Origin of the sequence: Jannaschia sp. 2305UL9-9, assembly GCF_041403465.1 — a bacterium.
Classification (GTDB): domain Bacteria; phylum Pseudomonadota; class Alphaproteobacteria; order Rhodobacterales; family Rhodobacteraceae; genus Jannaschia.
The window spans coordinates 55,270-112,940 of the sequence record NZ_JBGEHM010000003.1; the positions used below are offsets into that span (position 1 = coordinate 55,270).

General features: G+C 64.5%; 52 protein-coding genes and 1 other RNA gene (2 of these 53 only partly in view). 33 read left to right on the forward strand and 20 right to left on the reverse strand.

From position 1 onward, the window contains the following. The 7 genes in view from V6N07_RS13645 to V6N07_RS13675 are tightly spaced (each overlapping or abutting the next) and all read left to right on the forward strand, a layout consistent with a single transcriptional unit that may run on beyond the window. Positions 1-1,121, forward strand: the 3' portion of a protein-coding gene (locus tag V6N07_RS13645) for a TonB-dependent receptor domain-containing protein (RefSeq protein ID WP_371156886.1). The gene continues 916 nt to the left of window position 1, outside the view; only the last 1,121 of its 2,037 coding nucleotides appear in the window; the start codon falls outside the window, past its left edge; its stop codon occupies positions 1,119-1,121. Beyond that, complete coding sequence (locus V6N07_RS13650) at positions 1,115-1,504, forward strand: glyoxalase superfamily protein (protein ID WP_371156887.1); 390 nt, start codon at positions 1,115-1,117, stop codon at positions 1,502-1,504. The genes V6N07_RS13645 and V6N07_RS13650 overlap by 7 nt, the downstream gene beginning before the upstream one ends. Continuing rightward, positions 1,501-1,908: a hypothetical protein gene (locus tag V6N07_RS13655; RefSeq protein ID WP_371156888.1), complete on the forward strand. Its 408-nt coding sequence runs from the start codon at positions 1,501-1,503 to the stop codon at positions 1,906-1,908. Before V6N07_RS13650 ends, V6N07_RS13655 begins: the two co-directional genes overlap by 4 nt. Next, positions 1,908-2,540 carry a MotA/TolQ/ExbB proton channel family protein gene (locus V6N07_RS13660; RefSeq protein WP_371156889.1) on the forward strand — a complete coding sequence of 211 codons (633 nt, stop codon included), beginning with the start codon at positions 1,908-1,910 and terminating at the stop codon, positions 2,538-2,540. Before V6N07_RS13655 ends, V6N07_RS13660 begins: the two co-directional genes overlap by 1 nt. Continuing rightward, positions 2,533-2,898 (forward strand): ExbD/TolR family protein, encoded by a 366-nt coding sequence (locus V6N07_RS13665; RefSeq protein ID WP_371156890.1) that lies wholly within the window; start codon positions 2,533-2,535, stop codon positions 2,896-2,898. Before V6N07_RS13660 ends, V6N07_RS13665 begins: the two co-directional genes overlap by 8 nt. Beyond that, positions 2,895-3,278: an ExbD/TolR family protein gene (locus V6N07_RS13670; RefSeq protein WP_371156891.1), complete on the forward strand. Its 384-nt coding sequence runs from the start codon at positions 2,895-2,897 to the stop codon at positions 3,276-3,278. The genes V6N07_RS13665 and V6N07_RS13670 overlap by 4 nt, the downstream gene beginning before the upstream one ends. Then, on the forward strand, positions 3,275-4,228 hold the full coding sequence (locus V6N07_RS13675; protein WP_371156892.1) for a TonB family protein: 954 nt from the start codon (positions 3,275-3,277) through the stop codon (positions 4,226-4,228). Before V6N07_RS13670 ends, V6N07_RS13675 begins: the two co-directional genes overlap by 4 nt. A gap of 33 nt (positions 4,229-4,261) precedes the next feature. On the opposite strand, the gene hemC is transcribed toward V6N07_RS13675, so the two are convergent. Continuing rightward, positions 4,262-5,209, reverse strand: coding sequence for a hydroxymethylbilane synthase (gene hemC / locus V6N07_RS13680; protein WP_371156893.1), 948 nt, complete (start codon positions 5,207-5,209; stop codon positions 4,262-4,264). A 116-nt stretch (positions 5,210-5,325) separates the two neighbouring features. Here hemC and hemE point away from each other — a divergent pair, with 116 nt between their 5' ends. Both hemE and V6N07_RS13690 read left to right on the forward strand, forming a co-directional pair. After that, positions 5,326-6,360 carry a uroporphyrinogen decarboxylase gene (hemE, locus tag V6N07_RS13685; RefSeq protein WP_371156894.1) on the forward strand — a complete coding sequence of 345 codons (1,035 nt, stop codon included), beginning with the start codon at positions 5,326-5,328 and terminating at the stop codon, positions 6,358-6,360. 80 nt (positions 6,361-6,440) lie between these two features. Continuing rightward, positions 6,441-7,610 carry an NAD(P)/FAD-dependent oxidoreductase gene (locus V6N07_RS13690; RefSeq protein ID WP_371156895.1) on the forward strand — a complete coding sequence of 390 codons (1,170 nt, stop codon included), beginning with the start codon at positions 6,441-6,443 and terminating at the stop codon, positions 7,608-7,610. A 19-nt stretch (positions 7,611-7,629) separates the two neighbouring features. Here the strand turns inward: V6N07_RS13690 and hemF are convergent, their stop codons facing one another. Next, on the reverse strand, positions 7,630-8,532 hold the full coding sequence (gene hemF, locus V6N07_RS13695; RefSeq protein ID WP_371156896.1) for an oxygen-dependent coproporphyrinogen oxidase: 903 nt from the start codon (positions 8,530-8,532) through the stop codon (positions 7,630-7,632). A gap of 256 nt (positions 8,533-8,788) precedes the next feature. On the opposite strand from hemF, the gene V6N07_RS13700 reads away from it, so the two are divergent. Continuing rightward, a complete protein-coding gene (locus tag V6N07_RS13700) occupies positions 8,789-10,087 on the forward strand; it encodes a D-alanyl-D-alanine carboxypeptidase family protein (RefSeq protein WP_371156897.1) in 1,299 nt (432 codons plus the stop codon). 25 nt (positions 10,088-10,112) lie between these two features. Here the strand turns inward: V6N07_RS13700 and V6N07_RS13705 are convergent, their stop codons facing one another. From V6N07_RS13705 to V6N07_RS13730, 6 genes are all read right to left on the reverse strand, one after another. Next, a complete protein-coding gene (locus V6N07_RS13705; protein ID WP_371156898.1) occupies positions 10,113-11,720 on the reverse strand; it encodes an ABC transporter ATP-binding protein in 1,608 nt (535 codons plus the stop codon). Then, complete coding sequence (locus V6N07_RS13710) at positions 11,717-12,004, reverse strand: hypothetical protein (protein ID WP_371156899.1); 288 nt, start codon at positions 12,002-12,004, stop codon at positions 11,717-11,719. The genes V6N07_RS13705 and V6N07_RS13710 overlap by 4 nt, the downstream gene beginning before the upstream one ends. A 13-nt stretch (positions 12,005-12,017) precedes the next feature. Further along, entirely contained in the window at positions 12,018-13,127 is a 1,110-nt protein-coding gene (locus V6N07_RS13715) for an ABC transporter permease (RefSeq protein WP_371157223.1), read from the reverse strand. After that, positions 13,127-14,206 carry a microcin C ABC transporter permease YejB gene (locus V6N07_RS13720; protein ID WP_371156900.1) on the reverse strand — a complete coding sequence of 360 codons (1,080 nt, stop codon included), beginning with the start codon at positions 14,204-14,206 and terminating at the stop codon, positions 13,127-13,129. Before V6N07_RS13720 ends, V6N07_RS13715 begins: the two co-directional genes overlap by 1 nt. Before the next feature lie 3 nt (positions 14,207-14,209). After that, a complete protein-coding gene (locus tag V6N07_RS13725) occupies positions 14,210-16,057 on the reverse strand; it encodes an extracellular solute-binding protein (protein ID WP_371156901.1) in 1,848 nt (615 codons plus the stop codon). Between the two features lie 199 nt (positions 16,058-16,256). Further along, positions 16,257-16,775, reverse strand: coding sequence for a cytochrome c family protein (locus tag V6N07_RS13730; RefSeq protein ID WP_371156902.1), 519 nt, complete (start codon positions 16,773-16,775; stop codon positions 16,257-16,259). A gap of 135 nt (positions 16,776-16,910) precedes the next feature. On the opposite strand from V6N07_RS13730, the gene V6N07_RS13735 reads away from it, so the two are divergent. Continuing rightward, positions 16,911-17,759, forward strand: a complete 849-nt coding sequence (locus tag V6N07_RS13735; RefSeq protein WP_371156903.1) for a prephenate dehydratase — start codon at positions 16,911-16,913, stop codon at positions 17,757-17,759. Positions 17,760-17,808: 49 nt separating this feature from the next. On the opposite strand, the gene V6N07_RS13740 is transcribed toward V6N07_RS13735, so the two are convergent. Both V6N07_RS13740 and nudC read right to left on the reverse strand, forming a co-directional pair. Further along, positions 17,809-18,270, reverse strand: coding sequence for an SRPBCC family protein (locus V6N07_RS13740; RefSeq protein ID WP_371156904.1), 462 nt, complete (start codon positions 18,268-18,270; stop codon positions 17,809-17,811). A gap of 76 nt (positions 18,271-18,346) precedes the next feature. Continuing rightward, a complete protein-coding gene (gene nudC / locus V6N07_RS13745; RefSeq protein ID WP_371156905.1) occupies positions 18,347-19,288 on the reverse strand; it encodes an NAD(+) diphosphatase in 942 nt (313 codons plus the stop codon). A 211-nt stretch (positions 19,289-19,499) separates the two neighbouring features. Between nudC and V6N07_RS13750 the strand changes: the two genes are divergently transcribed. The 11 genes from V6N07_RS13750 to V6N07_RS13800 all read left to right on the forward strand — a co-directional run bounded on the left by V6N07_RS13750 (position 19,500) and on the right by V6N07_RS13800 (position 32,400). After that, complete coding sequence (locus V6N07_RS13750; RefSeq protein ID WP_371156906.1) at positions 19,500-20,513, forward strand: ABC transporter substrate-binding protein; 1,014 nt, start codon at positions 19,500-19,502, stop codon at positions 20,511-20,513. 49 nt (positions 20,514-20,562) lie between these two features. Next, on the forward strand, positions 20,563-21,384 hold the full coding sequence (locus V6N07_RS13755) for an ABC transporter ATP-binding protein (protein ID WP_371156907.1): 822 nt from the start codon (positions 20,563-20,565) through the stop codon (positions 21,382-21,384). Then, positions 21,381-22,148, forward strand: a complete 768-nt coding sequence (locus tag V6N07_RS13760) for an ABC transporter permease (protein ID WP_371156908.1) — start codon at positions 21,381-21,383, stop codon at positions 22,146-22,148. The genes V6N07_RS13755 and V6N07_RS13760 overlap by 4 nt, the downstream gene beginning before the upstream one ends. Before the next feature lie 115 nt (positions 22,149-22,263). Next, an RNA gene (ffs, locus tag V6N07_RS13765) (signal recognition particle sRNA small type) lies at positions 22,264-22,362 on the forward strand. A 260-nt stretch (positions 22,363-22,622) separates the two neighbouring features. After that, positions 22,623-23,093 (forward strand): (2Fe-2S)-binding protein, encoded by a 471-nt coding sequence (locus tag V6N07_RS13770; protein ID WP_371156909.1) that lies wholly within the window; start codon positions 22,623-22,625, stop codon positions 23,091-23,093. Beyond that, on the forward strand, positions 23,086-25,398 hold the full coding sequence (locus V6N07_RS13775; protein ID WP_371156910.1) for a molybdopterin cofactor-binding domain-containing protein: 2,313 nt from the start codon (positions 23,086-23,088) through the stop codon (positions 25,396-25,398). The genes V6N07_RS13770 and V6N07_RS13775 overlap by 8 nt, the downstream gene beginning before the upstream one ends. A gap of 530 nt (positions 25,399-25,928) precedes the next feature. Further along, positions 25,929-27,149 carry an NAD-dependent epimerase/dehydratase family protein gene (locus V6N07_RS13780; RefSeq protein ID WP_371156911.1) on the forward strand — a complete coding sequence of 407 codons (1,221 nt, stop codon included), beginning with the start codon at positions 25,929-25,931 and terminating at the stop codon, positions 27,147-27,149. 52 nt (positions 27,150-27,201) lie between these two features. Beyond that, positions 27,202-28,773: a hypothetical protein gene (locus tag V6N07_RS13785; protein WP_371156912.1), complete on the forward strand. Its 1,572-nt coding sequence runs from the start codon at positions 27,202-27,204 to the stop codon at positions 28,771-28,773. Continuing rightward, positions 28,770-30,611: a glycosyltransferase family 2 protein gene (locus V6N07_RS13790; protein WP_371156913.1), complete on the forward strand. Its 1,842-nt coding sequence runs from the start codon at positions 28,770-28,772 to the stop codon at positions 30,609-30,611. The genes V6N07_RS13785 and V6N07_RS13790 overlap by 4 nt, the downstream gene beginning before the upstream one ends. Beyond that, positions 30,611-31,546 (forward strand): hypothetical protein, encoded by a 936-nt coding sequence (locus tag V6N07_RS13795; RefSeq protein ID WP_371156914.1) that lies wholly within the window; start codon positions 30,611-30,613, stop codon positions 31,544-31,546. Before V6N07_RS13790 ends, V6N07_RS13795 begins: the two co-directional genes overlap by 1 nt. A gap of 176 nt (positions 31,547-31,722) precedes the next feature. Beyond that, positions 31,723-32,400, forward strand: coding sequence for a GntR family transcriptional regulator (locus tag V6N07_RS13800; protein ID WP_371156915.1), 678 nt, complete (start codon positions 31,723-31,725; stop codon positions 32,398-32,400). Between the two features lie 10 nt (positions 32,401-32,410). Here V6N07_RS13800 and V6N07_RS13805 read toward each other — a convergent pair whose 3' ends face one another. From V6N07_RS13805 to V6N07_RS13850, 10 genes are all read right to left on the reverse strand, one after another. Further along, the gene (locus V6N07_RS13805; protein WP_371156916.1) at positions 32,411-33,223 is read right to left on the reverse strand and encodes a sulfite exporter TauE/SafE family protein; all 813 of its coding nucleotides are present in this window, start codon (positions 33,221-33,223) and stop codon (positions 32,411-32,413) included. Positions 33,224-33,240: 17 nt separating this feature from the next. After that, on the reverse strand, positions 33,241-34,827 hold the full coding sequence (locus V6N07_RS13810; protein ID WP_371156917.1) for a gamma-glutamyltransferase family protein: 1,587 nt from the start codon (positions 34,825-34,827) through the stop codon (positions 33,241-33,243). 1 nt (position 34,828) lies between these two features. Further along, complete coding sequence (locus V6N07_RS13815; RefSeq protein ID WP_371156918.1) at positions 34,829-36,154, reverse strand: TRAP transporter large permease subunit; 1,326 nt, start codon at positions 36,152-36,154, stop codon at positions 34,829-34,831. 12 nt (positions 36,155-36,166) lie between these two features. After that, a complete protein-coding gene (locus V6N07_RS13820; protein ID WP_371156919.1) occupies positions 36,167-36,679 on the reverse strand; it encodes a TRAP transporter small permease subunit in 513 nt (170 codons plus the stop codon). An 18-nt stretch (positions 36,680-36,697) separates the two neighbouring features. Beyond that, on the reverse strand, positions 36,698-37,777 hold the full coding sequence (locus tag V6N07_RS13825) for a TRAP transporter substrate-binding protein (protein WP_371156920.1): 1,080 nt from the start codon (positions 37,775-37,777) through the stop codon (positions 36,698-36,700). Between the two features lie 299 nt (positions 37,778-38,076). Next, positions 38,077-39,075, reverse strand: a complete 999-nt coding sequence (locus tag V6N07_RS13830; protein WP_371156921.1) for an endonuclease/exonuclease/phosphatase family protein — start codon at positions 39,073-39,075, stop codon at positions 38,077-38,079. Then, entirely contained in the window at positions 39,075-40,112 is a 1,038-nt protein-coding gene (locus V6N07_RS13835) for an ABC transporter ATP-binding protein (RefSeq protein WP_371156922.1), read from the reverse strand. The genes V6N07_RS13830 and V6N07_RS13835 overlap by 1 nt, the downstream gene beginning before the upstream one ends. Before the next feature lie 9 nt (positions 40,113-40,121). Further along, complete coding sequence (locus V6N07_RS13840) at positions 40,122-40,973, reverse strand: ABC transporter permease subunit (protein ID WP_371156923.1); 852 nt, start codon at positions 40,971-40,973, stop codon at positions 40,122-40,124. 11 nt (positions 40,974-40,984) lie between these two features. Next, positions 40,985-41,866, reverse strand: a complete 882-nt coding sequence (locus tag V6N07_RS13845; protein WP_371156924.1) for an ABC transporter permease subunit — start codon at positions 41,864-41,866, stop codon at positions 40,985-40,987. Positions 41,867-41,938: 72 nt separating this feature from the next. Further along, positions 41,939-43,240: an extracellular solute-binding protein gene (locus tag V6N07_RS13850; RefSeq protein WP_371156925.1), complete on the reverse strand. Its 1,302-nt coding sequence runs from the start codon at positions 43,238-43,240 to the stop codon at positions 41,939-41,941. 369 nt (positions 43,241-43,609) lie between these two features. Here V6N07_RS13850 and V6N07_RS13855 point away from each other — a divergent pair, with 369 nt between their 5' ends. From V6N07_RS13855 to V6N07_RS13905, 11 genes are all read left to right on the forward strand, one after another. Further along, the gene (locus V6N07_RS13855; RefSeq protein WP_371156926.1) at positions 43,610-44,215 is read left to right on the forward strand and encodes a TetR/AcrR family transcriptional regulator; all 606 of its coding nucleotides are present in this window, start codon (positions 43,610-43,612) and stop codon (positions 44,213-44,215) included. Positions 44,216-44,308: 93 nt separating this feature from the next. Next, positions 44,309-45,343 (forward strand): NADP-dependent oxidoreductase, encoded by a 1,035-nt coding sequence (locus tag V6N07_RS13860; protein WP_371156927.1) that lies wholly within the window; start codon positions 44,309-44,311, stop codon positions 45,341-45,343. A gap of 14 nt (positions 45,344-45,357) precedes the next feature. Beyond that, positions 45,358-46,035, forward strand: coding sequence for a type 1 glutamine amidotransferase domain-containing protein (locus tag V6N07_RS13865; RefSeq protein WP_371156928.1), 678 nt, complete (start codon positions 45,358-45,360; stop codon positions 46,033-46,035). Between the two features lie 218 nt (positions 46,036-46,253). Next, the gene (locus tag V6N07_RS13870; RefSeq protein ID WP_371156929.1) at positions 46,254-46,838 is read left to right on the forward strand and encodes an ANTAR domain-containing response regulator; all 585 of its coding nucleotides are present in this window, start codon (positions 46,254-46,256) and stop codon (positions 46,836-46,838) included. Next, positions 46,835-48,007, forward strand: a complete 1,173-nt coding sequence (locus tag V6N07_RS13875) for an ABC transporter substrate-binding protein (RefSeq protein ID WP_371156930.1) — start codon at positions 46,835-46,837, stop codon at positions 48,005-48,007. Before V6N07_RS13870 ends, V6N07_RS13875 begins: the two co-directional genes overlap by 4 nt. Before the next feature lie 264 nt (positions 48,008-48,271). Then, a complete protein-coding gene (locus V6N07_RS13880; protein ID WP_371156931.1) occupies positions 48,272-49,639 on the forward strand; it encodes a CmpA/NrtA family ABC transporter substrate-binding protein in 1,368 nt (455 codons plus the stop codon). A 57-nt stretch (positions 49,640-49,696) separates the two neighbouring features. Beyond that, positions 49,697-50,773 (forward strand): ABC transporter permease, encoded by a 1,077-nt coding sequence (locus tag V6N07_RS13885; protein ID WP_371156932.1) that lies wholly within the window; start codon positions 49,697-49,699, stop codon positions 50,771-50,773. 5 nt (positions 50,774-50,778) lie between these two features. After that, positions 50,779-52,482: an ABC transporter ATP-binding protein gene (locus V6N07_RS13890; protein ID WP_371156933.1), complete on the forward strand. Its 1,704-nt coding sequence runs from the start codon at positions 50,779-50,781 to the stop codon at positions 52,480-52,482. A 5-nt stretch (positions 52,483-52,487) separates the two neighbouring features. Further along, positions 52,488-54,920 carry a nitrite reductase large subunit NirB gene (gene nirB / locus V6N07_RS13895; protein ID WP_371156934.1) on the forward strand — a complete coding sequence of 811 codons (2,433 nt, stop codon included), beginning with the start codon at positions 52,488-52,490 and terminating at the stop codon, positions 54,918-54,920. Then, a complete protein-coding gene (nirD, locus tag V6N07_RS13900; RefSeq protein WP_371156935.1) occupies positions 54,917-55,246 on the forward strand; it encodes a nitrite reductase small subunit NirD in 330 nt (109 codons plus the stop codon). The genes nirB and nirD overlap by 4 nt, the downstream gene beginning before the upstream one ends. Beyond that, positions 55,246-57,671, forward strand: the 5' portion of a protein-coding gene (locus V6N07_RS13905) for a molybdopterin-dependent oxidoreductase (RefSeq protein ID WP_371157225.1). Its footprint extends 205 nt past the window's final position; only the first 2,426 of its 2,631 coding nucleotides appear in the window; the start codon lies at positions 55,246-55,248; the stop codon falls past the right edge of the window. The genes nirD and V6N07_RS13905 overlap by 1 nt, the downstream gene beginning before the upstream one ends.

Genomic DNA, 57,671 nt, shown 5'->3' on the forward strand with positions numbered 1-57,671 from the left:
ATGTCACCGCCTTCTGGTCCGATACCAATATCCAGCAGGACGACGCATCCTTCGGGGCTTTCTCGCCGTCCGTTCTGTTCCAGGATTCGGAATACGGCTATGAGACCTTCGGCCTGAAGGTGGAAAACACTTCCCGCCTTGCCTTTGGCGGGGGCGAGACCTTCCTGACCTACGGCCTACAGGCCAGCCAGCAGGAGCGGACGGCAGAGGCCGCCACCTCCGGCAACATCGAGTTCCACCCCGAAGGCACCGATCGCCGCATCGGCCTCTACGGACAGGCCGAAATGGCGCTGGGCGGTCTGACCCTGATCCCCGGCATCCGCGTCGACATGGCCAGCCTGTCACCCGATTCCCGGATCGCGGGCGCGACGGACATCGACACCACGTCGGTTTCGCCGAAACTGGCGGCCCTGTATCAGGTCACGCCCGAGTTCTCGGTGTTCGGCTCCGTGTCGCGAACCGAACGCGCGCCGACGCTGGATGAACTCTATTCCACCGACAGCAGTGATGGGGAAACCGCGGCGCTGACGCTGAACCCCGAAACCTCCGATGCGGTCGAACTGGGCTTTGCGTTCGAGCGGAACGGCCTGTGGGCCGGGAACGACAGGCTGGCGATCAAGGTGACCGGTTTCCAGTATGACATCGACGACCTGATCGAACGCGACAGCACGGCGAATACGCCCTATTACCGCCAGATCGGCAGCGCCCGCATCCGCGGAGCCGAGCTTGAGGGCGCCTACGAGGCGGATCGGTTCTATACCCGTCTGGCCTATTCCTACACCGATGGTGAGGATCTGACGACCGGCGCGCATCTGGATTCGATCCCTGCGGAAACGGCGGTCCTGACGATCGGCGGGCGCAACGCGGACCGGACGCTGGACTTCGGCTGGCAGGGGACGCTGGTGGATGACATCACCGAATCCGATGGCACCCGGTACGGCGGCTATGGCTTGCATGATGTCTACGCCAGCTACACTCCGACCGCGGGCGTTCTGGAGGGGTGGCAGGTGCGCGCCGGTATCGACAACGTGCTGGACCGCGACTACCGCAACAACCTTGCGGGCGACGACGGTGCCGGGCGGACGTTCAAGCTCAGCCTGACCCGCGGCCTGACGTGGTAACTTTCGGCACGATATCCCCGGTCCTGCGCATCTTCGACGAGGCCCAGGCCCGGGACTTCTATGAACGGTTCCTCGGCTTCACCCGCGACTGGGAACACCGGTTCGAGCCGGGCCTGCCGCTTTATGCGCAGGTGTCGCGCGGGGGGCTGTGCCTGCACCTAAGCGGTCACCACGGCGACGCCACCCCCGGCGCGACCCTTTTCGTTCCGACCGCGGATCTGGACGCCCTTCACGACGAACTAACGACCCGGGGGCACCCCGGTGCCCGCCCCGGCATCGAACATGTCCCATGGGGCCGCGAAATGACCCTGACCGATCCTTTCGGCAACCGCCTGCGCTTTACCCATCAGCACAGCGCCCCATCACGCGAGGCAAGCTCATGAACTACCCAGCCTTCATCGCCGCCATCCTGCTGGCGGCCCCCGCCGTGGCACAGGACGCGCCCACCCTGTCGGTCGAACTGAACGGGACCGAGACCCTGGCGGGCGCCTGCCGCCTGACCTTCGTCGTGGCCAACGGCGCAGAGGCGGCGCAGGACAGCGCGGTGTTCGAAACCGTGCTGTTCACCACCGACGGCACCGTCGACCGCCTGACCCTGTTCGATTTCGGCAGCCTGCCGTCCAAACGGTCCCGCGTGCGACAGTTCGACGTGGACGGCCTTGCCTGTGAAGATCTGGGCCAGGTCCTGTTCAACGGTGCGGCCCGCTGCGACGGCGCGATGGATACCGCCGCATGCGAGGCCGGCCTGATCCCCAGCAGCCGTACAGAGATCGAGGTCGTCGGCTGATGGACGCAGTCGTGCAGGCACAGCAGATCACGCGCGACTTCATCGCCCTCGGGGGCCCTGTCGTGATGGTTCTGATCTTCATGTCGGTCGGCGCCCTGACGGTCGTCATCTGGAAGGCCGGGCAATTCATCGCCCTTGGCGTGCATCGTCACGGCGCATTGGACCGCGCCCTGCACGCCCGCGACGCGGGCAGCGTGGATATCGCGGATGGCGAGCTCAACAGCAGCCGCAGCCATCTTGCCCCCGTTCTGCGCGCGGCCCTCGTCGCCGGCCCCGATGCGGATACGCCACTGCGCGCACGTATTGCCGCAGATGCGGAAAAGCGGCTGGAACGTCTGACCTCCGGCCTCGGGGTGCTGGAGGCCATTGCACAGGGCGCGCCCCTGATCGGCCTGCTGGGCACGGTTCTCGGCATGATCGACGCCTTCCGTGCCCTGCAGGAGGCCGGCGCAGCCGTCGACCCCTCCATCCTTGCGGGGGGGATCTGGGTGGCCTTGCTGACCACGGCCACGGGGCTGGTGGTCGCGATCCCGACGCAGATGGCATTGGCGTGGCTGGAAGGGCGGGCAACGCAGGACCGCGCCTATATCGCAAGCGCCCTGCCCCGCATGCTGAGGCCCCTGAATGGCTAGGCGCAAGGGAATCTCCCTGACCCCTCTGATCGACGTCATCTTCCTGTTGCTGCTGTTCTTCATGCTGACATCGACGTTCTCGCAATATGCCTCGCTGCCGCTATCCTCCTCCGGGGCGGGACAGACGGCAGGCGACCGCGCCCCGCTGTTCCTGCGCGCCACGCCCGAGGGGTGGACCCTGAACGGCCGCCCCGTGACACCCGAGGCGCTGGCCCCCGCGATCGCCGCATTGCGCACACCGGAACCCGGCCAGCCGGTGATCCTCGCACCCGCGAACGGTCTGCTGGCGCAGGGATTGGTGGACGCGCTGGCGGCGCTGACAGCGATTGGTGACCTGTCGGTTTCGGTGGCCGGATGATCCGTGCAGCCGAACCCCGCGCCCGCACACGCGACGGTGCCCTGCCGCTGATCAACATCGTGTTCCTGATGCTGATCTTCTTTCTGATCGCAGGCACCGTGGCCCCGCCGCTGCCACAGGATCTGACCCTGCCGGACCTCGCCTCGGGCAAATCCGAGCCCCCGCCGAACGCACTGGCCATTCTGGCCGATGGGCAGACCATCGCGAATGGCACCCCGATGGATGCGCCGGAATTCGCGGCATCGCGACAGGGTGAGGTTGTCCGACTGGTGCCCGACCGCGCGGCCCCCGCCGAGCGTGTTCTGACCATTGCGCGCGCCCTGCGCGCCGCAGGCACGGGCGAGGTCCGCATCGTCGTATCCCGGCAATCTGCGCCATGAAACGCTGGCTCGGCATTCCCGCCGCCCTCGCGGCCTCGCTTGCGGTTCACGCGGCCGGTCTGTCCCTTGGCGTGACACCCGATGCGGTGCAGGTCGAAGGCGGGGCCAACGTGGCCGAGGTCCGCATAGGGTCCGCCTTTCGCGATACCGTCCAAGGCACACCGAACGCCGCATCGACGCCCGTGGCCCCTTCTCCGACGCCGCAGCCGACCACATCCGTTCGCCCACACCATCCGGTGACACCAAGCGCGCGCCCGGTCACGGCGGTGGCATCGGCACCCGCCACCCATCAGCCGAGATCCGATACGGCGACATCGACGGCTGCGATGACCGTGACAACGCCGACGGCCCCCGTCACCCCCGCCATCGACCCCCAGCACAGTACGAGCATTGCCCCGTCGCAAAGCCACGCGACACCGTCCCCCGCCGTCACGGCTGCGCAGCCCCCGGTCGCGGAGACGATCGTCGCGAGCGAGCCGCAGGCGACGACGCCCCTGATCTCTGCGCGCCCCCCCTCCAAGCCAGCGGTTCCCGAAGACTTCCGCCCTACACCGCCCCGCGTACAGGCCGCGCGCGGGAATGCGGATGCGGATCGCCGGGCAGGATCCGCCCGCGGGCAGGAACAGGCGCGCGCGCCTGCGGCCCCGGCGGCTCAGGCGCGGGCGCAGGCCACGTCATCCGGCGCGGCGGCGGCGGCGAATTACGCAGGGCAGGTCATGGCCCGTCTTGCGCGCCAAAGGGTACCGCGCCTGTCGGAACGTGGCCGCGCCACCGTCGGGTTCTCCATCACCTCCAGCGGTGGCCTCGGCAGCGTTTCGTTGATCGCAAGCTCCGGCTCCTCGGTCGTGGACCGCGCAGCCCTCGGCTTCGTCCGCTCCGCCGCGCCCTTTCCACGCCCCCCTGCCGGCGCCCAGACCCGCTTTTCGGTTCCGTTCGGGGTCAGCCGGTAGGCCCGCGCATGGGCCAATCCGGTGTCGGTGCCGTCAGGCCGCCCGCCAGTCGAAGAACCCGGCAGGGGCACGGTCCAGCAGACGTTTGCCCAGGTCCTGCCCCAGCGCCGCGCCGTCTTCGAGCGGGGCATCGCCAGCCTCTGTCATCACCTCCGACCCGTCGGGGCGCAGGATCTCTCCGCGCAGGCGCAATGTCCCGCCATCGAGATCGGCAAGACCCGCGATCGGTGTCTCGCAGGAGCCATCGAGGGTCAGCAGGAACGCACGTTCCGCGGCCAGCCGCAGACCCGTATCGCGGTCATGGATAGCTGACAGGATGTCCCCCATCCGGTGATCGTCGGCACGCCGTTCGATGCCGATGGCCCCTTGGGCAATCGCAGGCAGCATGTCGTCGGTCGCCATCGCCTGACGCGGCACATCGTCCATCGCCAGCCGGTTGAGACCGGCCATCGCAAGAAACGTGGCCGATGCCACCCCGTCGCCCAGCTTCTTCATCCGCGTTTGAAGGTTGCCCCGAAATTCGACCAGTTTCAGGTCGGGCCGCCGGTGGGTCAGCTGCGCCCGTCGGCGCAGCGACGACGTGCCCACCACGGAGCCGTCAGGCAGATCTGACAGTGGGCGACCGTCTAGGGTGATGAACGCGTCGCGCACATCCTCGCGCGGCAGATAGGTATCGAGCAAGAGGCCATCGGGCTGAATCGTCGGCATGTCCTTCATCGAGTGGACGGCGATATCGACACCACCGTCCAGCAAGGCTTCCTCGATTTCGCGCGTGAACAGGCCCTTGCCGCCTATTTCCTTGAGCGGGCGGTCCTGAATGCGGTCCCCCGTCACCTTGATGACCGTGATCTCGAACGCATTTTCCGGCAGGTCCATCGACACCATCAACCGCGCCCGCGTCTCATGGGCCTGCGCCAGTGCAAGGGGCGATCCCCGCGTACCGATCTTCAGGGGGCGGGCGGGGGAATAATCAGTCGTCATGTCGGTCCGTTTCGGTCGAGGAGTGTCAGGCGGGATTGACACCTGCGGTCTGTTTGACACTGTGACACCAAGTTGACACATGCTGTCCAGACCTCAGCCGACCGGGAGCCCTGAAAATGAAGAAACTGATGCGATCGCTCGCCGGTGAAACCCTGCCCGTCCCCCCGATCTGGATGATGCGGCAGGCAGGGCGCTACCTGCCCGAATACAAGGCAACGCGGGCCGAGGCCGGGGATTTCCTGTCGCTCTGCTACAACCCGGATCTGGCGACCGAAGTCACGTTGCAGCCGATCCGCCGGTTCGGGTTCGACGCGGCGATCCTGTTTGCGGACATCCTGCTGGTGCCGCAGGCATTGGGGGCGGATCTGTGGTTCGTCACCGGCGAAGGCCCGCGCCTGTCGACGATTACCGACGCGGCCGGTCTTGCCAAGTTGAAGGGACGCGACGACATCCACGACACGTTGTCCCCGATCTATCAGACCGTTCGCAACCTCGCCTCGGCCCTGCCGTCCGAGACGGCGCTGATCGGGTTCGCAGGCGCGCCCTGGACCGTGGCGACCTACATGATCGCCGGTCGCGGCACGCCCGACCAAGCCCCGGCACATGCCCTCAAGGACGAAAACCGCGAGGTGTTCGAAGCCCTGCTGGACCTGATCACGGACGCCACGATCGATTACCTCGACATGCAGGTTCAGGCGGGTGCGGAAACGGTCAAGATCTTCGACAGCTGGGCCGGATCGTTGAAGGGCGACGATTTCCGCAAGTACGCGGTGGAGCCGACCCGAAAGATCATCGCGGAGTTGAAGCGCCGCCACCCGACGTTGCCGATCATCGCGTTCCCGCGCGAGGGCGGCGAAGGCTATGTCGGATTTCACGCCGCCACCGGGGCCGATTGCGTCGCCGTCGACGATTCTGTCGATGCGGCTTGGGTCGCCGAGAACGTGCAACCCGCGGGCTGCGTTCAGGGCAACCTGAAGTCATCGCACATGGTCACCGGTGGCGACGCGCTCATCTCCGAGGTGCGCCGTATCCGCGATGCCCTGTCGGGGGGGCCGCACATCTTCAACCTTGGCCACGGGATCACGCCGGATGCGGATCCGGACAACGTTTCCCTGATGATCGAAACCCTGCGGGAATCGGTGTCCGCCTGAGGCACGGGGCAAGCGGCAAAGACACCAACGACACGGCGATCAGGGCTGGACCTGAGCGGCGGACCTGACACTGTGCGCCCATGGATACATTCGACTTCATCGTAATCGGCGGCGGCATGATGGGGGGGCCCTGCGCCCGCTATCTTGCCGAGGGCGGGCATTCGGTTGCCCTCGTCGCCGCGCCGGAACCCGCCAACCGAACGACTTCGGCCGGCCCCTTCGGCAGCCACTTCGACGCCGCGCGCATCACCCGCCGCGTTGCAGCGGATGCGGATTGGTCGCTGCTGTCGCGCCGGTCGATAGACCGCTATCGCGACATCGAGGCGCGCAGCGGCGCGCGCATATTCCATGAAACCGGCGCTCTGATGGCCGGGCCGACGGAGGGGGGCATGGCGGCGTTCACCGACCGCTTCCTGTCCATCGCCGGCGCATTGCCGCAGCCACCCGATATCCTCGACGCCGCGGGGGTCGCGGACAGGCTGGGTATCGCGCTGCCGAACGGATCACGTGCCAGCTTCGAGACGATGCAGGGCGGCTGGATGGATCCACGCGCGATGCGGGGCGCGCAGATCGATCTGGCCTTGAAGGCTGGGGCGCAGGTCTTTGCCTCGCCGGCGTGCGACGCTCAGGAAGGATCGATCCGCCTGGCCGACGGCACGGCGCTGTCGGCGGGCCATGTCGTCGTTGCCACGGGCCCGCATGCGGCGAGCGACGGGCTGTTGCCGCGTGTGCCTCTCCTGAAGGTCTGGGCGCGGACAATCGCCTTTGCGCGCCTGTCCGAGGCAGAGGGCGCCCGCCTGGCCACGATGCCGAGCATGATCTGGGTTCCGGACGGCTGGGACCATGATCTCTACATGCTGCCGCCCGTGCGCTATCCGGACGGGCATCTGTACCTCAAGATCGGTGGTCAGGTGGATTCGGCGCGTATCCATTCGTCGGAGGACATGGCGGCCTGGTTCCACGGCGACGGTGAGGCCGATGTCGGCCTGCGCCTGTTGGCCGAGATGCGCCGTGTCCTGCCGGGCCTGCAAGTCGAGGCCGAGCATACGCAGCCCTGCGCCGTCGTCTGGTCCGAGACGGGCTATCCCTACATTGATCGGGCAGGACCGAACGTCACGGTCCTGTGCGGTGGCAACGGCGCCGCCGCCAAATGCGGGGACGAACTGGGGCGTCTTGGCGCCATGGTCGCGTCGGGCGCGGGTATTGGCGGCGAGGGCTATGCCCAGACGTTCGAGGCCGTCTGGGCATAGCCGCGGCGGGGTTGTCAGGTCAGGGCCACTTGGCCTCGGGCGGCAGGGACATCAGCACGGCATCCGCGTTGTGCCCGGTTTCCAGCCCGAACTTCGTGCCCCGGTCATAGACGAGGTTGTATTCCGCATAGAGCCCGCGATGCACGAGCTGTGCCTCCTTGTCGGCATCCGACCATGGCTGTGCACGCCGCTTTTCCACCAGCGGCTGATAGGCGGGCAGGAAATGGGCCCCCACGTCCCGTGTGAAGGCAAAGTCGGCCTCCCAGTCGCCGGTGTTCAGGTCGTCGTAGAAGATGCCCCCGACGCCACGGGCCCGGCCCCGGTGCGGCACGAAGAAATATTCATCGGCCCAGGCCTTCAGCTTGTCGTAACGGTTTTCCCCATCGAGCGGGCCATGCGGATCGCAGGCCGCCTGCATCTGACCGTGGAAATGCGCGGTGTCGTCCGCGTATTCCAGACAGGGGTTCAGATCGGCGCCCCCACCGAACCACCATGCATTCGGCGTCCAGAACATGCGGGTGTTCATGTGGACGGCCGGAACGTGTGGATTGCGCATATGTGCAACCAGGCTGATCCCGCTGGCCCAGAAGCGCGGATCCTCCGCCATCCCCGGAACGCCGCGCGCGGCCATCGCCTGTTGCGCGCGGGGGGCGAGGGTTCCATGCACCTCGGACCAGTTCACGCCCACCTTCTCGAACACCCGTCCGCCGCGCATGACGGACATGATTCCGCCGCCCGCGTCGGTGCCGTCGCCCGCATCGCGCCTTGTTTCTGAAACGTCGAACCGACCGGGTGCCAGTTCCGCGAAGGGGCCCGGTGCGCCCGCATCCTCCAACGCCTCGAAGGCAGAGGTGATTCTATCGCGCAGGCCGCGGAACCAGGACGCCGCCTCCGACTTTCTCGTGTCTGCCGAGTCGAGCATGACCCCCCCTTTTTTTGCAAATCCGCTTTATCAGCGGGCCGCCGCCGAGGCCGCCCAGATTTCGCCACGATTGGCTCAGAAGCTTGTATGCCATGGTGCGATCCCGCACCAGATATTGTCGCCAAGTATAGGGAATAGGGTAATTTCGGGGCAAGTTCATGAACGGTGGATTCACCCGCAAACTACGGTTACCGTGGAGGTAATCAAAACGCAGGTTCGGCAACGATCGAGCCTCAGGCAGTCAGAGCAGTCGCAGATGATACATCGAACGACCCGGGCCTTCAGGGCCCTTGCGCCCCTATTCTTCGTCGTCCTGCTGGTGCTTTCCGCACTGGCGACCGTGGCCCGCGCCGCCCCCTACGCTGAGCTGGTGATGGATGCCCGCACCGGAGAGGTGCTGCGGTCGCGCAATGCCGACACGCGTCTGCATCCCGCGTCGCTGACGAAGATGATGACCCTCTACATCGCGTTCGAGGCGGTCCGCCTTGGCGAGATCACCCTCGACACCGAAGTCAGGATCAGCCGCAACGCGGCTGACGAGCCTCCTTCGAAACTCGGCCTTCGTGCCGGACACAAGATCGCGTTCCGCTACCTTATCCGTGCCGCTGCCGTGAAATCGGCCAACGACGCCGCCACCGCCATCGGCGAGGCGATCTCCGGCTCGGAAAGCGCCTTTGCGGACCGCATGAACCGCACCGCGCGGGCGCTTGGCATGACCTCGACCACGTTCCGCAATGCCCACGGTCTGACGCAGTCGGGCCATCTGAGCACGGCACGCGACATGACCGTCATGGGGCGCCGTCTGTTCTACGATTATCCGCAGTACTACAACCTGTTCTCGCGCCGTTCGACGGATGCTGGCATCACCTCCGTGCGCAACACGAACCGCCGCCTGCTCGATGCCTATCGCGGGGCGGACGGTATCAAGACCGGCTATACGAACGCCGCCGGTTTCAACCTTGTCGCCAGCGCCGAGCGGGACGGGGAGCGGGTGATCGCGACCGTCTTCGGTGGCACCTCGACCGCGACGCGGAACGCGCGCATCGCCGAACTCCTCGACCTTGGCTTCGAACGTGCGCCCAGCCGGGTTGCCGAACGCCGGCCCAGCCTGCCGACCTATGACGGCGCCACGCTGCCCGGTCCGACCGCACCCGCCGTATCCATGCGACCGATCGCGCGTGGCATGCCCGGTACACCCGTCATCGTCGCCAACGCCTCCTCGCCCGCGGCGCCGGTGGTGCCTGCGGTCGTGCCCGAACCCCGCCCCGACGTCGTCGAGGTTCCTTTGCAGGTGGTCACCCGCGCCTCGACCAGCGGTGGGCGCAGCTTTGCCATTTCGCTGCGCCGACAGCCGTCGCGTTCGGCGGCCGACAAGCTGTTGCTGCGCACTGCGCTGCAGGAACTTGATGCATTGGACGACGCCCTGCGCCGCGTGGAGCCCGCCCGCGGCGGCTATGACCCCAGCTTCGTCGGCCTGTCCGAGCGGGAGGCCAACCGCGCCTGCACCCGCCTGCGCGCCCGTGACGTCGATTGCGACGTGATGTCGGAATCCTGATCCGGCGGCCCGCGCCGCCGGGTCGTCAGACGGCGACGGCGTCGGACGCCGTCAGATCGAACGCCGCCGCCATCAGAGCGCGCGTATACGGATCGGCGGGGGCGTCGAACACCTGACGGGCGTCCCCTGCCTCGATAACATCCCCGCGCTTCATCACCATCACCTTGTGCGACAGTGCCCGGACAACCTTCAGGTCGTGCGAGATGAAGAGGTAGGCAAGACCATGCCGCTTTTGCAGGTCGCGCAGCAGATCGACGATCTGCACCTGCACGGTCTGGTCCAGCGCGCTCGTCGGCTCATCCAGCACGACAAGTTTCGGGCGCAGGATCATCGCACGCGCAATCGCGATACGCTGGCGTTGCCCGCCGGAAAATTCGTGGGGATAGCGATCCATCGATGCAGGATCGATCCCCGTCTCCGCCAGGATCGCGGCCACCTGTTCGCGGTGCGGTCGCCCATCGCCGGTGTCATGCAGGCGCAGCCCCTCGGCCACGATCTCGGCCACGGTCATGCGGGGGCTCAGGCTGCCGAACGGGTCCTGGAACACGATCTGCATCGCCTGGCGCAGGGGGCGCATCTCGCGGGATTTCAGACCGTCGATCCGCGCGCCTTCGAGGGTGATCGCCCCCTCGGATGCGATCAGGCGCATGATGGCCAAGGCCAGGGTGGTCTTGCCCGACCCCGACTCGCCGACGATGCCCACCGTCTCCCCTGCCCTGACCGACAGGGACGCGTCGTTCACCGCCTTCACATAGCTCGACGTGCGCTTGAGCAGGCCTGTGCGGATCGGAAACCACACCCGGAGGTTTTCCGTCTGCGCGATCTGCGGCGCATCGGCCGGCACGGGGTCCGGAACCCCCGTCGGTTCGGCGGCCAACAGGGTTCGGGTATAGGGGTGCTGCGGATTGCCGAAGATCTCGGCCACCGGCCCCGCCTCGACGATCTCGCCGTGCTGCATGACGCAGACGCGGTCGGCGAAGCGCCGCACGATCCCGAGGTCATGGGTAATGAACAGCATGGACATGCCTTCGGCCGCCTTGAGCTCGGCCAGCAGTTCGAGAATCTGAGCCTGAATCGTCACGTCCAATGCGGTCGTCGGCTCGTCCGCGATCAACAGGTCCGGGCCATTGGCCAGTGCCATGGCGATCATCACCCGCTGACGCTGTCCGCCGGACAATTCGTGGGGATAGGCCGTCAGGCGGCGTTCGGCATCGACGATCCCGACCTTGTCGAGCAGGTCCAGAATACGCGCCCGCGCCCCTGCCCCGGTCAGCCCCTGATGCAGCAACAGTGATTCCGACAGCTGCTTTTCAATCGTGTGCAGCGGGTTGAGGGAGGTCATCGGCTCCTGGAAGATGAAGCTGATGTCGTTGCCACGCACCCGGCGCAGGTCTTTCTCGGGTGCGCCGACCATTTGCGTGCCGTCGTAGATGATGGAGCCCGTCACCTCGGCGCTGTCGGGCAGCAGGGAGACGGTGGAAAGGGCCGTCACCGATTTACCGGACCCGGATTCACCGACCAGCGCGACGGTCTCGCCCTTTTCGACGGTGAAGGACACGCCGCGCACGGCCTCGGACGTCTTTCCGTCCTGCCGGAAGGCGATGCGCAGATTTTCGACGGTGAGGAGGGTCATTTGGCCAATTCCACGAGGGCAAACACGATCACGGCGACCACCGATATCTTGGCTATTCCATGAACCAGCAACCGCATCCGAATCCGGTCCTCCTCCGGGTCGACCTTCGGCTTTTGGAACGCACGGGACGATGGGAACATCAGGGTGAACGGGAAGAAGATGCCGAGACGCATCTGAAATCGGGTGAGATCCATAGCTCCCCACAAGAAGAAGAACCCCAACGCAGCGAAGAACGTTTTAAACACAAGCTCAATCACCGGTTCGCCCCTGACGAAGTGCCGCATGCCTGCGCGATGGTCACGAGAAGGTCTTTCGCGGATCGAAGGCGTCGCGGATGCCCTCGAAGATGAACACCAGCAGCGACAGCATCACGGCAAATGTGATGAACGCCGTGAACGCCAGCCAGGGCGCTTGCAGGTTCTGCTTGGCCTGCAACGTCAGCTCACCCAGGGACGGCGCCGACGACGGCAGGCCGAAACCGAGGAAGTCGAGCGAGGCAAGGCCCCCGATCGTGCCGGTCACGATGAACGGCAACAGGGTCAGCGTGGCGACCATTGCATTGGGCAGGACGTGGCGCAGCATGATGGTGCCGTTGCCAACGCCCAGCGCCCGCGCGGCGCGCACGTATTCGAAGTTGCGCGCGCGCAGGAATTCGGCCCGCACCACGCCCACGAGGGCGGTCCAGCCGAAGAGCGTCATCAACCCGACCAGAAGCCAGAAATTCATTGGGATGATCGCGGCGACGATGATGATGATATAGAGGCTGGGCGTGCTGCCCCAGATCTCGATCACCCGCTGGAATATCAGGTCCGTCCACCCGCCGAAAAACCCCTGCACAGCGCCTGCCGTGATGCCGATGATCGACGTGAACAGCGTGACCAGAAGGGCGAAGGACACGGACAGGCGGAAGCCATAGATGACACGGGCCAAGACGTCCCGCGCCGTGTCGTCGGTGCCCAGAAGGTGTTCGCCATCGGGAGCGGAGGGGGCAGCGCCGGAGATGTCCGCCACGGTATTGTAGCTATAGCGGATCGGCGGCCAGAGGACCCAACCGCGTTCGACACTCGTGCCGTCATAGGCGCCGGTTTCGCGGACCTCCTCCATCACCTCGTCGGGAAAATCGAAGCAATCCCCCAACCCGCCGGACACGATCAGGCATTCCACCTCCGCATCGCGGTAGACGGCCTCGGTCTGAAAATCGCCACCGAAGGCGGTCTCGGGATAGAACTTGGCGATCGGCACGTGCAGATCACCACGATAGTTGACGAGGATCGGCTTTTCGTTGGCCAGCAGTTCGGCAAACAGCGACAGGCCGAAGAGGACCACAAAGATCCACAGCGACCAGAGGGCGCGCGTGTTCTTCTTGAAATTGCGGACGCGCCGCTGATTGAGGGGCGACAGGGTCATCATGTCTCCCGGCTTTCAAAATCGATGCGGGGATCGACCCAGATATAGGTCAGGTCGGTCAGCAACCCGACCACCAGCCCGATCAGCGAAAAGGCAAACAAGGTGCCGAACATCACCGGGTAGTCGCGGTTGACGACGGCTTCGAACCCGAGCCGCCCAAGCCCGTCGAGCGAGAAGATCGTCTCGATGATAAGTGACCCGCCGAAGAACACCGATACGAACACGGCGGGAAAGCCGGAGATCACGATCAGCATCGCGTTACGGAAAACGTGACCATAGAGGACGCGCCCCTCGCTCAGGCCCTTGGCCTTCGCGGTCACCACGTATTGCTTGCGGATCTCGTCGAGGAAGGAGTTCTTGGTCAGCAGCGTCAGTCCCGCAAAGGCCGCGATCGTCGAGGCCAGAACCGGCAGGGTGATGTGCCACAGATAATCGAGCGCCTTGCCGATCAGCGACAGTTCCTCCCACCCCGGTGACGTCAAGCCGCGCAGCGGGAAGATCTTGTAATACGACCCGCCCGCAAACAGCACCAGAAGCAGGATCGCGAACAGGAAGCCCGGGATCGCATAAGCCACGATCACCACGCCCGACGTCCATGTATCGAAGGACGACCCGTCGCGCACCGCCTTGCGGATGCCCAGCGGGATCGAGATGAGATAGGCCAGAAGCGTGGTCCACAGACCCAGCGTGATCGAGACCGGCATCTTTTCAAGCACCAGATCCACGACCGAAATTGAACGGAAATACGACTCGCCGAAGTCGAAGCGCATGTAATCCCACATCATGTTGAGGAATCGTTCCAATGGCGGCTTGTCGAACCCGAACTGCGCCTCGAGCTCGGCGATGAAATCGGCGGGCAGCCCCTGTGCGCCGGTGTAGTTGCTTTCTCCGCCACGGTCCTGAATCTCGGTCGCCGCGCCCGAAAAACTGTCGAAGGCGTCGCCGCCCCCTTCCAGTTGCGCAAGGATCTGCTCCACCGGGCCACCGGGCACGAATTGCACTAGGGCAAAATTGATCACCATGATCCCCAGAAGGGTCGGAATGATCAGCAGAAGCCGCCGAAGGATATAGGCTGCCATTGATTAGAGGGCCCCGGACGCTTTCAGCGCATCGGCGGCCTCGGCATCATACCACCACCAGTCGATCACGCCCACGGCGAGGGGCGGCGTCTCTGCGGGGTGGCGATACTGGTCCCAGTAGGCCACCCAGTGCTCGGAATTGCCCCATTGCGGCACCCAGAAGCCGTAGGCCCGCAACGCACGGTCCAGTGCGCGGGTGCGTTGGGTCAGGGTCTCCAGATCCTGTGCGGCAATGACTTCGTCGACCAGCGCATCGATCCCCGGATCGGCCAGCGCCATCAGGTTGCGGGAACTGTCTTCGGCCGTGTCCGAATGGAACCATTGTTTCAGGCCTGCGCCGGGCTCGAACTCCTGCCCCGGCGAATGGTTGGTCATGTCCCAATCACCCGACCGGCGGCGTTCGATGTACTGCGCGCGGTCGATCCGCTCCAACCGGGCGTCGATGCCGATGCTGCGCAGGTTTTCGACGTATGGATTGACGACGCGGTCGAAGGTCGGGCTGAACTGGATGATGACGACTTCCAACGTCTCTCCGTCCGCATTGCGCAGCATGCCGTCGGCCCCGGTTTCCCAGCCAGCCTCGTTCATCATGCGCAAGGCGGCGCGGCGGGTGCGGCGATCGGGCTGGTTGCGCGCAGGGTCACCCACCGCGGGCATCCGCGCCTCATCGGTCAGGATGGATGCATCGAGCAGGCCCTGCTCCACCAGCGGTTCCAGCACTTCCAGTTCGCCGGCCCCCGGCACGCCCTCGGCGGCAAGGTCCGAACCGCCCCAGAAGCTGACGGGACGGGAATAGAGGCCGTAGAACAGCGTCTCGTTCGACCATTCGAAGTTGAACATCATGGCCACTGCATCGCGCACGCGCGCATCCTGCCACTTGTCACGCTTGAGGTTGAACACGAACCCCTGCGCCGTGGTGATGTTGCCGTCCGGCAGGACCTCGCGGACCACGTCACCGCGTTCGACCGGCGGCACGTCGTAGGCCGTCGCCCATTCCTTGGACGAGGTTTCGACCCGCACGGTGTATTCACCCGCAAAGAACGCCTGCAGGGCGGCCGAACTGTCACCGAAGTATTCGTACCGGATGCTGTCGAAATTGTGCCGACCGCGGTTCAACGGCAGATCGGCGCCCCACCAATCCGGCGTGCGGGTGTAGGTCACGCTGCGCCCGACGTCGTAGTCGCCCACCACGTAAGGGCCGGTCCCGAGGAACACGTCCAGCGTCGTGCGGTCGATGCGGGCGTCGTTTTCCTCGAACCACGCCTTGGAGAACGGATTCCAGAACCCGACAAGGCCCGGACGATCGCGCAGCGGCGCCTCCTCGGTAAAGGTGAAGGTGACCTGATTGTCGCCCGTCACCTCGACGCTTTCGTAATAGCGCTCGAACACGTTCCGAAACTCGGGCAGGCCCTGCTCGAGGAACAGGTCGACCGTAAATTTCAGGTCTTCCGCCGTCATCGGGGTGCCGTCCGTGAACCGTATCCCACCCCGCAGGTTCACCGCGATATAGGACAGGTCCTCAGGGTATTCGATCGTTTCGCAGAGGTAGCAATATACCGCGTAGGGATCATCGGCGGCCGACACGAACAGGTTTTCCCACAGGACGCCGGTGCCCGTCGCCACGTTCCCGTTGCGGGTGTAGGGGTTGAAGCTGTCGTAGTTGCCCAGCGCATGCAGACTGATCTCGCCGCCCTTCGGCGCGTCGACGTTGACGTAGGAAAAGGGCTCGTCCGGTCCGTATTTCAACTCCCCGAACGTGCTGTAGCCATGGCTGACCGTGACATCCTGCGCAGCAACGGGTGCAGCAAGAGCGAGGCCAGAGACAAGGGTCGCGGCGATACGGTGGAACATGCGGAACCTCCCGGTTGGGTTCTGTTCAGGTAACGAGCGTGGCGCCGGGGATTCAAGGGCATACCCAACACCTGATCGTGAATTAGGCCAGCTTGCCGCGCAGGAAAGCGATGTCGGACGACGCATGCCTGCCCCTGCCCCGAAACGCAAACGGCCGCCCGATGGGGGCGGCCGTCGTTCCGGTGATGCGAAGGCTGGATCAGCCGCCGATCGTGGCCAGATAGGCAATCAGGTTGGCGCGGTCCTCGACGTCGGACATGCCGCGATAGGCCATCTTGGTGCCGGGCGCGTATTCCTTGGGGTTCAGAAGAAAGCCGCTGAGGTTTTCGGGCGTCCATTCCCCGTCCTGTCCCAGCAGGGCGTCGGAATAGGCATAGCCATCGACCGCGTGCTTGGGGCGACCGACGACACCATAGAGATACGGCCCCGTGGCGTTCGCGCCCTCCTCCAGCTTGTGACAGGCCGAACACTGGCGCCACAGACGCTCACCGTCTTCGGCGGAGGCGTTCACATAGACCTCTTCGAAGGGCACCTCGGGGGCGGCCTCCTCGGGGGCGGCATCAGCGGAGGCCACTTCGATCTCGTACCCCATCGCGTGATCCTCGCCGTGACCACCTCCGACGTGATACAGCCCTTCGGACGCCCAGGCGCCCAACAGGAACACAAGCAGGGCGCCACAAAATGCGCCGCCGGCCTTGGTTATCGTCATGGTATCCATCTTGGCCTCTTTCACGTCTCTGGCCCCGTCACTACGGGTTGGTCTCTCGCGTCGCGGATATGTATGTGGTTTCAGCGCCCCGGCGCAAGAGATACTGCCCGCGACCAATCGCACCATAATCGAAATGGACCCGCAATGACCGCCAAGATCGCCTTTCAGGGAGAGTTGGGCGCCTATTCGCACCAGGCCTGCCACGAATCCCGTCCCGACCATGCCGCCCTGCCCTGTGCCACGTTCGAGGATGCGATCGAGGCCGTGCGGAACGGTTCGGCCGATCTTGCCATGCTGCCCGTCGAAAACTCGACCTATGGACGCGTGGCCGACATGCATTCCCTGCTGCCTCACTCGGGCCTTCACATCATCGAGGAAGCTTTCGTGCGGGTTCACATCAACGTTCTGGCCGTGCCGGGAACGACACTGGAACAGGTGCGGATCGCCCAGTCGCATACGGTGCTGCTGGGCCAATGCCGCGAGTTCCTGCAGACCCATGGCATACGCCCCCGCGTCGGTGCCGACACCGCCGGATCGGCGCAGCAGATCGCGGCCCTTGGCGATCCGTCACAGGCGGCGCTGGCGTCCGAAATGGCGGGCGAGATCTATGGGCTGGAGGTGCTGGCCCGCCATATCGAGGACCACGACCGCAACACCACACGGTTCCTGATCATGTCACGGGATCCGGCCCGACCGGCGCCGGGCAGCGGCCCGATCAAGACGACCTTCGTATTCCGCGTCCGCAACATCCCTGCTGCCCTCTACAAGGCGATGGGGGGATTCGCCACGAATGGCGTCAACATGACCAAACTCGAAAGCTATATGGTCGACGGCAAGTTCACGGCGACGCAGTTCTATGCGGACATCGAGGGGCACCCCGAAGATCCGCCCGTCGCGCGTGCGTTGGAAGAACTGGGATACTTCACGGATACGCTGGACATCATGGGCGTCTACCCGGCCGACCCGGAGCATTTCGACGGCGGCACCATCTGAGGGTGCCGCGCCGGGGCGGCCGGCACCCCCGCGGCGCGGGACGATCTGATCAGCTGGTCGCGTAGGATTTTTCGATCTTGTCGGCGAAACCGGCCACGCGGCCCTTGTAGCGTTTCGCCAATTGCGGCCGCGCCAGTTTGGCAGATTGCAGCATCAGCCGTGCGGCAAGGCTGCGCGCCTTTGCCTCGGTCGTCACGGTCAGCCGGGTCTTGGTCGGGGACAATGCCTCCAGCATCACATCCAGAGTGACAGTCATGCCGTCGCTGCCCCCTTCGAGGTCCATCCGGTGGGGGGCATCGAGTTCCAGCAAGGTAACGCTGGCCTGTCGCACCTTGCCGGCCGCCTCGACGGACCCGGTCCACTTGGTGCCTGCCTTTGCCGGCCCCTCGGGGGAACGAGATACCTGTCCGGCCTTGCCCGCCGCACGCCTCTCGAACGCCTCGAAGTCGCTCACGCGGGCCCAGACTACGTCGATCGGTGCGGCGATCTCTTCGGTGGCGACAAATTTCATGCTGGGTCCGTCCTGTTCTGTTCGTCCCGAACCTATGAACTGCGGCGCGAAGGTCAATCGCTGGCCAATCCCCGGATCAATCGATGCGATCTGTCAGCCACGCCTCGAGCAGGAAACGCGCGATGGCCCCCTTTCGCGCGGGTGTGACCGTCGGGTGGGTACCCGCGAACACGTCCAACACCTCCGACCGGTCAAGCCAGATGGCCTCGGCGATTTCCTCGGGGTCGATGGTGATGTCCGCGCTTGTCGCCTCGCCGTGGGCGCCCAGCATCAGGGACCCGGGAAACGGCCATGGCTGACTGGCGAGATAGCGCACGGGTCCGACACGTACGCCCGTCTCCTCCCAGACCTCGCGGCGGACGGCGCCCTCCATCGTCTCTCCCGGCTCCATGAACCCGGCCAGACAGGAAAAGAAGCCTTCGGGCCAGCCGTGCGACCGGCCCAGAAGGACGCTGTCGCCGCGGGTGATCAGCATGATGACGACGGGGTCGGTCCGCGGGAAATGCGACCGCCCGCATCCGTCGCAGGCCCGCATCCAACCGGCCTTGCCGGGCGAGGTGGCGGTACCGCAGTTGGCGCAGAACCCGTGGGTGCGGTGCCATTCCAGCACCCCCTTGGCGGTGGCCGCGATCTCGGCGTCCAGGGGCGACAACTGCGTCATCACGGCACGCAATTCGGCGAAGGCGCTTCCTTCGGGCAGATCAGGGTGCGTCTGTTCACTGGGATCCAGAAATGTATCGAGCGCGTCGTCCGCACCCGCCACGGGCAAACCGGATACGTCACGCGCGAAAACGGCCGTGCCACCGACCTCGCCGATCAGGACCGGATGTCCGTGATCGTCCAACGCGTGACCCGGTATCATTTCCAGCGCGCTGCGGTCCGCATTCAGCAGGATCTTGCCACGCCAGACCGGTATGGTGCACGCCGGCAATGCCGCCAGCTGATCGGGATGCCGACGCAGATCCTCGGCCCGGTTGAGGCCCCCGCCGCCAAAGGTCACCGTTTCCGCGTGATCCATGGTGTCCTCCTGCATGACGCTCCGGCCCCGTGGTCTGCGGGAAAGCCGGGGGACTGGCAACTGTCCCAATGCCCAAAAAATACGCAAACCGTCGCGAAAATGATTGATATGACGCCCACCACCGGGGCAATCAGGGCCTCATGCGGGACGACTCTGGTCCTTTGCGGGTCTTGAATCGCAAATCAGGCGTCCGAACAGATGGGGAGTTATCATGTTCAATCGTTTCACCGCCCTGGCGGCCGGCCTGATGCTGGCAGCCCCGGCTTTTGCCGACGGCCATGCCACTGCCGTGCCGTTCGCGCTCGACTGGAAATTCGAGGGGCCGTCCGCCGCCTATTTCGCAGCCGTCGACAACGGCCACTTCGAGGCCGCGGGCCTGTCGGTCGAAATCAGTGCCGGGCAAGGGTCGCTGGACGCGATCCCGAAAGTGGCCACCGGCGCGTTTCCGATGGGCTTTGCCGACATCAATTCGCTGATGCGGTTCCTCGATCAGAACCCCGGCGCGCCCGTCACCGCCGTCATGATGGTCTATGACAAGCCGCCCTTCGCCATCGTCGGCCGAAAGTCCCTCGGCATCGAGGAGCCGTCCGACCTCGAAGGCGCGGTCCTTGGTGCGCCGCCCCCCGATGGCGCATGGGCCCAGTTCCCGATCTTTGCAGCCGAAACCGGTATCGACGTGGATGCCATCACGGTCGAGCCCGTGGGCTTCCCCACGCGGGAGCCGATGCTGGCACAGGGTGAAGTCGCCGCCGTCACGGGCTTCAGCTTTTCCTCCACGCTGAACGCGATCCGCCTCGGCGTGCCCGAGGACGACCTGAGCGTTCTTCTGATGTCGGATTACGGCGTCGACCTCTATGGCAACGCCATCATCGTGAATACCGAGTTCGCCGCCGAGAACCCCGATGCCGTCACGGGCTTCCTGACCGCCGTGGCCGCCGGGTGGAAGGACGTGATCGCGGATCCCGCTGCCGGGGCGCAGATGGTCATCGACCGCAACCCCGCCGGCGACGTCGAGCTGGAGCAGCGGCGCCTGCAGATGGCGATCGATGCGAATGTCCTGACCGACTACGTTGCCGAGAACGGCATGGGCGGCATCGATGCCGACCGCATGGCCAGCGCCATCGAACAGACCAAGCTGGTCTACGAGTTCCAGTCGGAGCCGGACGCCGCGCTCTACTTCGATGACAGCTTCCTGCCTGCCGCCGACGCGCGGATGCTCAAGTAAGCAAACCGGGGCGGCCTTCGGGCCGCTCCTTTTCAAGACAAGGCCGCCCATGTCCCTTCCCATCGCCCTCGAACATGTCACCCACGCCTACCGCACGGCATCGGGCCCCCTGCCCGTCCTTGACGACCTGAGCATCGACATGCCGGAGGGCAGCTTCACCGCAGTCGTCGGCCCGTCGGGCTGTGGCAAGTCCACCCTGACGCGCCTGATCGCCGGGTTGATGAAACCGGATCAGGGTGTGGTCAAACTGGGCGGCAAGCCCGTGACCGGACCGCGCAAGACCGTCGGAATGGCGTTCCAGAACCCTGTCCTGCTGGAATGGCGGACCATCCTGCAGAATGTCATGCTGCCGTTGGAAATCGTGTCGACAGGCATGTCGAAGACCCGGCAGCAGGACCGCGCACGCGAACTGCTGGCCTTGGTCGGCCTCGATGGTTTCGAAGACAAGAGACCCTCCGAGCTGTCCGGTGGCATGCGCCAGCGCGCGTCGCTGTGCCGGTCCATCGTGCACCGCCCCGAGGTCCTGATCCTCGATGAACCCTTCGGCGCGCTCGATGCCTTCACGCGCGAGGACCTGTGGCAGACGATGCACGACCTGCGTCGCCAGGAAAGCTTTACCTGCGTCCTGATTACCCATGACCTGCGGGAATCGGTCTTCCTGTCCGACCGGACGGTCGTGTTCAGCGCGCGGCCTGCCCGCGCCCAGCGCGTGGTCGAGGTCGACATGGGCGACAACCGCAGTCTCGACGACCTCTATGCGCCCCGCGCGGTCGAGCTTCTGGCGACATTGCGCCGCGAAATCCAGATCGCACAAGGCCGCGACGTCGGCGCCCAGAGCGAGGCCCCCGCAAAAGAGAGCGCCGCCCAATGAACCGGACCCTTCGCCAGATCGCGGTGCCACTGACCGCCATGCTTATCTTCGTCATCCTGTGGGAGGCCCTTGTCTGGGTCAACGGCTGGCCGAACTTCGTCATGGCCTCGCCGTCGGACCTGCCGCCAGCATATGCCCGCTATTGGGAATTGTTCCTGATCGGAAGCTGGCAAACCCTGTGGCGCACCATGCTGGGCCTACTGCTGGCTGTGATCTTCGGGCTGGCGCTCGGCATGATCATGGGATTCTCGCGCCTTGCGCGCGAAGGCCTCTATCCCCTGCTCGTGGGCTTCAACGCGGTCCCCAAGGCGACCGTCGTGCCGATCATCGCCCTGTTGTTCGTGGGCGCGCATGATTTCAACACGGTCCTGATGGCCTTCATGATCTCGTTCTTCCCGATCGCCGTTTCGGTTTCCATCGGCCTGTCGACGCTGGAGCCGGAATATCGCGACATCCTGCGCAGCCTCGGCGCCTCCAACACGACGATCTTCTGGAAGATCGCCCTGCCCAAGACCCTGCCCGAGTTTTTCGGAGCTTTGAAAGTATCGGTCACGCTGGCCTTCATCGGCACGAACCTGATGGAAATCGTCTCGCCGCACGGTCGCGGCCTGGGCGCCCTGTTCGATTCCGGACGCACGAATGCGGATTATCCGCTGATGTTCGCCGTGCTGATTGTCTTGGCAATCCTCGGCATTGCACTGTTCTACGTCGTCGTCATCCTCGAAAAGATATTCGCAGGCTGGGCCGAACGCACACCGGGCTGACCGGACCGATCCTTTCGGATCGCGGATTGGCCCGCCCGGTCGGATGAAACGGCGGCATGCGACATGGCACGCGCACTGCCCTTGCATCCGCCGGGCGCGTTATCTATCTAAGCATCGAGAGGTTGGCGCGGGCAAGTGCCTCGCCAACCTGGTCAGGACCGGAAGGTAGCAGCCACAACGAGCCCCACTTGGGTCGTCGTCCAGCCTCTCACCCCACCAACCACAGATTGCGTCAAGACTTGTGCCCGCCGGGCCAAGGCCGGGCAGTGTGGTTGCCCCGATGCGTCAGCGGACGCTCCCGGCAGGCTGTTTGCTGCGACACCCCCCTCCCGAACTGCCTGGACCAAGCATTCTGCTATAGGTCCGGCGTTCGTTGTCCCGAAGTCATCCTCGCGGCTTCCCTAGACGAGGCCACCGCGAGCGCTACCTGTGCTGATACCGCGACTAGCCACACAGCCAAGGGACACGACTGACATGACGAATTTCCAACTGAACGGGCGGCAGATTTCTGTCGACGCCGACCCTGACACTCCCTTGCTTTGGGCCATTCGCGACGAGATCGGGCTGACCGGAACCAAATTCGGCTGCGGCATCGGTGCCTGCGGGTCCTGCACCGTCCACATCAACGGAGCGGCCACGCGATCCTGCATCACCTATCTGTCGGATGTCGAAGGCTTGTCCGTCACGACCATCGAAGGCCTTGACGAGAACGGAAACCACCCGGTTCAGGAAGCATGGCGCAGCCTGCGGGTGCCGCAATGCGGTTACTGCCAGTCCGGTCAGATCATGCAGGCCGCCTCGCTGCTCGCCGACACTCCGAACCCCAGCGATGAAGACATCGACGCCGTGATGACCGGCAACCTGTGCCGGTGCATGACGTATACCCGTATCCGTCAGGCCGTGCGCGAAGCTGCAACTGCTATGGGAGGCTCCGACAATGGCTAATCTGATGTCCCGCCTTGCAGGCGCCGAGAAGACCACGCAGATGACCCGCCGCGGGTTCCTCGTATCCATGACCGCCACCGGCGTCGCCTTCGGCTTTCCGCAGGCGTCCGACGCCGCGATGAACCCGGAGGTGCCCGACGGCACGCCGATCACGCCGAACGGTCAGGCATTCGAGCCGTCGATCTGGTACTGGATCGACGCCGACAACCGGGTCAACGTCAACATCATCCGTGCCGAGATGGGACAGCACGTCGGCACGGCAATCGCGCGCATCCTTGCCGATGAACTCGAGGTGCCTTGGGAAAACGTCCACATCACCCATGTAGATACAGCCGACAAATGGGGCCTGATGGTCACGGGCGGCAGCTGGTCCGTCTGGCAAAGCTGGCCTGTCTATCGTCAGGCAGGGGCCGCGGGGCGCACCGCCCTGATCGAGGCGGCTGCCGCGAAATGGGGCGTCGACGCCACGACCCTTTCGGCGCGGGACGGCATGATCAGCGACGGAACCCAGTCCATAACCTATGGTGAATTGGTTGCCGACGGCATCGATCGGTCCTTCACCGAGGAGGAACTGGCCGCCCTGCCCCTCAAGCCGCATGCGGACCTGCGTCTGGTCGGTCAGGATGTGCACCCCCTCGACCTCGACACCAAGACCACGGGTCAGGCGATCTATGGCCTCGACGCGAAAGTCGACGGCATGGTCTATGGCGTGCCGATGCTGCCGCCGACGCGATATGGATCGGTGGTCAATTCGGTCGATGACAGCGGCGCGAAGAACGTCAGAGGATACCTCGAAACTGTCGTCCTCGACGATCCGTCCGGCACCGTTCCGGGCTGGGTCGTCGTTCTGGGGCAATCGCTTCATGCGGCGCGGACAGCATCCTATGCCATCGACGTCGACTGGACCGCGGGTGACACCGCCGATGTGTCCGAGGATGACATCCAGGCCCGTGCACGGGAACTGATCGACGGCGATGCCGGCTCGATCCTGCATACAGAGCAGCCCGACACATCTGCCGCGTTCGATGCCGCCGCTGACACCTTGGAGGCGGAATACACGACCCAATCCGTCCTACATTTCCAGATGGAGCCGGTGAACGCGACCGTCTTCCAGAACGCCGATGGCATCTGGGAAACGCATTCGGGCAATCAGTGGCAATCGCTGATCCTGCCGACACTGGCCACCGCGCTGGAGGTTCCGGCAGACAAGATCGTCATGCGCAGCTACATGTTGGGCGGTGGTTTTGGTCGTCGCCTGAACGGCGATTATATCGTGCCCGCCGCCTTGGCCGCAAAGGCCGTGGGCAAACCTGTCAAGCTGGTCTTCTCACGCGAGGAAGACTCTCAGTTCGACAGCATCCGCTCCCCTTCCGTCCAGAAGATGCGGATGGCATTCGACGAGGCACAGGCCGTCACGGGAATGGAGCATCACGCCGCCGCCGGTTGGCCGACGCAGGTGATGGTCCCCGGCTTCATGCCGAACGGCGTCAACGAGGAGCCTTACGATCCCTTTGCCATCGATGGGGCCGACCACTGGTACACCGTCGGGGCGCACCGCGTGCGCGCGATTTCGAATGACCTGGCCAATCAGACGTTCCGTCCCGGTTGGCTGCGGTCGGTCGGACCGGGGTGGACCAACTTTGCGGTCGAAAGCTTCATGGATGAAGCCGCGCACAAGGTCGGGGCCGATCCGCTCCAGTTCCGCCTCGACCATCTGACGGCCGAGGGGATCAACGCAGGGTCCGCACCAAACGCGGTCGGCGGCGCTTCGCGTCAGGCGGCGGTGTTACGGCGTGTGGCCGAGATGTCCGGCTACGGCACGACCGAGCTGCCGGATGGGTCCGCCATCGGGATCGCGACGACCTTCGGCCAATCGCGCACCATGCCGACATGGACGGCTGCCGCCGTTCAGTTGGCCGTCGATGCCGACACCGGCAATGTCAGCGTGGACAAGATCTGGCTGGCGATCGATTGCGGCACCGTCGTCGACCCTGACGGGGCGCGTGCGCAATGCGAAGGCGCCGTGCTCTGGGGTCTGTCTATGGCGTTGCACGAGGGGACGCGGATCGAGGACGGCAATGTCATCGACCTGAACCTTGGCGCCTACACGCCCCTGCGTCTGGCCGATGTGCCGGAACTGGAGATCGAGTTCGTCGAAAGTACCGAGGTGCCTGTCGGTTTGGGAGAGCCCGGCACGACGGTTGTCGCCCCTGCCATCGGCAACGCGATCTTCAATGCGACCGGCGCGCGGGTGCGTCATCTGCCCATCACCGGTGACGCGGTGCTGGCCGCTCTCAAGGGTTGATCCGATCCGGGCGGGCGTGTCATGCGCCCGCCCGACCACCGATCACCGGTCACATTGCGAAGTTTGTCGAACGCGCCGTATGCAACCCCGACAGCGCATGAGCGCAATGCCCGACGGTGACGCAAGGCCGATCATGGCCTGACGAAACACAACCGTTCATTCCCATACCACTGTCGGCCCGAGAGACGCCGATCCCCTTGGCACGTGATTACCACGGCCTGATTGGTCCCGTACGATTCGCTGCGTCATTCGCTGACAATTCGGCATAATTATGACGTGCCGACAGCTGGGCGACCGCACGATAAATTTCATTTAAATCAATGTTTTACGTATTATTCGACGTGATCCCGCAAGCGTATTCCCCGCGAAAAGTAGCCCGAAGGGGGTAGGTCACCCACCCCTTTGGATGGCGCGTTTCTCGAACGCGGTCCGAACCTCTCCGTCCGCCCGAATGACGGTCTTCCATGCTCCCGGTTATGCATTCCCCATCGGCCACCCCCGGCTTCAACCGTGAACAGAAAGACCTGGCAATGAAACAGATTATGATTATCGGCGGCGACGGCTTTTGCGGATGGCCGACGGCTCTGCACCTTTCGTCCAAAGGCCATGACGTGACCATCGTCGACAACCTGTCGCGGCGGGCCATCGACGAGGAACTGGGCGCAAACAGCCTGACCCCGATCGAAAGCATCGAGACCCGTATCGCCGCCTGGAAGGAGGTCTCCGGGCGCGACATCGCCTTTCTGAAGATCGACATCGCCAAGGATTACACCGCCCTCGAGGCGGCGATGGCGTCCCTTCGCCCTGATACCATCATCCATTTCGGGGAACAGCGGGCCGCGCCCTATTCGATGAAAAGCCCGGTCGAGAAATGCTACACCGTCGACAACAACATCGGGGCCACGCACAACCTGCTGTGTGCCGTCGCCGGTCTCGGCCTCGACCCGCATATCATCCACCTCGGCACGATGGGCGTCTACGGATACGACGACGACGGTCTGGAAATCCCCGAAGGATACCTGCGCGTCTATATCCCGGGGGACGACAAGACGCTGTTCCAGCGCGATATCCTCTACCCCACCAATCCCGGCAGCGTTTATCACATGACGAAGTCGATGGATCAGCTGCTGTTCCAGTTCTACGCCAAGAACGACCGCCTGCGCATCACCGACCTGCACCAGGGCATCGTCTGGGGCACCCAGACCGAGGAGACGCGTCTCGATGACCGCCTCGTCAATCGCTTCGACTATGACGGGGACTACGGCACCGTTCTGAACCGGTTCCTGATGCAGGCGGCAATGGACCATCCGCTGACGGTGCATGGCACCGGCGGTCAGACGCGCGCGTTCATCCACATTCAGGACACCGTCAGATGCCTCGCCCTCGCCGTCGAGAATGAACAGACCGATACCGGCAAGGTTCGGATCATGAACCAGATGACCGAAACCCACACCGTGCGCGACCTTGCACAGGTGGTGGCCAGGGTGACCGGTGCCGCGATCGCGAATGTCGCCAACCCCCGCAAGGAAGCGGCCGAAAACGGGCTGCGTGTCAGCAATCAGTCGTTCCGCGCGCTGGGCCTGAACCCGATCACTCTGGAAGACGGCCTGCTGGCCGAGACGAACGAGATCGCCCGTCGTTTTGCCCATCGCTGCAACCCCGAAATGATCCCCTGCGTGTCGACCTGGACCGACAATCAGCAACCCGGTGTCGTCCGACCCGTCGCCGCCACGCGGTCGATCGCGGCCTGATCCATAACGCGGCCCCCGACAAAGGGGGCGCATTTCCACGAAAGGACGCGACATGCGTATCATCAATGTCGGGCTCATGACCTTTCTGCTGACCGGCGTCGCACTCTCGCTGTCCGGGGCGGATCTGTTGCAGATCGGCGATGACCGCGTATCCGACGCGTTCACTGCCACCCCCTTGGTGTTCGAAAGCCGAAGTCTGGCAGAGCACCGCACCGGCACGACCCGCGTCGCCATTGCCCGGACCGGGGCGGATGCCCCCCTGATCCTGTCGGGTTTGCCGGCCTACGGGTCCGCAAGGTTCGCCATGCCGATCTCGGCTCGCCCCATTTCCGGATACCTGCAACTCGATACGACGATACAGGCACTTGCAGGGGTTGAGGGCGTCCTCAGGGTGGCCATCGACAACACCCGGCGGGGCGAGATCCTGCTGGCCCCCGGAACCGTCACCCGCGATGTCCGCATTCCGCTGACGGATGCCGACCTGGGGAAACCCGCCCTGAACGTCTCGTTCAGCGTCGTTGGCGAGGGGGCAAGCGCAAGCTGCACGCGGCAGGACGACCTCGCCGTCGTGGCCGAGGTCGAGGCGTCAAGCCGACTGATCCTGAACCTCGCGACCCCGCTGCAGACGGCCGCGGATCGCGTCGTCGCATGGGGCAACATCGCGAGGATAGACTGGTCTGCAGCACTCAGCGATGAGCAGCGCGCCAATCGGCTGGCACAGGCCGCCACGTTGGCGCGGGCAGGTATGCCGATCACTTTTGCCACGACCGACGGAATGAACGACGCAGAGCTGGAACAGGTCGTTGCGTCGCACAAGGGCATCGATCCCGCTGGGCCCGTCGGCCTGACCTTTCCCGCCGATCTGACCCAGCTTTCCGGCAACGCGGGCGCGCGAACGTTCAAGCATGGCACGACATGGCGCAGCCGGTTTCACCTGAACGAGGGCGACGGCAGCGAAACGGCAGGTCGGTTCGATATCGACCTCACGCTTGGCCCCCTGCCCGCGGACGCGCATTGGATCGTGTCAGCAACCCTGAACGGAAAGCTGCTGCTTGCAGAGACGGTACAAGGTGGCGCACGCGGGTTTCAGTCGACTCTCGCTCTGCCCCATTCCGTGCAGGGCCGGACCAATATCCTCGAGGTGACGGCGGTCTCCAGCCAGGACCTGCCCGGTCTGTGCAACGACGGCCCCGACCTGATCGCGGAACTGAACGCAGGATCCGTCCTGCATGGCGGCGGCCAACCCCTGTCGGGTGCATTGGATGACCTGCGCGCGGCGATGGCGGAACGCGGCGATGTCACGCTGATGGCGTATCCGGGCCTTACGGCGCCCGATGCCACGGCTTTCGCCCGGCTTGTCGGCGGCGCCGTTCCGGAAGACGTCGCCTTGCGCGGTCGCGTTGACCGGGCAGATATCACGCTGCTTAACCGCGCCAAGGTTGCGACGCTTGCCGGATCAGGCATGGCGCGCCCCGACGACTGGCTTGTTTTTGCCAGCGAAGAGTACGGCACCTTGCAAACCCTGCGGGCCACGCCCGAGGCCATGGCCGAACTGGCAAGGACCGCGCCGCTCGCCATTCTCATCCGTCTGCCGCAAAGACGCCTCGCGGAGGCGGCACGATGACACCGGCCACACCCCACGGTGACCGGGACGCGGTGTCGTTCAGTTCGGTCGACAGCGCGCCCAGACGCTTTGCAGGGGCCGTACGGCAAGGCACGGCACCTGCGGCCCTTGTCCTGTTCAGCATCATTTCGGTCACCTTGCTGTGGCTGGTGAACACGCCAACGGTCAGCGCCATTTTTCCGAACCGCGATTTCGTCTTTGCCCCCTACGAAGGCCACCATTCGATCGCGATGCGGATCTTCATCCTGTCGTTCTACATCGCCTTTGCGACCTTTTCCCACGGTTCGGCAAAGGCCCGCCTGTTCTTCGGCATGGACATGGTCCTGTCATTCCTGCTGGCCATGGCGATCCTGGATGTGGCCAACGCGACGATGCTCTGGCAATTCGGGATCTCCTATTCGCTCGATTTCGGGGCAATCCTGTCCGGCCTTCTGGGCTTCGCGCTGTTTTCCCTCAAACTGCTGGAACGGGGGGCCATGCCTGCCCGCATCCGCATCGAACGGAGCCCGAGCCGGATCGGGGTGCCGATCATCCGCCTGACCGGCACATTGATCAACGCGGGTGTCGTGGCGTGGACGGTCAACGGCATGGATCTGCGGATCGTCGCCGTCCTGCGTGATCTGACGCTTCTTGGCGGGATCGGACCGGGCGTGTTTCTGTTTCTGCCGGTCTTCTTCAGCCAGCTCTACCTCTTGGCCCTGATCGACGCCCGGACCTTCAAGCGCAGGGCATATTCCCCCCCGCTCAGCGTCATCGTGCCCGCCCACAACGAACAATACATCATCGCGGATACGATCCGCGCGCTGGACAAGGCGGCGGCGCATTACGGTGCGCCGGTCACGATCCTGATCATGAACAACAACTCCTCGGATGCGACGGCGGCGATCGCGCGGGACAGCCTTGCGGCCTGCGCCTTCGCACGGGGACGCGTGATCGACGTCCCGCGCCCGGGAAAATCCCACGCCCTGAACGCGGGCCTCGACGCCGTCGAGACGGAGTTCGTCGTCCGTGTCGATGCCGATACCGTTGTCGGCGAGGACAACTTCAGCCGCGCCATGCCGTATTTCTCGGATCCCTCGGTCGGCGTCGTCGGCGGCGTGCCGATCCCGCCCGGGGGTCGCATGTTCGACCGCGCGCGCCTGCTGGAAGTGTTGGTCAAGCACGGGTTCTATTCCATCGGCATGGGCGCCATCCGCGGTGTCATCGGCATTCCGGGCATGTTCGTCGTGTATCGCACCGATCAGCCGCGCCACCTTGGCGGGTTCGTCGAGGGCATGAATGGCGAGGATACCGACATCTCGCTGCGTATCGGCGAATTGGGTTTCCACTCCGTCGTGGACCCCAGGATCCGATACATCTCCGAAGTGCCGACCAGCTATGGCCACATGCGGGAACAGCGGATGAGGTGGTTCCGCTCGGTCTATCACGTCAGCTCCCGCTGTCGCGATCTGATCTATTCCGATCAGGCGACGCTGCGCGGCAAGATCATCCTGCCCTACATGCTGGTAAATTCCGCCCGCCGCGCGATGCTGGTGCCCCTGATCATCTTCGGCAGCCTCGAATATCTTTTCGGATTCCACCCGGAAAACCCGATCATCTGGCAATCCATCGTCGCCGTGGGCGTCGGGGCCCCGGCGATCGTCGCCATCGTGGCGGCCCTGATCAATGGCGTCCCCCGCGGGGTTCTGGGCCTGCCGGAATATCTGCTGTTCAGGCTTCTGCGCGCGTATTTCACGCTGGAATCGATGCTCAGCATCCTGATCCAGAAGGACGGTCAAGACCTCGAAACGCCGACCATCAAGGACCTCGTGTCCGATAGCCCACAGAGGATCGCCTGATGCGACGCATGATGTCTTCGCCCCCTGTCCGACGTCTGCGTTACCTGTGGGGCGCCGTGTTCCTGGCGACCGCCGTTGCGGGAACCCCCGCCGCCGCGCAGGTGCGCGACATGTCCTTTGGCCAGACCATCGGCGTCGAAAGGGTGGACGAGCTGTCGATCCGTGACGGCCAATTGCGCAAGGCATTCGAGACGACGCCCTACAGCCTGACCACCGCGCAGATCCGGCAAAGGCTGGCCTCGGGCCCGGTCCTGCGATTTGGCGCAGACATAAAGGTGACGGGGTTTCCCGAAACGGGTGGTGCCACGGAATACGAGGGCGGCATATACGCCGGGTTCCAGACGGATTTCGGAGAGAGCGCGGCATGGCGATACCGCGTGACCGCCAAATTCGATCGGCTGGTCGAGGACGGCGACTGGGTCTTCAACCGCATCCGCCTTGACCAGCAACTCCGCTATCGTCACGACAGGAAAAACGCGACAACCTTCAGGCTCCGCCTCGGGCACCGGAACCAGAACGAGACGACCTTCGTCGGTTATGACCAGACGGAATATCTGCTGGAACTCGGGCACGTATGGCGCCCGTGGCAGGACAAGCGCAGCCTGAATGGCACTCTTTATGCCGAGGCCCGCCGGGCGGACCTCGACCGTTTCAGCTATGATGAAATTGGCCTCCGCCTTGGCGTCCGCACGCCGATCAACGAGACCACGTCCCTTGTCTCCCGGTTTGCCGGCTTCACCCGAAACTACGGTACCGACAGCGGGCTGACCGCGCGCAAGGACACCCGCATCAAGGCAAGGATCGGCGTGGCGCACCGGGTGTTGGAGACCGCGAAGATCGACCTGTTTGTCGGCTTCGACCACAACAGGTCCAACGTGGCCACCCGTGACTTCAGCGGCGCGGTCGCAGGGTTCAGCGTGACCTATTCCTGGTGATCGGCAAATGGATGCAACGGGTTCCGTGATCCCCCCATGGGCCGTGCGGAACCCGGCCGCGGGCGACGGTTCGAAAGCGCCACCATGGCCGAGTTTGACGCGATCCCCTTGGACCGCCTGCAAAGACCCCCTAAGGTTCGGAGGCGACAGCGATAAACAGGAAGGCCCGTCCCGCGATGAACGTCCAGAAAGGATCATCTGCCAAGGCATCCGACGCGTCCCGGAACCTGCATGGCGACCGGATTGCAGCACAATTGTCGTCGGAGATCCTGACAGGTGTCCTGCCACCGCGCACCAAGCTGGACGAACAGGGCCTGACCGAACGGTTCGGCGTTTCGCGAACCCCGGTGCGCGAGGCTTTGCACAAGCTGGTGGCGCAGTCGCTGGCCGAACGCATTCCGTATCGCGGCGTCGTCGTCAGCGAGATCACGCGCGAGCGGGTCGAGCAGATGTTCGAGACGATGGGCGAGATCGAGGCGCTGTGCGGACGCTTCGCCGCCGAGCGGATGACGATGGGCGAACGCGCCGATCTGGAGGAGTTGCACCAGGCAATGAACAAGATGGCCGACGCGCTCGATATCAACGCCTACCGCACGGCGAACACCGAGTTTCATCAGCGCATCTTCGAGGCGACCCACAACGCCGACATGCTGGAGCTGGCGACGACACTGCGCCAGAAGCTGGCGCCTTTCCGCAGCTCGCAACTGGGGATCGCGGAGCGGCTGCAACAATCCTCGACGGAGCATGGCCAGATCGTGCAGGGCCTGATGGAGCGTGACGGCGAAGCAACCGCGCGGGCCTTGCGGCGTCACATGGTCAGCGCGGCCAAGCAGGTCCTGCACCAGATGGAATGATCACGGCACGCTAGCCGAATACGCCGATCAGCATTCGGATGGCGGTCAGGCCGAGGAAAATGGCAAAGCTGCGCTTGACCCATTCGGTCGAGATCCGGTGCGACAGGGCTGCTCCGACCGGGGCGAAGGCAACCGTGAACGGCAGGATCAGCAGCGCGGCCGGCAGATTGACATAGCCAAGCGACCCCCATGGGCGATCCGGCACGGACCACCCCGCCCAGACGAAGCCCAGCACGGCCGGCACCGCGATCAGCACGCCAAAGGCGGCGGCCGTTCCAACGGCGCGCCGGATGTCGACGCCGAACCCGACCAGCGTCGGTACCCCGAGGGTCCCGCCGCCAATCCCCATCAGCGCCGACAACAGCCCCGTGGCCCATGCGATGATGCCGTTGACGACCCGGCTTTCCGGCAGGCGGTCACGCCAGACCAGCGTCGTCTTCCACGCCATGTTGGCCGCGACGATCAGGGCGATACCTCCGAAGATGCCGCGCAGGACATCGGCGTTGACGAACTTGGCCACCACGCCCCCGCACAGCGCGCCCAGCACGATCCCGGGCGCCCAGAGCCGCAGCAGACCCTTGTCCAGCGATCCGCGTTTGCGGTGGGATCGGGCGGACGACAGGGAGGTGAACACGATGGTTGCCAGCGAGGTCGCGACCGCCATGTGCATCGACAGCTCGGACGGGAATTGCGTCAGGGACAGCAGCCAGAACAGCACCGGCACGAGGACGATACCGCCCCCGACGCCCAGAAGCCCGGCAAGGATACCGGCAAAGATGGCGGTGGCGATCAACCCTGCGATCAGCGCGGCGATCTGGATCAAGGACAGGGCCTCCATCGTCAGACGCTCAACGCGGCGCCGTCGGCGCGGGGGTCGGTGGCCGTTTCGACCAGACCATCGGGATGACGCACCAAGGCGCCTGCGTGTCCGGTAAGGTCACTGAAGTCGGGCAACATCTCGACCTCGTGCCCCGCAGCTTTCAGCGCCGCCACCACCGCGGGGTCGAACCGGCTTTCCAGCTTGAGTGAGGTCGTGTCGTCCCCCCATGTCTTGCCCAACAGCCACCGGGGCGCCGTGATCGCCTGTTGCAGGTCCATGCCGAACTGGACGTGGCGGGTAAAGACCGCCGCCTGGGTCTGTGGCTGTCCCTCGCCGCCCATCGTGCCGTAGGCCATGACGCGGCCATCATCGAGGCGCGCCAGCGCGGGGTTCAGGGTGTGGAACGGCCGGCGTCCGGGCCCGAGCTGATTTGGTCCCGGTGTCAGCGAAAAGCCCGCGCCCCGGTTCTGGAAGAACACGCCCGTATCCGGACATGTCAGGCCGGAACCGAACTCCCAGAAAACGCTTTGGATGAAGCTGACGACGGTGCCGTCGCTGTCGGATGCGCCCATCCAGATGGTATCCCCCGCCTTCGGGTCGTAGGGCCAATCCAGCGCCCGCTTGGGGTCGATCCGCGCGGCCATGCCGTCCAGCACATCATCCAGAAGCCAGTCCTGCGCGCGCGGGTCCATGTGGTCCGGGTCGCCAAGATCGGCGTTGCGCCGAATGAACGCCTGTTTCGTCGCCTCGATCAGGCCATGCAGGTGATCGAACCCCTCGCCCTCGGTCACGCCCAGGCGGTCGAAGATGCCAAGGATCCCGAGAGAGGAGACCCCCTGCGTCGGCGCGATCATGTTGAAGAGCTGCCCGTGCGAGGTTCGCAGGGTCAGGGGTGTGACCTGCTGCGCCGCGTAGGCGGCAAAGTCCGAGGCGCGCAGGGGGCTGCCGTTCGCCTCGAGGAAGGCGCCATGCGTCCGTGCAAGGGGGCCGTCATAGTAGCTGCGCAATCCGTTGTCGGCGAGATGCTGCAACGTCGAGGCCAAGGCCGCCTGCACGAGCCGCGCGCCGGGTTTGGGCACCTCGCCATCGATCAGGTAGGTCTCGGCAAAGCCCGGCACGTCGCGCAGACCGGGCAGCTTGTCTGCCGTGCAGGCCGACTGGTTGCCGGTCACGGCAATGCCGTCGCGGGCGTGGCCGATGGCATCGCGCAGCAGATCCGCCAATGGCAGGCGACGATCCTCGGGGACCAGCGACAAGGCCGCCTCCCATCCGCCGATGGTGCCGGGCACGGTCAGGGCCGCCAGGCCACCGCGCGCGGGAATGGCCTGCGCATGGCCGCGGTCGCGGTAGAACTCGGGCGTGGCCAGCGCGGCGGCGGGGCCGCAGGCCGAAATGCCCACGGGTGCCTGACCGGGACGATGGATGATCCAGAAGCCGTCCCCGCCGATCCCGTTCATGTGCGGATAGACGACGGCAATGGTCGCGGCGGCGGCGACCATCGCCTCGATCGCGGTGCCACCCGCCGCCAGGACATCGCGCCCCGCCAGCGCCGCCGCCCGGTGGGGGGCCGTGACGCCCCCGTTCAACCCCAGAGAAGATTTCAGCATCTCACCACCCGATTGCTTCGGGCAGCCAAAGGGCCAGACCCGGATAGAAGAAGACAAGCGCCACGCCGACAAGCTGTATGCCGATGAAGGGCAGAACACCGCGATAGATCGCGATCGTCGTGACCGATGGCGGCGCCACCCCCTTGAGGAAGAACAGCGCCCAGCCGAACGGCGGCGTCAGGAAGGACGTCTGCAGGTTCATGCCAACGAGGATCGCCATCCACGCCATGTCCACGCCCGCCTGCTGAAAGATCGGCAGGAACAGCGGAAGGGCGATGTAGGAGATCTCGATCCATTCGAGAAAGAAGCCCAGCACGAAGAGGATCGCCATCAGGAACAGGATCTGACCCTCCAGCCCGCCGGGGACGAGGGAGAAGGCGTCCTGCACGATCCGCTCACCACCCAGCCCCCGGAAGGCGAGGCCGAATGGCTGTGCGAAGATCAGGATCAGGAACACCATCGCGCTGCTGACGAAGGCCCCGCGCGTGGCGGATCGCAGGACCGCGAAGTTGAGCCGCCCGGCGGCCAGCGCAAGCACGATGCTGCCCAGTGCGCCCATCGAGGCAGCTTCGGTCGGGGCCGCGACGCCGCCGATGATCGATCCGAGGACAAGAAAGATCAGCGCGATCGGCGGCAAAACGACCTTGATCAGCTTCTTCGCCAGTTCCGGCCCCGATGTCAGCGCCCGCTCATCCGCCGGGATTGCCGGGACAAGGTGCGGCTTGAGAACCCCGAGGGTCAGGATGTAGCCCACGAACAGAAGCGCCAGCATCAGGCCGGGGATCAAGGCCGCGGCAAACAGGGTGCCGACGGATTCGCCCATGATGTCGGCCAGCAGGATCAGGACGAGGCTGGGCGGGATGATCTGACCCAGCGTGCCGGACGCGCAGATGACGCCCGATGCAACGCCCGCGTCATAACCGCGGTTCAGGATCGGCCCCAGCGCGATCAGGCCCATCGTGACCACCGTTGCCCCGACGACGCCCGACGCCGCCCCCATCAGGACGCCGACAAGGATGATGGCCAGCGCCATGCCGCCGCGAATGCCCCCCATCGCCAGACCTATGACCTCGATCAGGTCTTCGGCTATTCGCGATTTTTCCAGCATGATGCCCATGAAGATGAACAACGGCAGGGCAAGCAGCGTGTAATTCGTCACCACCCCGAAGACCCGCGCCGGCAGCAGCGAGAAGAGCATCGGGCCAAAGCCGAAGTATCCGAATATCAGGCCGGTCGCGCCAAGGCACACGGCCACGGGAATGCCGACCAGCAGCATGCCGAAGAACGCGCCGATCATGCAGAGCGCGAGTATCTCGGTAAAAGGCACGGGCGTGTCTTTCTATTCAGTTGGGGAGCGGGAGGGGTCGACCAGCCGGGTGAGGGCCGCGCCGAGCATCGCCACGGCCTGAACCGCCAGAAGGGCGAAGGCCACGGGCAGGACCGCCTTGAGCAGATAGCGATTGGGCAGGCCGCCGGGGTCCGGCGAGCCTTCGTTGATGCTGTAGCTGCTTTGCACGTATGCGAGGCTGAGCCATCCGATGACCATGGCCACCCCGAACAACAGCAGCGTGGACACCACATCCACGAGAGCCTGCCCCCGAGGTGGCAGCTTTTCGTAGAAGATATCGACGCGCACCTCGCCACCCTGGTTCAGGCCATAGGACATGCCCATCAGGGCCGCGGCGGCCATCAGGTGCCATTCCGTCTCTTGCAGGGCGACGCTGCCGATACCGGCAAGGTAGCGCCCGAGGACGTTGAAGCTGACCACCGCGACAAGGGCGAGGCCCAACCACGCGCTGAGGTTGCCGATGTGGCGCACGAGGCTGGAAGCCCCGTGTGCCGATATGTTCATCACGCGCAGCATTGCAGATCAGGTCGGCAGGGCGAACAGCGGCTTTTCGGAGATTTCCGCCCAAGCCTGATGTTCCGCCTTGAAGGCCATGAAGGCGTCGTGAACCTTGCGCGTGGCCGGATCGGCGGCGGCGCCTTCCTCGAGCACGCGGTCGGTCACGGCCTTGAGTTCGGCGATCACATCCTCGGGCAGGACGTTGGCGATCACGCCCTCGTTCTCGATCAGATCCTTCAGTGCTGCGGAGTTGTTCGCCTCCGACCAGGTATAGCTTTCGACGTTGCAGGCCATTGCGGCGGCTTCGACGATGGCTTGCAGGTCCGCCGGCAGACTGTCCCATGCGGCCTTGCCGATCAGCAGCTCCGTGGTGTTGGACGGCTCGTGCCAGCCGGTGGTGTAGTAGTACTTGGCCGCGTTCTGAAGCCCGAGGCGACGGTCCTGGTAGGGGCCGACGAATTCGGCGGCGTCGATGACACCCCGTTCCAGCGCCGGGAAGATTTCCCCGCCGGGCAGAAGGGTCACATCGACACCCAGTTCCGCATAGACCTTGCCCGCAAGGCCGGGGATCCGCATCTTCAGACCGTCGAAATCCGCGACGCTCTCGATCGGCTCGCGGAACCAGCCGGTCATCTGCACGCCGGTGTTGCCCATCGGCAGGGCCTTCATGCCCAGCGGTGCATAGAGTTCATCCCACAGGGCCATGCCGCCACCATGGTAGAGCCACGCGTTCATGCCCGCGAAGTTCAGGCCAAAGGGCACGGTGGTGAAATACTGGGCTGCGGGGATGCGACCGGCCCAGAAATAGGCATTGGCGGCGTTCATCTGCACCGCGCCGCTGCGCACGGCATCGAACCCTTCGAGCGCGGGGATCAGCTCGCCAGCCGCGAAATGCTGAATGTTGAGACGGCCATCCGACATCGCGGCGACCTTGGCGCAGAAGTCCGTCGGGCTGCCCGGGCCTTCGACGTAGAACGGGGATCCCGGCCCATAGGCGTTGGTCATGGTCCAGTTGAAGGTCGACTGCGCGCGGGCAATCGACGGAGCAGCAAGCGGGGCCGCAGTGAGGGTCGCGCCGGCGGCGAGGAATTTACGTCGGTCCATACTACGTTCGTCCTTTGGCTTGGGGTGTCACTGGCCACAGCAGTCGGACCTGTTGCACGAACAGGCAATCGACGCCCCCCGTCTTCGCCCATGGACGCCGTCATTTTGTATACAATTTATCCTAGAAAGTCGTTTTTGCATACAAATTGCGCGGCGCGCGGATGAGGCGCGGGCGCCGACATGGGCCGATTGCGATTCTCATGGGGTGGGACGGCGCGCCTTGCCGGGACGGAGGGCGCGCCGGATTCGCGGTCAAACCGCGAGCCGGCCCGGCATCCGGGACGGCCAGACACGCACGGTCAGCCGGTCAGCTTGATGCCCGCATGAACCGCGTCATGATCCGACAGGGGGCGATCATCTGCGTCCAACGCGGGCAAGATGCCCGTTGACGTGCAGGTGACACCACGCCCGCAGATCCAGTCCAGCTTCATCTTGCGGGACGGGTGACGCGTGATGAGGCTGGGACGTGTCGTCATCCCGTCCGCCGTGAACGACCAGTCGTAGCCCCGCGCCTCTGCATTCGCGAAAAGGACCTCGCCGCGCCAGTCGAAATCCGGCGGCATGTGGTTGCCGGTGTTCAGGTCCCCGCCGATGACGACGGGCAATCCGGGGGCAAAGGCATCGACCTGCGCCATCAACAGGTCGAACTGCCTTGCCCGATGCGGGCTGTCGGCATTGCTTTCGAGATGGGTCGAGACCACGCATATCGGCCCCTGCCCCGTCGGAACCACCGCTGCGATGGCATTGCGCCCGCCGACACGGGGCTGGCCCGCGTCACCGCCCGCGTCGGGCGTAAACCAGTGGCCATGATCATCAAGCCGGAACATCGCGACCCTGTCGAACGGGACGGCGCTGAGGATCGCATTGCCGTGCCAGCCGAGCGCGTTGAACGCATCGTCGCAGAACGGGCGCTCCGTCTCACCACCAAGGTCCATCTCGAAGAACTCGACCCCGAAGGCGTAGACCATGCCAAGCGCCTGCGCCATGTCGGCTGCGGTATGCCGCTGCTTGGTGCGGGCCATGCCGTGATCCATTTCGGACAGCAGAAGGATCTGCGGGGCAATGTCCGACAGGTGCGCGGCGCTGTCCTCGGGGAAAAGACAGCGTTCGAGGTTCCACGCAAGGACGCGAAACGCGGCGGGCAATTCCCGCGCCCGGGCCTGTCCACCACATTGGACGGCGTTCATCGCAGGCAGGCTTGCGAGGATGCTGCGATGCGCCTCGCTGGTGCGGGGCGCGGCAAGGATTCGGTCGCGGTCCGCCGGGCTGACGGGTTGCAGCTCCTCCACAATGGTCATCACAACCGCTTTCCGCTTGTCGCATCGAACAGACAGATGGCACCGGGCTTGACCGACAGACGCTGTGCCCCCGGGGCCGCGACGACGTCGTTGTTGACGTGGACGGTCACGGTTTCGGACCCGAGCGTTCCGTGCAGCAGGCGGTGCGCGCCAAGCTCCTCGATGATCTGGATATCGAAGGACAGGGGGCCTGCGGGATCGAGGATGAAATCCTCGGGCCGGATGCCCGCCGTCACCGGACCCTGATGCTGCGCGGGGCCGAGCGTCTGTTCGCCCAGCATGATCTGTCCATCGACGCCGATGGCGGGCATCAGGTTCATGGGCGGCGCCCCCATGAAAGACGCTACGAAGGTCGATGCCGGGTTGTGATAGACCTCTGCGGGTGATCCGATCTGTTCGATCCGGCCTGCATTCATGACGATGATGCGGTCGGCCATTGTCATGGCCTCGACCTGATCGTGGGTCACGTAGATGGAGGTCACGCCCAGGCGGCGCTGCAGGGCCTTGATCTCGATCCGCATCTGGTTGCGCAGTTTCGCGTCGAGGTTCGACAAGGGTTCGTCGAACAGGAACAGCGCGGGGTCCCGCACGATGGCGCGCCCCATGGCGACACGCTGCCGCTGCCCGCCCGAAAGCTGACTGGGTTTGCGGTCGAGGTAGTCATCGAGGTTCAGCAAATTCGCCGCCTCGACGACCTTCTGCGCGATGACGTCCTTCGGGGTGCCCCGGTTCTTCAGGCCATACCCGATGTTCTTGCGCACCGTCATATGCGGGTAAAGCGCGTAATTCTGGAACACCATCGCGATGTCCCGATCGGCCGGATCGGCGTCATTCACGACGCGACCCGCGATCTGCAACTCGCCGGACGTAATCTCCTCCAGCCCTGCGACCATCCGCAGAAGCGTGGACTTGCCGCATCCCGACGGGCCGACGAGAACCGTGAACTCCCCCTCTTCGATCGCAAAGCTGGTGGGGTGGAGCGCCTCGAACCCGTTGGGATACGTCTTGCCGATATTGTTTAGTTGAACCTGTGCCATGTTTTTTGCCTATTTATCGGATTCGGTCAGGCCCTTGACGAACCAACTCTGGAAAAAGACCACCACGAGAACGGGGGGGATGACCGCCACGAGGGCGAGGACGTTGGAGCGCCCGAACTCCGGCACGACAGCGCCTTCGAGAACCTGGACGATCTGCTTGATGCCCCGCACCAGCGTGTACATGTCTTCGTCGGTCGTGATCATCGTGGGCCAGAGGTATTGGTTCCAGCCATAGACGAACATGATGATGAACATCGCCGCGATCATCGTCTGGCTGAGCGGGACAAGGATATCGATGAAGAATTTGACCGGCCCCGCACCATCGATGCGCGCCGCCTCGACCAGTTCTTCGGGGACGGCGCGGAAGAATTGCCGAAAGAAGAACGTCGCCGTGGCCGATGCGATCAGCGGAATGATCAACCCCTGATAGGTGTTCAGCATGCCCAGCCACTGCACCACCTCGTAGGATGGCAGGATGCGCACTTCGAGCGGCAAAAGCAGCGTCGTGAAGATGAGCCAGAATGCGAAGCTGGCAAAGCGCAGGCGGAAATAGACGATCGCATAGGCCGCCAGCATACCGATGACGATCTTGCCCAGCGCGAAACCGATCCCGAGGATGAAGCTGTTCCTGAGCATCGACAGGCCCGTGTTCTCACCCGAAAAGCCCGATGCCTCGAACATCGCCTTGCGGAAATTGTCATCCAGCTGATCGCCGACCGTCAGGGACGGACCCGTGCGGATGATCTCGGTGTCCGGCAGCGTCGTCATCTGCAACAGCACCAGCAGCGGGACGATCATGAACAGGCTGCCCAGGATCAGGACGGCGTGGTCGACCACGGTCGACAGTTTGGGTTTGCGCATGCGTCCAGCCCTCATGTGTAGTGTATCCGTCGTTCGATCAGCCGGAACTGGAAGATCGTCAGCGCCAGCACGAGCACCATCAGGATGACGGATTGCGCGGATGATCCGCCCAGGTCATTGCCGCGGAACCCGTCGACATAGACCTTGTAGACAAGCGTCATCGGGTTGTTCCCCGGCTCGCCCTTCACGACGGTGTCGACGATGCCGAAGGTTTCGAACAGCGAATAGGTGATGTTGATGATCAGCAGGAAGAACCCGGTAGGTGCCAGCAGCGGGAAGGTCACATCCCAGAACCGGCCCGAGGCCGAGCGGTTGTCGATCAGGGCCGCCTCGCGGACGGACCGCGGAATGGATTGCAGGCCCGAGAGAAAGAAGATGAAGTTCACCGGCACCTGTTTCCAGACCGATGCGAGGATCATCGCAAAGGCGGTGTCGTTGAAGTTCACGCCGACCATGTAGGTATGGCCGAAATAGCCGAAGAAATCGGTCAGGGGCCCCCAGCTCTGGTTGAACATGATGACGGCGATGAAGCCTGCCACCGGTGGGGCGACCGCGTAGACCCACATCAGCAGGGTCCGGTAGGTCCGCGCGCCGCGCAGCACCTTGTCCGCCTTTACCGCCAGGACCAGCGCTATCGCGAGCGAGAAGAACGTCACGAGCACCGAGAACACCACGGTGAACGAGGCGACCCTGCGGTATTCCCGACTGGACAGAAGATCGACGTAGTTCTGCAACCCTACGAAGGTGGAGCCGAAACCGAAGGGGTCCTGCAGGTAGAAGGATGACTGCAGGGCCACGACCGTGGGCCAGTAAAAAAATACGGCGATGATCACGAGCTGCGGCAGCAGCAGGAGCACCGGCAGGGAGACGGTGGTGAATCCGGCTCGTTTCATTGAGCTTCCTTTTGGCAAGAAAGAGCGGCCGCCCATGTGGCGGCCGCTCTGGTATTGCAGGGTAGGGTCGTGTCAGCCTTGGGTCTTGCCGAATCGGGCCAGCAGCTGGTTGGCTTCTTCCTCGATGTTCGTGAAGGCGTCTTCGACCGAAGTTTCACCCGTCAGGATGCGGCCATACTCGCGGTTCATCACGTCACGGATCTGCACGTAGAAGCCCATGCGGTAACCGCGCGTGTTCTCGCCTGCGTCGAGCGACAGCTGCTTGATGCCGACTTCGGCTGCGGGCTGCTCCTCGTAGTAGCCTTCGGCCTTGGCCATCTCGTAGGCGGCTTCGGTGATCGGGACGTAGCCGGTTTCCTTGTGCCAGAAGACTTGCGTCTCGGGCGAGGCAAGATACTCGAAGAACTTCGCGGTCGCGGCGTTCTCCTCTTCGGAGTGGCCGGACATGGCGAACAGGGCCGCACCGCCGATGAAGGTCTGCTTGGGCTCGGTCGTCACGGATTCCCAGTACGGCAGGTAGGTCGCCGAGAAGTCGAAGCCGAGGTCCTTCTGGGACAGGCCGCCGAACGAGCCCGAGGAGCCGAGCCAGATCGCTACCTTGCCCTCTTCGAACGGCGTCTGGTTGTCGCCCCAGCCGGTGCCGTACCATTCGAAATAGCCGTTCTCCTGCCATTCGGTGACAGCCGTGAAGTGGGCCTTGATGGCGTCGTTGTTGACGAGGATCTGCGTGTCCAGACCGTCATACCCGTTCGCATTCGTGGCGAACGGCAGGTCGTGGCGGCTGAAGAAATTCTCGGTGAAGATCCACGGCAGGTGCGACTGGGCCAGCGCGATATAGCCCGCTTCGGCAAGCGCCGGAGCCGTCACGTCCTGGAATTCTTCCCAGGTGGCCGGGGGCGTGACGCCCGCAGCTTCCAACGCGTCCTCATTGTAATACATGATCGGCGAGGAGGAGTTGAACGGCATGCCGATCATCTTGCCGTCGCTGTCGGCGTAGAAATACCGCACGCCCGAGATGTAGTCTTCGATATCGAAGTCGACGCCGTTGTCGGACAGCAGGTCCTGAACCGGGATCGTGGCGCCCCTGGCACCGATCACCGTCGCCGCACCGGCGTCGAAGACCTGCATGATGTTGGGCTGTTCGCCCGCACGGAAGGCCGCGATGCCAGCGGTCAGGGTCTCTTCGTAGGTGCCCTTGAAGACCGGCGTCAGCGCCACTTCGTCCTGCGAGGCGTTGAAGTTCTCGGCGATCTGGTTGACGGTCTCGCCGAGGGCGCCGCCCATGGCGTGCCAGAGTTCAATCTGCGTCTGCGCAGAGGCGGCGGTCGTCAGAGCAAGGGTGACGGCGACACTGCTAAGTGCGATCCGGGACATTCAGGTTCCTTCCGTATTGGTTTGCCAGATGGGCAAAGGACGTGGTCTTGTGCGGAAAGAGACGGACAACGCGCGCCGAACCGGCAGACGATCCGACCGGTCAACGCATGCATGTCAGGCCCCGCCCTACATTTCCGGGCCCGGGATGCATCTGTAAGGCGACTGATAGTTGACAGTTTTACAAAGGTTTTATGACTGGCTGCGCCGCCACGGAACCGATGTGCCGGCTCGGTGTTATGCACTGCGGGTCACCTGTCACCTTGAATCGGCCGTACGTTCTTCGTGGCCATTGGCCCCGCTCGCGGATCTGTGATCGACGCATTGCCGACGACCACTAGACGACCGGTCTAATCCGCTTATCTGGGGGGCATGGAACCGCAGGCAGATACCCGATCACATATCCTCTCAACCGGCCGACGGTTGACGGCACAGCTCGGCTATACCGGTGTCGGTCTGAGCACCCTTCTCAAGGAAGCGGGTGTTCCGAAGGGGTCGTTCTATCACTACTTCGCTTCGAAAGAGGATTACGGCTGTGCGCTGCTCGAGGATTTCGTGACAGGCTACCAGACGCGACTGGATGAAACGCTGTCGCATCCGGACATGGATGCCCGGTCCCGGCTTCTGACCTATTTCGAGGACTGGCGCGGCAAGCAACTTGGCCCGAACCCAGAGGACAGATGCCTCGTCGTCAAACTGTCCGCGGAGGTTGCCGATCTTTCCACGGGGATGAGCAGCATTCTCAAGGCAGGCGTGTCCGACATCATCGCGCGATTGGCCCTGACCCTCGAACAGGGGGCGGTGGATGGGTCGATCCCCGCCGCCATCGATCCAGAGGCCACCGCCGAGAAGATCTACTACCTCTGGCTTGGGGCCAGCCTTGTCGCGAGCCTGTCGCACAGTGCCGCGCCGCTGGATTCCGCAATGAAGGCAACCAAGGCGCTGATCTCTCCGTCCGAGGGAGAGTGGGAACCTTGATCTGCGCCCGACCGTTCACGGCCCACGTGGGGCGGATCGGAATCCCGTCCCTGAACCTTGCAACCCGAAATCGAAGCAGGAGCCTGAAAAATCATGGCACAGTCTGAAACAGTAAACCGCCAGTTCGTGCTGGCGGAACGCCCGAACGGCACCCCGACCAAGGACACCCTGCGCCTGGAGGAAGGACCGGTTCCGACCGCCGGCAAAGGGCAGATGCTCCTGCGGACAGAGCTTCTGTCGCTGGACCCCTACATGCGCGGCCGGATGAGTGACGCGAAATCCTACGCCGCCCCGGTGGAGATCGACGCGGTCATGACAGGCGGAACGGTTGCCCAAGTCGTCACCTCCGACTTGGAGGGCTTTGCGCCCGGCGACTACGTGCTCAGCTTCAATGGCTGGCAGGATTACGCGGTCAGCGATGGCAGCGGCGTCACCAATCTCGGCGCCTCGCCCGCGCATCCGTCTTGGGCGCTGGGGATCATGGGCATGCCCGGTTTCACCGCCTGGGCCGGCCTGACCCAGATCGGCGAGCCCAAGCCCGGCGAAACCATCGTCGTGGCGGCGGCAACCGGTCCTGTTGGCGCAACGGTCGGCCAGATCGGCAAGATCCTCGGCTGCCGGGTCGTCGGCGTGGCGGGTGGCCCCGAAAAATGCGCCTATGCGGTCGACGATCTGGGTTTCGATGCCTGCATCGACCACAAGACGGATGATTTCGCGGATCAGTTGGCCGAGGCCTGCGCCGACGGGATCGACGTCTACTTCGAAAACGTCGGCGGCAAGGTTCTCGATGGTGTGATCCCCCTACTGAACCCCAATGCACGGGTGCCCGTCTGCGGAATCGTATCGCAATACAACGCGACAAGCCTGCCCGAAGGCCCGGACCGGATGAACTGGCTGATGGGGCAGATCCTGCGCAAGAAGATCAAGATGCAGGGCTTCATCATCTTCGACGACTTCCCGCACCTTTATCCGGATTTCACCAGGGAAATGGAGCCCTGGATCGAGAGCGGCCAGATCAAGTACCGCGAAGAGATCATCGATGGCCTCGAAAACGCACTGAACGCGTTCATCGGCCTTTTGAACGGCGAGAATTTCGGCAAGCGCGTCATCCGCGTCGGCTCCAACTGAACGAAGGAAAGAACATGAAAATCCTGATGGTCCTGACATCCCACGACACGCTTGGGGATACTGGCAAGAAAACCGGCTTCTGGCTGGAGGAGTTCGCTGCACCCTACTACGTCTTCAAGGACGCGGGCGCGGAGATCACGCTGGCCTCGCCCAAGGGCGGGCAACCCCCGATCGATCCCTCCAGCGACAGCGCGGACGCGCAGACCGACGATACACGTCGTTTCAAGGACGACGACGCGGCGCAGCGCCAACTGGCGACGACGCACAAGCTGTCGGAGGTCACGACCGACGGTTTCGACGCGATCTTCTATCCCGGCGGTCATGGTCCCTTGTGGGATCTGGCCGAAGATGCGGACAGCAAGCGCCTGATCGAGGCGTTCCACGCCGCCGACCTGCCTGTCGGTGCCGTCTGCCACGCGCCGGCCGTGTTCCGCCACACGCAGGGAACCGACGGCAAACCGCTGGTGTCCGGCCGTCGCGTGACGGGCTTCACGAACACGGAAGAGGACGCTGTCGGCCTGACCGACGTGGTGCCATTCCTTGTCGAGGACATGCTGAAGGCGAATGGCGGCAACTACGAGAAAGGGGCCGACTGGGGCAGCTTCGTGTTGCGGGATGGAAATCTCGTAACCGGGCAGAACCCCGCCTCCTCCGCTGCTGCGGCGCAGGAAATCCTGTCCCTTCTGAAATAGGACCACAGAGCCCCGTCCCCCATTTCGGCCAGGTCGATCTGGTGGGGCGGGGCCCTGCCCCGGAACGCGCCGGGCCGGGTCGAGGGCATCAGGGCGCGCCCACGACCGATTAAAGATCGCGCATCCGTGCGTGTCCGGTAGCCTTTTTCCCCAAGGCTCGCCCGTGGCCCACCCCTCGTCCCTTGCGTGCACCAATTCCTTCGTATCTTTGACATGGCATGGCTCAGACCCTCACCATCGTCGTTGTCGAGGAAGATCGCGATCGGGCAATTGCCGTCGTCGATGCGCTCAAGGATGCCTGCGCATGCGATGTTTTCGTCGTCGGAAATTCCAGCGGATTGGCCCGGAAGATCGCCGCGCATGCCCCGGACGTGGTGTTGATCGACATCGACAACCCCACCCGCGACGTGATGGAGGAGTTGACGCTTGCGTCCGGCCCTCTGGAACGGCCGGTTGCGATGTTCGTCTCTGCGGCGGCCGGTGGCCTTGCGCAGTCCGCAATCGAGGCGGGCGTATCCGCCTATGTCGTGGATGGCCTGTCGCCCACGCGGATCAAACCGGTCATGGATACGGCCATCGCGCGCTTTTCCATGGTGCGCCAGATGCGCAACGAACTGGCGGAAACCCGGCGCGCCCTCGAGGAACGCAAGGTCATCGACCGCGCGAAGGGGTTGATCATGAAAGCCAAGGGCATCGACGAGGATGCCGCCTATGCCCTTTTGCGCAAGACCGCGATGGATCAGGGGCGACGCGTTGCCGATGTGGCAGAGGCGTTGGTCACGGCCTCGGGGCTGTTGGGATGAGCCCGGTGTCCATTCCCGTGGCCTATATGCCGCTGGTCGATGCCGCCCCCCTTATCATCGCGCAGGAAATGGGCTTTGCCGAGGCCGAGGGCATCGCGCTCGACCTGATCCCTGCCCCGTCGTGGTCCTCGGTACGGGACATGCTCGCATTCGGACGGGTCGATGCGGCCCACATGCTGTCCCCCGTGCCGGTCGCCATGGCGATGGGATTGGGCGGCGTGTCGACGGCCCTGTCCGCGGTGTCGGTCCTGTCGGTGAATGGCAACGTCCTCGGCGTCGGCCACGCGCTCGAGGCACGGCTGCGGTCCATCGGGTATGGCTTTGACTTCACGGATCCGGTTTCGGCGGCACAGGCACTGGCGCAGGTGCGCGAGGGCCCGATCGTCTTCGGGGTGCCCTTTCCGTTCTCAATGCACGTCGAACTGCTCCGGTATTGGAGCAGGGCAACCGCGCTTGGGGAAGATGGCATCGTGATCCGCACGGTGCCGCCCCCCCTGATGGCCAGCGCACTGGAGGCGGGCGACGTGGACGCGTTCTGCGTCGGCGAACCCTGGGGGTCGGTCGCGGTCGAGCAGGCGGCAGGTGCGCTCCTGCTGCCGGGCACGGCAATCTGGAGTTTCGCGCCCGAAAAGGTGCTGGCGGTCCGAACCGACTGGGCCGAGACCGAGCCGAACCTGTTGGGCCGTCTGATGCGGGCAACCTGGCGGGCGGGCCGATGGCTGTCCAACCCCGAGGTCCACGCGACCGCAAGCGATCTGCTGGCGCGCAAAGCCTATCTGGACGTATCCCCGGAACTGATCGACCGGGCATTGTCCGGGCATCTGACCGTGTCGGCACGGGGCGAACAGCGACAGGTAGAGGGTTTCGTCGAATTCCACCAAGGCGCGGCCAGCTTTCCGTGGCGCAGTCAGGCAAAGTGGATCGCCGAACGTCTGCGACAGTCACACGGGATCGCGGAAGGCGCGGATTGGCAGGCTGTCGCCCGTGTCTTCCGGTCTGACCTGCACCGCGTGCACCTTGGCCAGACGGGCTGCGATCTGCCGGGCGCATCCGAAAAGGTCGAAGGCGCCATGCCGCATGCAACACCTGTCGCATCGGCGGGTGGGGCGCTGACGCTCCTGCCGAACCGTTTTTTCGACGACTGCATTTTCGACCCGGACGCATCCTGAACGCACAGGAATTGGGCAGGCCCGCACTCCTGCCTCGTTTCTGCGGATGGTCAGCGGAATCCGCTTCACGCAAACGCGACATTGCAGCAACCTCGAATCGAGGTTCGCAATGGCGTGAACCTTACCGAATTTCATCCCGCTGACTGGGACGTTCCGAGCAAGGCCGCTCACTTTCTGCCGAAACAATCGGTGGTCTGTGATCGGCCTTTTTTTCGTTTTTGCCCACCCCGACAGCACCGGTCGGGACCATGGAAAGGACAAACCATGAAGAAATTCCTCCTCGGCCTTGCTGCCACGACGGCCTTGGCCAGCCCGGCCCTCGCCCAGCTTCTGGACCTCGAAAAGGACGAACTGACGTTCGGCTTCATCAAGCTGACGGACATGGCGCCCTTGGCCGTGGCCTACGAACAGGGTTACTTTCTGGACGAAGGCTTGTTCGTCTCACTCGAAGCGCAGGCAAACTGGAAGGTCCTGCTGGACGGGGTCATCGACGGACAGCTCGACGGGGCTCACATGCTGGCGGGGCAACCGCTGGCCGCAACCATCGGCTACGGCACCGAAGCACATATCGTGACGCCATTTTCGATGGACCTGAACGGCAACGGCATCACCGTGTCGAACGAGGTCTGGGACATGATGCGCCCGCACATCCCGTCGATGGACGATGGCCGCCCGCAGCACCCCATTTCGGCCGAAGCGCTGATCCCGGTGATCGAGCAGTTCAACGCTGACGGCAAGCCGTTCAACATGGGCATGGTCTTTCCTGTCTCCACCCACAACTACGAACTGCGCTACTGGCTGGCCGCCGGGGGGATCGAGCCGGGGTATTACAGCCCCGAGAACATCACCGGCCAGATCGGCGCGGATGTCTTCCTGTCGGTGACCCCGCCGCCACAGATGCCCGCGACGATGGAGGCCGGCACGATCAACGGCTACTGCGTGGGCGAACCCTGGAACCAGCAGGCCGTGTTCAAGGGCATCGGCGTGCCGATCATCACCGACTATCAGCTGTGGCGCAACAACCCCGAGAAGGTCTTCGGCCTGACCGCCGAGTTCGTCGAGGAAAACCCCAATACGACGAAGGCATTGACCCGTGCGCTGATCCGCGCCGCCATGTGGCTGGACGAGAACGACAACGCCAACCGCGAAGAGGCGGTCGAGATCCTCAGCCGCGCCGAATACGTCGGCGCCGACTATGACGTCATCGCCAATTCGATGACCGGTACGTTCGAGTTCGAGAAGGGCGACGTCCGTGAAATCCCCGATTTCAATGTCTTCTTCCGCTACAACGCGACCTATCCCTACTACTCCGACGCGATCTGGTACCTGACGCAGATGCGCCGCTGGGGCCAGATTGCGGAACCGCAGTCCGATGAATGGTTCAAGGAAGTCGCCGAAAGCGTCTATCGCCCCGACATCTACCTCGATGCGGCCCGCAGCCTCGTGGACGAGGGCCTCGCCTCCGAGGCGGATTTCCCGTGGGACAGCGACGGCTACAAGGACCCGACGCCTGCCGCCGACATCATCGACGGGATCGCCTACGATGGGCGGACACCGAACGCCTATCTCGAAAGCCTGCCGATCGGTTTGAAAGGCGAACAGATTGTCGTCGGCGGCGAGGTCCAGGGCTAAGCGCCCGCCGCGCGGGCAGACGACTTGCCCGCGCGCATCCCTTCAGGAGATACGCTCATGAGCACGGCAGAACCGAACTTCGCGGCACAGGCCGACCGCGCCGCGCGCCGCGAACGGCGCTTTACCCGCATCAACTCCGCAGACAAGTGGTTCCAGGTCCTCGGCCTGTCCTGGTTGACCCCCGTCCTGCGCGCGGCAGCCGGCGACAACCCCAAGGCACAGGTATCCGAGATCTGGCGCCTGCTCGGTGTTCCGTTGTTGGCTATCGTGGGCTTCCTGACGCTCTGGGGCATGCTGGCCCCGACGGTGCAGACATCGCTCGGGGCGGTTCCCGGACCGGGGCAAGTCTGGACCGAGGCGGTAAACCTGCACGAAGATGCCCAGACCAAGGCCGAAAGCCGCGCCAAGTTCCAAGCGCAGGTCGCAACCCTGAACGAGCGTCGCATCTCGCAGGGCAAGGAGCCGATCGAGCGCACTTATACCGGCGCACCCAGCTATTACGCACAGATCTGGACCTCGATCAAAACGGTGTTCTTCGGCTTTCTGATCGCCAGCGTCGTCGCCATCCCCCTGGGCATCGCGGCAGGCCTGTCGCCTTATGCGAATGCCGCGCTGAACCCCATCATCCAGATCTTCAAACCTGTTTCGCCCCTGGCGTGGCTTCCGATCGTGACGATGATCGTGTCGGCCGTCTACGCGACCAACGATGGCCTGTTTTCCAAGTCGTTCCTGGTGTCCGCGATCACCGTGACGTTGTGTTCGCTGTGGCCCACGCTGATCAACACGGCCCTGGGTGTGGCCAGCATCGACAAGGATCTGGTGAACGTCTCCAAGGTCCTCAAGATGAACACCTATACCAAGATCACCAAGCTGGTCCTGCCCTCGGCGCTTCCGCTCATCTTCACCGGGCTGCGCCTGTCGCTTGGCGTGGGCTGGATGGTCCTGATCGCCGCCGAGATGCTGGCGCAGAACCCCGGCCTTGGAAAGTTCGTCTGGGACGAGTTCCAGAACGGCAGCTCATCCTCGCTGGCCAAGATCATGGTGGCGGTTCTGACCATCGGCATCATCGGCTTCATGCTGGACCGCGTGATGTATGCGCTTCAGTCGCTGTTCACCTTCACGAACAACCGGTGATCGAGATGGGTATTCTGACACTGGACAACGTGACCAAAAGCTTCGGTTCGGGGGTGCATCGCACCGATGTGCTGAAGAACATTCAGCTCGACGTGCAGGAGGGCGAGTTCCTCGTCCTGCTGGGCTTTTCGGGCACCGGCAAGACAACGCTGATCAACCTCATGGCCGGGCTGGATCGCCCGACCACCGGCACGGCGACCTTCAAGGGCGCCCCGATCAAGGAGCCGAGCCCGGAACGCGGCGTGATCTTTCAAAGCTATTCCCTGATGCCTTGGCTGACGGTGAACGGCAACGTGCGGCTGGCCGTGGACACCGTGTTTCCCGACATGTCCGCCAGCGACAAGGATGCGAAGGTCGCACATTACGTCGAGATGGTTGGCCTGTCGCATGCCGCGACACGCCGCCCGGCGGAATTGTCGGGCGGCATGCGCCAACGGGTGAACGTGGCGCGTGCGCTGGCGATGAACCCCGAGATGCTTCTGCTGGATGAACCGCTCTCGGCCCTCGATGCGCTGACCCGTGCCAATCTGGCCGACGAGATCGAGCGGATCTGGCAGGCCGATCAGAAAACCTGCGTGTTGATCACCAATGACGTGGACGAGGCGATCCTTCTGGCCGACCGTATCATCGCATTGAACCCCGACGGCACGCTGGGCGAAGAATTCCGCGTTACCATTCCCCGCCCCCGCGACCGCGTGGCGATGAACACCGACGAGACCTTCAAGAGGCTGCGCGCGGATGTGACGAAGTACCTGATGGATGTCGGGATCGAATCCAAGGTCGAGGGCACGCGCGCCTTGCCGAACGTGACACCCATCCACGGCGTTCCGGCGGTGGTGAAGGATGCGCAGCATGGTCTGATCGACGATCGCTTTCTGGATTTCTCGCAGCTGCACAAGGTCTATCCCACGCCGAAGGGGCCGCTGACGGTGGTCGAGGATTTCGACCTGAAGATCGACCGGGGCGAGTTCATCTCGCTGATCGGCCATTCCGGCTGTGGCAAATCCACCGTCCTGACCATGGCTGCGGGGCTCAACCCGATCTCGAAAGGCGCGATCAAGCTGGACGGTCGCCATGTCGCCGGCGCCGATCCGGAGCGCGCCGTGGTCTTCCAGTCGCCAAACCTGTTTCCGTGGCTGTCGGCGCGCGAAAACTGCGCCATCGGGGTCGACAAGGTCTATCCCCGTGCCAGCCGCGCCGAACGGCAGGACGTGGTCGAATACTACCTCGAACGCGTGGGGCTGGCCGATGCGATGGACAAGCCCGCAAGCGATATGTCGAACGGCATGCAGCAACGCGTCGGCATTGCCCGCGCCTTTGCCCTCTCGCCCAAACTGCTGCTGCTCGACGAACCTTTCGGCATGCTCGACAGCCTGACCCGGTGGGAATTGCAGGAAGTCCTGATGGAGGTGTGGTCGCGCACCAAGGTCACCGCGATCTGCGTCACCCATGATGTCGACGAGGCGATCCTGCTCGCCGACCGCGTGGTCATGATGACCAACGGTCCGCAGGCCACCATCGGCAAGATCGTCGATGTGGACCTGCCTCGCCCGCGCACCCGCAAGGCCCTGCTCGAGCATCCGGACTACTACCACTATCGGCAGGAAGTCCTCGATTTCCTCGAAGAATACGAACACGGCGCGAAACCCAAACCCAAGACGTCGGCGGAGGCACCGCAAAAGCCCTCGGCCGCTGTCGCAGCGGAGTGAACGGGATGAAACAGAAACTGGTAATCGTCGGCGCAGGCATGGCGTCGGGCCGGGTGATAGAACACCTCGTCGAGAACGCGCCGGACGCGTTCGACATCACCCTGTTCAACGCCGAGCCGCGCGGCAACTACAACCGCATCATGCTGTCGCCGGTCTTGTCCGGCGAACAGACCTACGATGACATCGTGACCCATGACGACGCCTGGTACGCCGCGCATGGGGTGACCTGCCGTTTCGGCGAACCGGTCATCGACATCGATGCCGGGGCAAAGGTCGTCGAAGGACAGAACGGTCCCCTGCCCTATGACAAGCTGGTCATCGCCACGGGGTCGGCCCCCTTCATCATTCCGGTGCCGGGCAAGGATCTGCCCGGTGTCATCACCTACCGCGATCTCGACGACACCAACGCCATGATCGAAGCCGCCGACAAGGGCGGCAAGGCCGTCGTCATCGGCGGGGGCCTGTTGGGTCTGGAAGCTGCCGCAGGCCTGGCCGAGCGGGGCATGCAGGTAACGGTCGTCCATCTGATGGGCCACCTGATGGAGCGTCAACTCGACGAGGCCGCCGGCTACCTGTTGCGCAAGGACCTCGAGGGACGCGGGATCACGATCCGCACCCAGGCCTCGACCAAGGCGATCGTCGGCGAAGGTCGGGCCGAGGGGGTTCTTCTGGACGGGGATGAGGTGCTGCCTGCCGATCTGGTCGTGATGGCCGTCGGCATCCGCCCCGAAACACGGCTTGCGCAAAACGCTGGTCTGGACGTCGCGCGCGGCATTACCGTGAACGCGCAGATGCAGACCTCGAACCCGGATGTCTTTGCCGTCGGCGAATGCGTGGAGTTCAACGGCACCCTGTTCGGTCTGGTCGCGCCGCTTTACGATCAGGCAAAGGTGCTGGGGCAGTCCCTGCTCGGGACGCCGGATGCCTTCATCGTCAAGGACACTGCGACCAAGCTCAAGGTCACGGGCTGCAACCTGTTCAGCGCGGGCGACTTCGCCGACGGCGAGGGCCGCGAGGATATCGTCCTGCGCGACCCGGGCAAGGGCATCTACAAGCGCCTCGTGATCGAGGATGACCGCCTGATCGGGGCGGTCATGTATGGCGATACGGCCGACGGCAACTGGTTCTTCCAGCTGATAAAGGACGGCACCGACATCGACGAGATGCGCGAGACGCTGATCTTTGGCCCCGCGTTTCAGGGGGGCGCCTCCGTGGACCCTCTCTCAGCCGTTGCAGCATTGCCGCGTGATGCGGAAATCTGCGGCTGCAACGGCATCTGCAAGGGCACGATCGTCGATGCCATCGACGGCGGCGCCACGGACCTCGGGGCAATCAAGGCGACGACCAAGGCCAGCGCATCCTGCGGCACATGCACCGGGCTGGTCGAACAGCTGTTGCAGGTCACCTTGGGCGACGCGTTCGAGATGCCGACCGTTCAGCCGATCTGCGGCTGTTGCGATCTGACGCATGAAGACGTGCGGCGCCTGATCAAGTCGCAGGAGCTCAAGTCCCAGGAAGCCGTCTGGCAGGAACTTGCGTGGAAAACACGCAACGGCTGTCATGTCTGTCGTCCTGCGGTGAATTTCTATCTGCTGGCGGACTGGCCACTGGAATATCTCGACGATCCCCAGAGCCGCTTCGTCAATGAACGCAAGCACGCCAACATCCAGAAGGACGGCACCTTCAGTGTCGTGCCGCGCATGTGGGGCGGGATCACCAATGCAGACGAACTGCGCGCTATCGCCGATGCCGCCGACAAATATGATGTCCCCACCGTCAAGGTGACCGGCGGCCAGCGGATCGACCTGCTGGGCGTGCGTGGCGCGGATTTGCCTGCGATATGGGCGGACCTGAACAAGGCCGGTCTGGTCTCGGGCCATGCCTACGCAAAGGGGCTGCGCACGGTGAAGACCTGTGTCGGCACCGACCATTGCCGTTTTGGCACACAGGACAGCACCGGCCTTGGCATCAAGCTGGAACAGACGCTGTGGGGGTCCTGGACGCCGCACAAGGTCAAGCTGGCGGTTTCGGGCTGCCCGCGCAACTGCGCGGAAGCAACGTGCAAGGATGTCGGGATCATCTGCGTCGACAGCGGATATCAGATTGGAGTCGCGGGCGCGGCAGGCATGGACCTGAAGGAAACGGAACGGCTGTGCGACGTCGCGACCGAGCAGGAGGCGATCGACGTGACCACCGCCTTCGTTCAGCTGTACCGCGAGAACGCCAAGTATCTGGACAGGCCCTACAAGTGGGTCGCCAAGGTCGGACTCGATTGGGTCAAGGCGCGGGTGGTCGAGGATCTGGATGAGCGCAGACGTCTGATCGAGGCGTTCGAGCTGTCGCAATCGATCTACCGCACGGACCCCTGGGCCGAGCATGCCAGACAGGCCGCGCGATATCAGCCGATGGCTGACCTGACACTGGAGGCCGCGGAATGAACTGGATCGATATCGGCCCGATTGGCGACATCCCCCTGCGCGGGGCGCGGACCATCAAGACCGAAGCAGGCTGCGTTGCGGTGTTCCGCACCGGAACGGACGAGGTATTCGCCGCCACGGACCGCTGCCCGCACAAGGGCGGTCCATTGTCCGAGGGCATCGTCCACGGTCAATCCATCACTTGCCCCCTGCACAACTGGGTGTTCGACCTGAACACCGGGCAGGCGCAGGGCGAGGATGCCGCGATCACGACCTTCGGCGTCAAGATCGAGGACGGCCGGGTCCTGATCGATGCAAGTCAGCTTGCCGCGAAGAGTGCTGCGTGATGGACGGGGCGGATCAGCCGCAAACGCGGTCAACCTGTCCCTATTGCGGGGTCGGGTGCGGGGTCCTTCTGCGCCCGGATGGCGAGGGCGGGCTGGACGTGCGCGGCGATCCCGATCATCCGGCAAACCTTGGGAAACTGTGCTCCAAGGGCGCGGCCCTCGGGGAAACCGTCGGCCTTGAACAGCGGCTGCTGGCCCCGCGCGTCGACGGTCGGGACGTGCCGTGGGATACGGCCCTTCGACATGTCGCCGATCGCTTTTCGGACACCATCGCAGAGCACGGACCGGACAGTGTCGCATTCTATGTCTCGGGTCAGCTGCTGACCGAGGATTATTACGTGGCCAACAAGCTGATGAAGGGATTCATCGGCTCGGCCAATATCGATACCAATTCGCGGCTGTGCATGGCGTCTTCGGTCGCAGGTCACAAACGCGCCTTCGGCACGGACACGGTGCCCGGCACCTATGAGGATCTCGATGAGGCCGACTTGGTCGTGCTGGTGGGGTCGAACCTCGCATGGTGTCATCCGGTTCTGTATCAGCGGCTGCTGCGGGCCCGCAAAGCGCGGGGCACGAGGATCGTCGTCATCGATCCGCGCCGCACCGCCAGCTGCGATGGCGCGGACCTGCATCTGGCGTTGAACCCGGGATCGGATGTGGCGCTGTTCAACCGGTTGTTCGCGGCCCTTCACGCAGGCGGCGCGCTGGACAGATCGTTCATGGAGCAGACGGAAGGGTTCGACGCGGCATTGGCCGCGGCGCTCTCGGACAATTCGGATGCCACCGGCCTGCACGAAGCGGACATTCAGGCATTCTGCGATCTGTGGATGTGCACCGAAAAGGTCGTGACGGTCTTTTCGCAAGGGGTGAACCAGTCCACGTCGGGCACGGACAAGGTGAACGCGATCCTCAATTGCCACCTTGCGACGGGCCGGATCGGCAAGCCGGGCTGCGGGCCCCTTTCCGTGACCGGTCAACCCAACGCGATGGGCGGGCGCGAGGTCGGTGGTCTGGCCAACATGCTGGCCTGCCACCTCGATCTGGAGAACGCGGATCACCGCTCCGCGGTGCGCGATTTCTGGGGGGCGCAATCGGTGCCGGATGCGCCCGGCCTGAAGGCGGTGGACATGTTCCGTGCCGTGGGCGACGGCCGGATCAAGGCCCTGTGGATCATCCACACCAACCCCGCCGTATCGATGCCCGAGGCGGACGCGGTGCGCGATGCCATCGCCGCCTGCCCCTTCACGGTGGTCAGCGACATCACCGACCGCACCGATACCGCGCGGCTGGCCGATGTGCTGCTGCCCGCGACCGCCTGGGCCGAGAAGAACGGAACGGTCACCAATTCGGACCGGACGATCAGCCGCCAGAGACAGGCCCTGCCCGCGCCGGGTCAAACGCGGCCCGACTGGGCCATTCTTGCCGAAGTCGGCCGCCGCATGGGGTTCGACGCGGCATTCAATTATGCCACCGAGGCCGAGATCTTCCGGGAATACGCGGCGCTGTCGGGCATTGCGGGTCTGTTCGGGCGCGATTTCGACATCTCGGGACTGTCGGACATGACCGACACGGAATACGCGGCCCTCGCGCCACAGCGCTGGCCGATCACCGCCGCGCGCCGGGGCGGTCGCTTCTTCGCGGATGGTCGGTTCTTTCATTCGGACGGCAAGGCCCGCATCCTGCCGGTGACATGGCGACCGCCCGCGGCCAGAACCGCGCCGCGTTATCCGTTCCGCCTCAACACCGGGCGTCTGCGCGATCAGTGGCACACCATGACGCGGACGGGTCTGAGCCCGAGGCTTTCGGCGCATATGGCCGAGCCGTTTCTCGATATTCACCCCAAAGACGCCCAAGACCTGAACGTGGAGCCGGCCGATCTGTTGCAGGTGACGAGCCCGAACGGCAAAGCCATTCTGCGCGCACGCATCACGGACAGCGTGCAGCCCGGCCAAGTCTTCGCCCCGATGCACTGGACCGCCGAAACAGCACCCGCCGCGCGGATCGACGCCCTGGTCGCCGCCGCGGTCGACCCGGTTTCGGGACAACCCGAAAGCAAGGCCAGCGTCGTTGCCGTTCGCCGCTATGATGCGGCGTGGCATGGGTTTGCCGTGTCCAGCGGGCCCATGACGCTGAACAGCGACTATTGGGCCTTGGCGCGCACCGATCAGGGCTATCGCGCCGAACTCGCCGGGGCCGCACCTATCGAGGACTGGACGACCGAGGCGAAACGCCTGTTTGGCGCCCCGGATGCGAAAGTATCGTCGATCACCGATGCCAAACGGGGCCTTGCCCGCGTCGTGCTCTATGAAAACGGAACGTTGATCGGGGCCTTGTTCGTCTCGCGCGCGCCCGTGGCCGTCATGCGCGACTACCTGTCCGGCCTGCCCGGCACCGAAGGGGATGATGCGCTGTCCGGGCGCCCCGC

Coding starts and splice junctions, on each gene's coding strand:
- V6N07_RS13655 (WP_371156888.1), top strand. CDS start 1,501: ATGAACTACCCAGCCTTCATCGCCGCCATCCTGCTGGCGGCCCCCGCC.
- V6N07_RS13660 (WP_371156889.1), top strand. CDS start 1,908: ATGGACGCAGTCGTGCAGGCACAGCAGATCACGCGCGACTTCATCGCC.
- V6N07_RS13665 (WP_371156890.1), top strand. CDS start 2,533: ATGGCTAGGCGCAAGGGAATCTCCCTGACCCCTCTGATCGACGTCATC.
- V6N07_RS13670 (WP_371156891.1), top strand. CDS start 2,895: ATGATCCGTGCAGCCGAACCCCGCGCCCGCACACGCGACGGTGCCCTG.
- V6N07_RS13675 (WP_371156892.1), top strand. CDS start 3,275: ATGAAACGCTGGCTCGGCATTCCCGCCGCCCTCGCGGCCTCGCTTGCG.
- hemC (WP_371156893.1), bottom strand. CDS start 5,209: ATGACGACTGATTATTCCCCCGCCCGCCCCCTGAAGATCGGTACGCGG.
- hemE (WP_371156894.1), top strand. CDS start 5,326: ATGAAGAAACTGATGCGATCGCTCGCCGGTGAAACCCTGCCCGTCCCC.
- V6N07_RS13690 (WP_371156895.1), top strand. CDS start 6,441: ATGGATACATTCGACTTCATCGTAATCGGCGGCGGCATGATGGGGGGG.
- hemF (WP_371156896.1), bottom strand. CDS start 8,532: ATGCTCGACTCGGCAGACACGAGAAAGTCGGAGGCGGCGTCCTGGTTC.
- V6N07_RS13700 (WP_371156897.1), top strand. CDS start 8,789: ATGATACATCGAACGACCCGGGCCTTCAGGGCCCTTGCGCCCCTATTC.
- V6N07_RS13705 (WP_371156898.1), bottom strand. CDS start 11,720: ATGACCCTCCTCACCGTCGAAAATCTGCGCATCGCCTTCCGGCAGGAC.
- V6N07_RS13710 (WP_371156899.1), bottom strand. CDS start 12,004: ATGCGGCACTTCGTCAGGGGCGAACCGGTGATTGAGCTTGTGTTTAAA.
- V6N07_RS13715 (WP_371157223.1), bottom strand. CDS start 13,127: ATGACCCTGTCGCCCCTCAATCAGCGGCGCGTCCGCAATTTCAAGAAG.
- V6N07_RS13720 (WP_371156900.1), bottom strand. CDS start 14,206: ATGGCAGCCTATATCCTTCGGCGGCTTCTGCTGATCATTCCGACCCTT.
- V6N07_RS13725 (WP_371156901.1), bottom strand. CDS start 16,057: ATGTTCCACCGTATCGCCGCGACCCTTGTCTCTGGCCTCGCTCTTGCT.
- V6N07_RS13730 (WP_371156902.1), bottom strand. CDS start 16,775: ATGGATACCATGACGATAACCAAGGCCGGCGGCGCATTTTGTGGCGCC.
- V6N07_RS13735 (WP_371156903.1), top strand. CDS start 16,911: ATGACCGCCAAGATCGCCTTTCAGGGAGAGTTGGGCGCCTATTCGCAC.
- V6N07_RS13740 (WP_371156904.1), bottom strand. CDS start 18,270: ATGAAATTTGTCGCCACCGAAGAGATCGCCGCACCGATCGACGTAGTC.
- nudC (WP_371156905.1), bottom strand. CDS start 19,288: ATGGATCACGCGGAAACGGTGACCTTTGGCGGCGGGGGCCTCAACCGG.
- V6N07_RS13750 (WP_371156906.1), top strand. CDS start 19,500: ATGTTCAATCGTTTCACCGCCCTGGCGGCCGGCCTGATGCTGGCAGCC.
- V6N07_RS13755 (WP_371156907.1), top strand. CDS start 20,563: ATGTCCCTTCCCATCGCCCTCGAACATGTCACCCACGCCTACCGCACG.
- V6N07_RS13760 (WP_371156908.1), top strand. CDS start 21,381: ATGAACCGGACCCTTCGCCAGATCGCGGTGCCACTGACCGCCATGCTT.
- V6N07_RS13770 (WP_371156909.1), top strand. CDS start 22,623: ATGACGAATTTCCAACTGAACGGGCGGCAGATTTCTGTCGACGCCGAC.
- V6N07_RS13775 (WP_371156910.1), top strand. CDS start 23,086: ATGGCTAATCTGATGTCCCGCCTTGCAGGCGCCGAGAAGACCACGCAG.
- V6N07_RS13780 (WP_371156911.1), top strand. CDS start 25,929: ATGAAACAGATTATGATTATCGGCGGCGACGGCTTTTGCGGATGGCCG.
- V6N07_RS13785 (WP_371156912.1), top strand. CDS start 27,202: ATGCGTATCATCAATGTCGGGCTCATGACCTTTCTGCTGACCGGCGTC.
- V6N07_RS13790 (WP_371156913.1), top strand. CDS start 28,770: ATGACACCGGCCACACCCCACGGTGACCGGGACGCGGTGTCGTTCAGT.
- V6N07_RS13795 (WP_371156914.1), top strand. CDS start 30,611: ATGCGACGCATGATGTCTTCGCCCCCTGTCCGACGTCTGCGTTACCTG.
- V6N07_RS13800 (WP_371156915.1), top strand. CDS start 31,723: ATGAACGTCCAGAAAGGATCATCTGCCAAGGCATCCGACGCGTCCCGG.
- V6N07_RS13810 (WP_371156917.1), bottom strand. CDS start 34,827: ATGCTGAAATCTTCTCTGGGGTTGAACGGGGGCGTCACGGCCCCCCAC.
- V6N07_RS13820 (WP_371156919.1), bottom strand. CDS start 36,679: ATGAACATATCGGCACACGGGGCTTCCAGCCTCGTGCGCCACATCGGC.
- V6N07_RS13825 (WP_371156920.1), bottom strand. CDS start 37,777: ATGGACCGACGTAAATTCCTCGCCGCCGGCGCGACCCTCACTGCGGCC.
- V6N07_RS13830 (WP_371156921.1), bottom strand. CDS start 39,075: ATGACCATTGTGGAGGAGCTGCAACCCGTCAGCCCGGCGGACCGCGAC.
- V6N07_RS13835 (WP_371156922.1), bottom strand. CDS start 40,112: ATGGCACAGGTTCAACTAAACAATATCGGCAAGACGTATCCCAACGGG.
- V6N07_RS13840 (WP_371156923.1), bottom strand. CDS start 40,973: ATGCGCAAACCCAAACTGTCGACCGTGGTCGACCACGCCGTCCTGATC.
- V6N07_RS13845 (WP_371156924.1), bottom strand. CDS start 41,866: ATGAAACGAGCCGGATTCACCACCGTCTCCCTGCCGGTGCTCCTGCTG.
- V6N07_RS13850 (WP_371156925.1), bottom strand. CDS start 43,240: ATGTCCCGGATCGCACTTAGCAGTGTCGCCGTCACCCTTGCTCTGACG.
- V6N07_RS13855 (WP_371156926.1), top strand. CDS start 43,610: ATGGAACCGCAGGCAGATACCCGATCACATATCCTCTCAACCGGCCGA.
- V6N07_RS13860 (WP_371156927.1), top strand. CDS start 44,309: ATGGCACAGTCTGAAACAGTAAACCGCCAGTTCGTGCTGGCGGAACGC.
- V6N07_RS13865 (WP_371156928.1), top strand. CDS start 45,358: ATGAAAATCCTGATGGTCCTGACATCCCACGACACGCTTGGGGATACT.
- V6N07_RS13870 (WP_371156929.1), top strand. CDS start 46,254: ATGGCTCAGACCCTCACCATCGTCGTTGTCGAGGAAGATCGCGATCGG.
- V6N07_RS13875 (WP_371156930.1), top strand. CDS start 46,835: ATGAGCCCGGTGTCCATTCCCGTGGCCTATATGCCGCTGGTCGATGCC.
- V6N07_RS13880 (WP_371156931.1), top strand. CDS start 48,272: ATGAAGAAATTCCTCCTCGGCCTTGCTGCCACGACGGCCTTGGCCAGC.
- V6N07_RS13885 (WP_371156932.1), top strand. CDS start 49,697: ATGAGCACGGCAGAACCGAACTTCGCGGCACAGGCCGACCGCGCCGCG.
- V6N07_RS13890 (WP_371156933.1), top strand. CDS start 50,779: ATGGGTATTCTGACACTGGACAACGTGACCAAAAGCTTCGGTTCGGGG.
- nirB (WP_371156934.1), top strand. CDS start 52,488: ATGAAACAGAAACTGGTAATCGTCGGCGCAGGCATGGCGTCGGGCCGG.
- nirD (WP_371156935.1), top strand. CDS start 54,917: ATGAACTGGATCGATATCGGCCCGATTGGCGACATCCCCCTGCGCGGG.